Here is a 57,671-nt window from a genome sequence, read left to right on the forward strand (position 1 = left end):
AATGAGATACACAAATGCCGGCATGGTTTGCATGACGTCGAGTAATGGTGTTACCACCGACTGAATGCGATTAGAGCGCGCCATAGCGATGCCGATAGGGATACCAAGTGCGATGGCAAGCATAGTACATACAGTGATGATACTGAGCGTGCGCATAGTATCTTCCCACATTCCAAAATAGCCAATCAGAATCAGCGAACCAAAACATGCAGCGGCCAGTTTCCAAGAGCGGCTAGCGGCATAAACGAGAGTGGTGCAGACACCTAAAATAATGAACCAAGGTGTAGAAATCAGAAGTTTTTCAAACCAGACAAGAAACGCCAGGAGCGGATCAAACAGAGACTCAATGAGTTCACCATACTCGCGAGAGAAATCTCTGTAGGCGCCGTCGAGTGTTTTGCGAATCGCCCTGAGATCAGAGGCATCCATTTCCGGGAATTCGCTGAGCCAATTTGAGTCAGACATATGTACTTCCTTTTTCTGATATACCTAAGCGCTTTCAAGAAACTTAATTTGGCAAGAAGAGTAGGGCACCTAGGCCAAGTAATGGTCGTTCGACAGGTTCTTTATCGAACGTATTACTCTTTAAGCTCAGGCGAATATCGTCAAACTTCTCTTTTTCGTTCCTTAGGTATACATCCTTTAAAATAAAACAATCATTAGTGTTCAAACTAATGATTTGCTTGGATTATAGTTTTTCTTCTTCAATAAAATGAACACATTAGCGTGTATTTGTATGAAAAATCTGCGCAAACTAACGTTTTTATTATCCGGTTAATTAGAATTGATCTTTTTGCTCGTTTGTCATCGAAATTTCTAAATTATTAGATGTCTAATTAATGCTGATGTATTACGTATTTGTCGTGTTGATTTTTGCAAACTTAGTTTATTGGCATATGCTAAAAATGTTATTGGCATATGCCAGTTTAAGGCGTAATTTGACTCTGTGTTTTTGAGGGACAATGATGGCAAGACCAAAGATAGAAAGACGAATATGCGGACGTGCGGCTCACCACTGCTTTAAGCCCAATGGCATTCCATTTAATCAGTTGGAGCAAGTCGCCATATTACCAGAAGAGTTAGAAGCGCTACGTTTAGCCGACTTAGAGGGGCTTAGCCAGCAGCAAGCTGCGGAGCAGATGGGCGTTTCTAGACAAACTTTTGGTAACACAGTAAAAAGTGCAAGATTGAAAGTCGCAAAAAGTTTAGTTGAAGGTCATGCATTAGTTTTTCCGAATGAGGAGTCAAACTTATGATTTATGCTATTCCTAATGATGGTGAGCGGGTGGCAAACCACTTTGTAAAAGCACCATACATCGCTATTTATTCTGATACTGACGGTATGCTAAAAAACTTAGCGAACATTGCTTCTATGCCACAAGCGGGTTGTAATGCGAAGTCTCAGTTGATTCAGTCTCTACAAGGGTACAATGTGGATGCTGTTCTTGTGCGAAATATTGGTGAACGTGTATTGGCAAAGCTACTTAGCAGTGGCACGCCAGTATTTAGGCTGTCTACTCGTAGTTCATTGGAAGATGTGCTTGCGGTTCCAAGAGAGCCTTTGATTGAGCCCTCTCAAGGACGCCCATCAAACAATCATAAGAAAAGTGTTCACAAACAAAAAGGCGGCTGCGGCTCCTGTGGTTGTGGTGGCCAAAAATCAAAAACCTCCTTGTTGGCAAGACCTAAAGCGCTACTCAAAGCAACATCTAGCCCTGCTATACTTAAGCTAGAGTCGATGGCTAATAAGGCAGGTTAATATGGTTTGGTTATTTACCTTTCTTGGTTTTCTCGCAATCATTTTGTTGATGTCACTTGGCGTCATTTTTCATAACAAGCGTATTCAAGGAAGTTGCGGCGGTTTAAACAACGTCGGTGTTGATAAAGTATGCAACTGCGAAACCTCATGCGCAGAACCTGAAAGGCGTTTATATCAAATCTCAGAGCCTAACTCATCACCTGAGCACTAAGGCTTTTGGCCCATTGCGGCAAGGTTTGCCGAAACCAGTCCAAATATTTGCTGGTCTGCGGATTCTCTCTGGAGACCAGTATGTTGACTACCTCGACAACGATCCACGCTTTTGCTAGTCCGATATCGCGCGCCAATTCTGTTGTTTCACCTCTCTCTGCGCACTTTATATATTTGTCTGCTACGTTCAAGTAATCATCAAATGTGCCCATGCCCTCGATGAGCGGCGCTAAATCTATCGCGACATGCCCTGTAGAAAAGCGCTCCCAGTCGAACAGCACCAGCTCGCCATTTTCGCGCTGTCCCCAGTTTCCAGCATTCGAGTCTCCGGAGATCAAGTTCTGTCCATCGAAAAGATGCGCCGATCGTTGTTGGAGGTTGTGGAAGAACTGCTCTGTCTCTGAGCCCAGTTCAAGTGTAGCGAGTGCTTGTTGAGTCGCTTGTGGTGTCCACTGGTGGCGGTGATAAACACCATCTGATGTTGGTGGAAGTTGGTGCAGTTTGACGAGTTGTTCAATGACTCGATCATCTTCAAGTAAGAATGCTTGCTCGACTGCGTGGGGAACGTATTCAATGTGCAGAACGTTTTTCTGGTCGTCGAATTGAATCAAGCGCGGTACGTGTATTCCAAGCGCGTTAAACTGTTCGGCATAGCGTTGATAAAACGCCACTTCTATTTGAGTAGGGTTACGTTTTTCTATTACTTGGACGCCATCTTTTTCGATGAGAAAAACTTTGGCACTGCCCATTTGGTTGAATTCTTGTTGCGACACCGGACTTCCTGTCTTCATGTAGAGAGAGCTCACCTTAATCGCTGCACTCACGTTTGCCAATAGCCACGACAAAGTGCCTCAAAAATATTAAATGCAACTGTTTAAATATGATTTTGCTGTGAGTGTCTAAATTTTACACAGTCTCGCCTGTACTCCGATAAATTCGTTCTACGCTTACTATTCGTCTTAATAAAGGAGAACCAAAATGGCTGTAATGAAGCAGGATATTCCAAATCGTGTAACGGTTTACCATGACAATATCGATCAAGAACAAGAGCTGAAAAATGCGATGCTGCCAGAGAAACCGCGCTACTTTAACGGTGCTCCGACTTACAAAGCGAACAGCATCGAAGAGTTTGAAAGCAAAATCAGTCAGATAGGTTTGTCTCTCGATAAATAATTTTTCTTTTACCTAAAAGCGCCTTCAAAATGAGGGCGCTTTTTTGTTTATGTGATTGATTTGAATCTTAGGGAATTAACCTTGTTGTGTACTGCCTTGGCAGACCTGTTTTTGCACTGCTGGTGGCGCGGGCTCGTAATGGCTTAAAGTCATACTAAAACTGCCTTCACCACCCGTGATAGCTCGTAATCGACGAGCGTAATCTTGCAACTCGTTTACTGGCGATTTGGCTTTCAACAACGTGAATTGGCTATCAATCGGTTCGGTGCCTTCTATTAATCCTCGATTACCTGACAAATCCCCAGACACGTCACCGACGTTTGTGGTTGGGACGTGTAACTCCATTTGGACAATTGGCTCCAGCACAATAGGATCGGCGTTGTTAATCGCATCTAAAAAGGCTTTCTTACCTGCGATGACAAACGCAATTTCTTTCGAATCGACGGAGTGATATTTACCGTCATAAACGGTGACTTCCACATCCTTAATTGGGTTGCCAGAAATCGCGCCTTCCTCTAACGCTTGCAAAATACCTTTTTCTACAGCAGGAATGAGCGCGGTTGGGATGGCGCCACCCACCACTTTGTTGATGAACTTAAATCCGACACCACGTTCGAGTGGACGAACCTTCAATTGCACTTCACCAAACTGGCCTGCACCGCCACTTTGTTTTTTGTGTCGATAATGCCCTTCGGCAGGTTTGGTGATGGTTTCAAAGTATTCGACGCTTGGTTGGCAGGTTTCGACGTCCAGTTTGTACACGTTCGCCATCTTTTCTAATGCGACTTTGAGGTGAAACTCCCCTTGGCCGCTGATGATGGTTTCGTTGGTGCGAGCGCGATGTTCGATGCGCAGCGAAGGATCTTCACTGGCAATTTTATTCAGCACATCTCCTAATTTTTGCTCATCTCCACGCTTAAGAGGCTTCAAGCACAAAGAATACATGGAGTCAGGAAGGTCCAACGTTTTGAGTTGAACACCATCTTCTTCGTGAGAGTCATGAACGATTGAATCGAATTCGAGATCATCCACTTTGGCTAAAACGCAGAAGTCGCCTGCAAGCGCGCGAGGGATCTCGGTTCTATCTTTGCCCTGCAGTTGATATAAGTGCCCAACTTTAAATGCCTTGTTGCTTTCGCCAATATAAAGCTGGCTGCCCGCATTGATTTCACCCTGATACACACGTAAGTAGGCAAGTTTTCCCATATATGGGTCGACGCTGACTTTGTACACGTGTGCGACGGTGTGCTCTAAGGTTTCGCAATTTACTTTGATTTTTTTGCCGTTCTTTTCCAGTAGAGGAGGGTTACCCTCGTTTGGCATGGGCATGATCTCCGCCAAGGTGCGCAGCAGCAACTCGACGCCCGCGCCGGTTTGTGCTGAGACAAAACAGACCGGAATCACATGTCCAGTTCTCAGTGCTTCTTCAAACGGATCATGCAGTTGCTCTGCGGTGAGTTCGGAGCCTTGTTCCAGATACAGTTCCATCAGTTCTTCATCGACTTCGATGACTTGGTCAATTAAGGTCTCATGAGCTTCATCTACCGTTGCAAGTAAGGTTTCTCGTCCCAATTCTGGTTCGAAATAGCAGTCAACTACAGATTCCCCGTCAGCCGAAGGTAAGTTGATCGGCAAGCAGTGGTCACCAAAATGCTCAACGATGTTCTCCATCAATCTTTCTAACTGACTACCGTGGTTATCGAGCTTATTGATGATGATCATCTGACATTTTTGCTGCTCTTTTGCAAAGGTGAATAAGCGATCGGAAGTTTGGTTAAGTGGTGTTTGAGGGTCGATGACAAGGGCGGATGTTTCAACGGCAGGAAAAACGCTGATAGTACGGCCAAGTAACTCGTTTTGTCCCGGAGTGTCGATGATATTGAGCCGGTGTTTATTCCAGCGCAGTGCGACTGGCGTTGCTTCAATACTGTGTTGATATTGGATGGATTGAGGGTCGAAGTCGGTAACAGTATCGCCTTTTTCTACGCTGCCTAAATGGTGGGTGGCATCGCAGGTGAAGAGCAGTTTTTCTATCAGTGTGGTTTTACCGGTCCCGGTTTGACCGACAAAAGCGATATTGCGTATTTTATTGATAGGCATAAAGCCTCCTTGCAAGATGGCGTGAAAAACCTACGAATTGCTAGGAAGTGGGTTGTTATAGAAACCCACGCACTGCATTGGAGTAGGGCGGGATTACCGCCTATTCGTTTTCCACGTCATTTTCCGGATGACTCGATGCATAAGACCACCTTCTTGGACTACTGGAATCTTAGCATGCATCAATAACCATATAATTTATGTGACTTATTTCATGATGGGGCTGATTGTTTTTTAATCGAGATCATAAACTCAGAGGTTCTGACTTTTGGAGCAAAACCTCTGGATTGTTTAGGCTATTTGGAAAGAACGATTTCGCCGTCGCAATAAACCAAGCTTGGCGTTACATCTTGTCCGAGCAGCACCGGGCCATCAAGATCGACAACGCTTGCCTGAGCAGCAATGGGTAAGGCAGCACGCATCGCAAGCGACGTCCCCAACATACAACCGGACATGAGGCTAAAACCGAGTTTTTGGGCGTCGTCGGATAATAATAGTGCTTCAGTGAGCCCGCCAGTTTTATCTAGCTTAATGTTCACCATTTCATATTTGCCAACCAACTGATGCAATTGCTCTCTGGTGTGACAACTTTCATCGGCGCAAAGTGGAATGGGGTGCGGAATGCTGGCGAGTACGTCGTCGCAGTCTTGTGGCAACGGTTGCTCGATCATGGTGATATTAAACGGTTCGAGTTGAGCAAATACCGTCGCGAGGTCGAGGTTTTGCCACGCTTCATTCGCATCTAAGACAATTTGTGCGTGCGGCGCGGCATCGCGTACTGCTGCAACGCGCTCAATCACGTTTTCACCATCCAGTTTTACCTTAAGCAGTTTTGCGCCTTGGCTAAGGTAAGCTTGTGCCTGTTTTGCCATCGCTTGCGGCTTGTCGATAGAAACCGTCATCGCCGTCACAATCGCCTCGGGTAACGTAAAGAGGTCGTGAACCTGCTGCTTTTGGCTCAAAAGCGCGTGAAGATGCCAAAGGGCGCAATCCAATGCATTTCTTGCCGCCCCTGCGGGTAATAACGATTGAAGCTGGCTTTTGAGAACCATGACATCAGCTTCGCCTTTGGCATACAAACTTTGCAGCTCATGCGCGGCGTGAGAAATCGCCTTAATCACCGATTCAACCGATTCACCATAACGAGGGTATGGCGTGCATTCACCTTGGGCGATCATGCCTCGATGTTCAATTGTCACGCGGACTACGTGGCACTCTGTCCGACTGCCGCGAGAGATGCGAAATGGTGTCGCCATGGCAAGCGTGACAGGTTCTACATGAATTTTCATCTCACTAGTTTTCCCTAAACCACAGTTATTTTCTAAACCGTAAATGTTTCTTAAATCGTAAGGAGCCTATCTGCAACCGCATCAACGCCAAAACGTACAGGGTCGGTGACGGGCACTTGGTATTTGTCGCTCCAATCCTGGCATAACTGGGCTGCATCTTCTTCGCTGAGCGCCGAAGTGTTTAAGCAAATACCCACTAATTGAGCGTTTGGATTTGTTAGGCGAGCAGCGGCCAGATTCGCTTCTATCGTTTGTTCAATAGTTGGCAAGCTCGCATGTGGTAAGTTGCGGATGTGCGGGCGACCAATCTCATGGCACAGTATCAGAGCGTCAGCTTGTGCGCCGTGAAGTAAGCCCAAACTTACGCCAGCAAACGAAGGGTTAAATAACGAACCTTGCCCTTCGATGATGTCCCAATCGTGATCGGTGAACTCAGGGCTGATCGTTTCTACTGCGCCGGAGATAAAATCGGCAACTACGGCATCAATTGAAATGCCACTGCCTGCGATGAGAATTCCAGTTTGACCCGTTGCTTTGAACTCTGCGCGACAGTTTTTACGCTTTAATGTGTGCTCAATGGCGAGGGCAGAGTACATTTTGCCAACGGAGCAATCTGTTCCTACAGTAAGTACTCGCTTGCCTGCGCGAGCTTTGCCATTGCCGACCTTGAGCGGGGCATCATAATGGCGAACATCATACAGTTTGGTTAATCCACGTTGTTCTAGATCGGCAAGAGGAGCAAATTCCGCCAAACGTTGGTGCATGCCCGATGCAATTTCAAATCCCATCTCTGCCGCTTCAAGTAAGGTTGCTTGCCAAGCTTCGGGAATGACGCCTCCTGGATTTGCCGTGCCAAGCACCAGCGTTTTTGCTCCTTGCTGCTGCGCTTTTTGTAGTGTCATGTCGGTTAAACCAAGCGATACGGTTTCTGGCGTCAGGCGGATTTGGCCAAGACAAATCTCAGGTCGCCATTGATATATGCCACGCGCGGTTTTTGCTGCGAGTGGATCGGTTACGTCGCCAAGAAAGAGTAGGTAAGGTTGAGCAATTTGCATGATGGTTCCCTTCGTCATCGTTATTGCTCATTAATGTAGCCAGACTGATTTAGGAAACCGAATGCTTATTTGTTAGGCAGGTATAACTTCAGGTTATACCTTTAAACCATCTGTTGTTTTAGGGCGGTGATAAATTGCTTTGTCGCAATGGATTGAGGTGTGTGCTCTGCGAATAAAATAGAGACAGAGAAGGACATATTTGGCTCCAAAGCATGCACGGAAACGGCATTATCTTGGCGATATTGTTTTGCAGTCCAAGGGTCTACAATCGCGAATCCTGCTTCGTTTTTCACCAGTTCAGCCGCCGCGGAGTAGCTGCGGACGGTAATGGCATGTTGATAATGCTCGTCACGCGCTGACAAGGTTTGATGTAACAGCAAGCCCAGAGGGTCTCGGCTATCTAAACCGATAATGGGTAAATCGTGACTGATGAGTTCTTCTAAAGTGACGGTTTTTTCTGTGGGTATCGCTGCGCTTTTAGGAGCGATCAGTGCTAAGTTTTCTTTCAATAACACGTGCCCCATGATCGCTGGTGGCGTTTCTTCACCGAACGCAATGGCGACATCCAATTCATGTTTCAGTAAACCTGAGCACAGCTCATCGCGATTAGCCGTTGAGAGCTCAAAGGAGATGCCGTGTTCTTTCGACAGCAACGCGACAGTCGGCGCTAACAAGTGTGCGGCCAAAACAGGCGGAGCACCAACTCGTAAATGTTGAGTTCCCTGTTTGACTTTGTTGGTCAGAGAGCGAAATTGTCCGAGTTGTTGATAGACTTTTTCAGCCTCTGGCAATAAGGCTTTGGCTTCTTGAGTTGGAACGAGACGGCCCTTTACACGCTCAAATAAAGCGAAGCTCAGTTGTTGTTCTGTATGGGCGAGAACTCGAGTGACATTAGGTTGGGAAACGTGCAGTAAGCGAGCCGCGCCTGACACCGTTCCTGCTTGCATAATGGCGTAAAAGACTTCTAATTGCCTTAAGTTCACTGCGATTTCCCTCTGCTTATGTTGGTCACCTCAGAATACCCAACCTTGCTGATAAGCGATAGAGGCAAAAGTGCTAGCGTAAAAAATAGGAAGACGATGTTGGTTGCCTTCCTATCTCGCTTTTTCAATTTCTCAACTTCTCAATTTCTATGCTTCACTTTGCTGCTGCATGAAGGGGCAGGTCGTTAAACGGCTCGACGTCTCGGCTGAGTAATCCCATCAAAATCACTGCCAATACCATGACAGCGGCTGCGATTGCAAAACCGTATTGTGTTAGTTCGTAATGACTCAATATTGCAATCAGGACGTAACTGAGAGATTGAATGGTGGTGGCAAACATGCTGATGCCGCCATCGACGCGACCTCGTTGATGAACCGCTACGGTGTGATGCATCCAGTTGACTCTCGCAATGCGATTTAGCGCGTTAAATACGCCAAACAGCGCCGTAAACAATAAGATGGTCAGCGGGCTCATCGCAAAACTCATCCCGATAAGCGCAAAAGAGACCATAACCATCGAAGCGAACATAATGTGGCTATGGGAGGCACGGCTTAGCACTTTGGTGACAATAAAGCCGGTTAGCAACGAGCCGAGGCCAAAACTGATGTTGAACCCTGCAAACCAATCGCCAGAGATGCCTTGTTCAGAAAACCAAATCGGCACCAGTTTGCTCAAATACGTCAATGCAGGATAAGAGAGGCAAGAGAGCAGAATAAAGCCATAAAATCGGGGTTCGAGACGGAATATTTGTTTGCTCTCTTTGAGTTGCGCGATGAAAGCAACGGATTTTGACGCCCTTAATTGTTGGGTATAAGGCGTCAGAATATAGAACATCGCTGCTAATGCAGAGGCGCTGGCCGCAAACAAAGCAAACTCTTTCATACCCCACATTTCAAGCAAAACAATACCCAACGCGCCAGCTCCGAGGGTTGTGGATTGCATTACAATTTCTTGCTGACCCGAAATTTTCGCATACTCATGGTGCTGATAATTTTCTTGGGTGAAGGCGTTGTTGGTCGTCCATGCAAAATTACTCGAAACCCAATACACCAGTTGCGCAAAAGCCAGCAACCAGTGTGACTCAAACCCTAACCAATAAGCAATGAACACCACCAAAGCCATACCCGATTGAATCCATTGATTGAGCACGAGTAGTACTTTGCGTGAATGTCGGTCAATTAAAGTGGAAAAGAAAGGCGTTGCTAGAAAAGAAATCGCGGTGCAGCTCAGAGAAACTAAAGCGACGAATGTACCCATGTTAGGTTCGGAAAGCATGACCCATGGCAGCGCCATCATGAATAAGCCAGAGGAGATACTGTCGAAGAAGCGGCCAGCTAAGTACGGCTGAGTTTTATTTTTCATTATGTTTGCCTCTAACTCCCGATGTATTTCAAAAGGTTGATGTCCAACTGTCTTGTGTTTAACAACCAAGTCGTTCGCGCTGAACACATTATCTTGAGCTCGCCGGGGTTTAGCGTTAATTAAGATGGTGCAACTTTAAAACCTCAAGTAAACTTGAGGTAAAGCGTTTTTTTAACAAAATTGATATACAGGGAGTCAAGGATGGAAATCAGCGTAGGAGAAGTGGCAAAACGTTCTGGAGTGAAAGTATCTGCCCTACATTTTTACGAGCAAAAAGGACTGATTTCGAGCTGGAGAAATCAAGGTAATCAGCGTCGCTACCATCGCAGTGTGTTGCGCCGTGTTGCGGTGATCAAAGCAGCGCAGCAAGTTGGGTTGTCGTTAGAAGAAATTAAACATGCGTTAGATGAACTGCCGAAACACCAAGCCCCTAACAAAGCGCAATGGGAAGAAATGGCAAGCCATTGGCATGAACAGTTAGAACATAAGATTCAAAAACTTAAAGCGTTGCAAAACGATTTAGGAGGATGCATTGGCTGCGGGTGCTTGTCGTTAGAAACCTGCGCACTGCGAAACCCAGAAGATGTATTAGGGAAAGACCACTCGGGGTCGAACTTAACGTTAGATGAAGAGTAGCGATTATCTCTATTCTTTGTCGAAACTGTCGACTACGATCGCGCCCATCGAAGCAGGCATTGTGATGACGATAACGCGTTTTATCGCAACCAAAGGCTCATTCATGAGTGGCAGCTTATCAAGACAGAAAAGAACTAACGCTACCACAACGGCCGCAATGAGGTACGCGATAACCACACGAAAAATAAAGATGGATACGCGATTCTTGATGTGGCTTTGAAACACGCTTTGATACGCGAAAAAACTGAGGAAAATGACAGAAAGACTTAACAGCATGAGCAAGTTTGCCATTGGTAGGCTCTCACCCAATCGCCACGCTTCCTCCGAAAATGAGATCGGGACTGCTAGGGCAAAAGCGCCAACCAATACTTGGCTAGCGTCTTCTAGATTAAAGTGGCTGCTCATGCTGTTTATTCCATTATTCGCTTGCTAGATGTAAGAGCTTTTCAAAACGCTCATTACCGTGCAGCAATTCGAGGTCTCGTTCTTCGGCAAGTAAATCACGAATGGATGGGCTGTATTCAATTGCGCGTTCCAAGTCTTCAATAGCTTGCTCTTCGATACCAAGGCGAGAGTATGCACACGCGCGTTGATACAGTGCAGGGCCGTTGGTGTAATCGACTTCAAGTACGCGGTTACAAATGCTAAGTGCCCAATGGTATTCGTTGATTTCCATCGCTGCGTCGGCTTTGTACGTCAACGCTTCTAAATCACCTGGACGAATTAACAAGATTTCATCATAGATTTCGATACGTTGCTCTGGAGTTTGAGAGCTTTGTGCACGTAGCCATAAGTTATGGATCTCGTTGATTTTCTCAATTTCTTTGTTGTTTTCACTGATAATGCGAGTTTTGCGTTTTAAATCTCGCTCAAGGGCGACAAACTTTTTCTCGTATTCTTGGGCGATCTTCTCCAATCGTTTATCAGCCATCTCTTTGGTGTTGTGTTTAAACTCACGCAGAGATTGCCATCCGACAAAGGCAATCAGCGATGCGACACCAGCAATGATGTAGAAGAAGTATGTAACGGTCACGTTGGCATAGTTCAACGATTTATCTGCGACCGTTAGCTCGCGATCGGTGATCTCTGTGATCATTCGCTTTTCTAGGCTTTGATAGTCCTGACGCAGCGCTTTTAGTTCATCTAAAATATAGCGTTCCATTAATGGTCTATCTAACAGATCCGATTCTGAATACTTTTCCTCCGATGCCATTGTTGGCAAGGCAAGTATCAGCGAGAAAAAAATACCAATAAATAAGCGCATATAACGTCCTTTCACGAGAAGAGTACAGATAGACCATGCAACAATAGCAAATAGCACAAACGTTTAGCAAAGTTATTACAAAAGAAATAACAGTCGTCTACGTAGAAGTCATATTCTTGTTGTTTTTCAGCTTGTTCCTGGTGGTTATTTGTTGTGATATCTTTTATCCTCCTTGCGAATTTATGATTAATGGAGTGAGCATGGACGCGCGAGCTAAGGATTACTTAGAACAATTCCTAGAATTATTATCACCAGAACAAAGGGAAGCTGTACCATCAGTCAGTGCTGACTATTATTGTGCCGATGAATACAACGCGAATGTATGCGCAGATTTGGTTCGTATTGGACAGAAAACTGCATCGTGCAGTTTGGAGCTTTGGTATCGAGAACATGGTGAAACCATGCCCCAAGTCGGTCATTTACAAGTAGTGACGAATTGGGATGGGGACCCGGTTTGCGTGATACGAATTACTGACGTAAGTACATGCAAATATGAGGATGTAACCGCAGAGTTTGCCTTCGCAGAAAGCGAAGGTGATAGAACCTTAAACTGGTGGCGTGATTCTCATACTGCATTTTTTAAAGCTGAATGCGATGAGTTGAACATCGATTGGCATGAGAAACGTACGCTGGTTTTAGAGCGTTTTGAAGTGGTGTATCCCGTCAATTAATCTCTGATAGCAGCACTGATTTGAAGTGCTGCTTTCTTTATTGAGAGACCATTTTTAGCGCTTTCGAGCGGTCACACTAAACATATGCCAATGTTTTTGGCTTCCTACTACAGTGGTCCCGTCTTCATCTCTTTCATGCAATGAAATGAGGTCGTAACCCTCGAATAAGCTTTCCACTTCCTTTTTTGTTAATGCGGTAATGTTTGGATGCATTTCGGAGGTAACCCACGAGTCTTTCACTCCCAAGAAATCGCCGCAGAAGATACCGCTCGGTTGTAATGCGCTGTCTATTTTTGTCCAGACTTGTTTGAAGCCTTTGTCAGGGCAAAAGAACAAACTGGCATTTGCGATAACCAAGCTGCACTGAGGATAATTAAACTCAGTAAAACAGCACTGCGAAACCGAAAATCGTTTGTTACCTTCAAAGCGTGTTAAACAAGTTTTTACTGCATCTTCATTGCTATCACATGCGTGAACCTTAAATCCCTTTTCGAGGAGAAAGTGGCTGTCTCGACCTATTCCGCAGCCAATATCAAGAGCGACTTTGCCTTCTATCTTAAGTCGATTTACGGCATTTTCCACGCTTGGGCGGTGAGGTTGGCTTAAAATTTTCTGATAGTATTCATTCCATTGCGCTGGCATTGAGCTTCCTTATGTTGGTTGTGCCCCCCAGCCCCAAAACTAGCGTCCATTTTGTTTTGCTTGACTGGGGAGGTTTGCAGTATTGGCAGCTGTTATAGCTGATCTTCAATCGGTAATATTCCGGAGAACCAAGCGCCCATTTTTCGCCATACTCCTGCTTCTGGTTCGGAGTCGTATTCTTCGCCTGTTTTTACGTCGGTCCAGACAATGTCCCCGTCGCGCAGAGTTAAGGCGTAGGCGTTACTCGACAGTTGATTTGGCAGTTGTTCTAGAAACATTTGCACATATTCTGGCTGTTCGATAACAACGGCCATTTCGGTATTCAAAGCGGCCGAACGTGGGTCCCAGTTCATCGAACCAACGAAAAGTGTTTTGTTATCAATTGTCATTGCTTTAGCGTGTAAACTTGCTCTGCTACTCCCCGTGAGGCTCCACTTACTTTTGAGTTTCGCGCTCGCTTTTACTTCCCAAAGCTTGATTCCAGCTTCGAGTAGATCTTTTCGATATTTTGCGTACCAACCATGCACGGCAAACACATCGTTAGACGCGAGGCTATTGGTCACAATCGTGATATCAACGCCTCGCTTGGCCGCGTTACTTAATGCTTGAGTACCTGCTTCAGTTGGAACGAAATAGGGAGAAATGAGCACAAATGAATCCTCAACACTTTTAACCAGTTCCGTTAAATTATCAATAAGTTGGCTCTCTCGGGTCGCGACTTTATCGGGCAGGTCAAACCATACTTTCGCTTCTCCCCAGTAGAGCTTGAGTTTGCCTTGTTTTAGATCTTGGTACATATCCAGTTGAGTGAAGTCATAGCGGCCGGTTGAAAACTTTTCCTCTAACCGGAGTTTATTGACCTGCTTTTGAATCGCTTGGTCGGTAATTTGCTGTGAATTCGGTGTAATCCATTCCATTGGTATCGAATAGGCGCTATTCCAGTAGAGGTCGAACTGATCGGCAGTTTGTTGTACCGCCTCACCATAGAGCAGAAGATCAAAATCACCAAACTCAACTTGCGATTCAAAAGAGAAGTATTCATTGCCGATATTTCTACCTCCGACAATGGCGGAAACACTGTCTGCAATCAGAGACTTATTGTGCATACGACGATTAAGGCGTTCAAAATCGCTAGCAAGAGCGAACCAACGGGAGTCGCGATACTGATGCGGGTTAAATAAGCGGATTTCTATATTAGGATGTGCATTGAGGGCTGCCATCACATCGTCGTTTCGCTTTTGCATATCGTCAAGCAACAGTCTTACTCGAACACCACGCTTTGCCGCTTCATACAAGCGCCACGTTATTAGCTGACTCGTTTCGTCACCACGGTAAATATAGTATTGAAGGTCAAGGCTTTTCTGGGCGGACTCGATCAAAGAGGTTCGAGCAAGAAGGGCATCGTGTCCCTGATTTAACGGTGCAAAGCCAGTTATGGACTTGGGGTCTCTCCCGTAAGCTTCAAAGTACTGCGCAAGAACAGAATCCTTTTGATAACCGAGCTGAAAGCTGGTGGACTTTTCACTGGCGTCATTCAACGATACGGATGAGCATGCCGATAAAATAGTGAGCAGCGAGGGGAAGAGCAACTTGGCGAGCGTTTGTAACAAAGCACATTTCCTTGTCTTACAGAGTGTTACCTACTCCAAATTATAGACTTAAGCTGACGCCACATGCACCCAGAACCGTTTGATAACGAGCGATTAATCGATGAATTGCCATAGAGCCTGAACTAAGTTCAACTTTTAAAGCGCAGATAATCATTTATTTTAATTATCATTATGGCCGTATTGGTCATAATCACTAATATCTGGTGATTATGACCAATAGCGCACTGGATAAAATAATGATTTTTATATAACCATATGATTTTTAATAAATAAATGCTTGGCATGTCATTTGCCATTTAGAATAAAAGTTAAGTCAGAGCAACTTGCGCAGTTGGTTAATTTTTTGTTAATTTTATTAACTTTGAATTGGCAATAACTATCTAGTTCGCTGCTTAAAAGACTAGGCAAGCGCCGCTTTGATGTTTATTCAAATTCAATTCTCTCACCACCATGCTTACCGGGAGCAATGGACTGAATAAAAGTGTGGTGTTGAAAACAACAATAAAAAAGGATTTTCGATGTTAGCAAAACCCATATTACGTTGGCTTTTACCCTTCGTCGTCGTTGGAGGCTCTTATGCAGGATATGCTGCAATTGCCGCAACTGCGCCGGAAAAAGAGTCAACCAAAGATGCAATTACAGAACCTACTGTTCAGGCTTCTTCTCTTTTTCCTACTGATCACAAAGTGGTGATTACCAGTCACGGTGAATTAGTCCCTTTTGAAAAAACACACCTTTCCGCGCAAGTCAGTGGTGAAGTGATAAGTTGGCACCCGAATTTTGTAACGGGTGGCATCGTGAAACGAGGAGAGGTTCTTTTCACAATTGAAAGCGACAACTATGAAGCGTCGGTTTTACAAGCTGAAGCCGATTTAGCTAGTGCACGCGCAAACTTGATTGAGGAACAAGCGAAAGCCGAAGTGGCAAAACGTCAGGCAAAGAGACTGAGCGATAAGCAAGTGACGGATCTGTATTTACGCAAACCTCACGTTTTGAGCGCACAAGCCCAAGTGAAGTCGGCTCAAGCGGCACTCAAACGAGCAAAAAGAGAGTTAGAAAATTGCAAAGTCGTTGCACCTTACGATGCGCTGGTTGTTGAGCGTGATATTGGTGTTGGTCAATTTGTTACATCTGGTTCTCGAGTTGCCACGTTAAACAACATCGAAGTGGCAGAGGTGCACGTACCCATTGCCGGTTTTGATAGTGCATTTTTACCCGAATCCATTGGTGAACTCACTGCGACAGTGACGCAGCAAGGTGTGTTTTCTACCACTAGAGAAGGTCGAGTAGTTCGTGATCTAGGCATGATTGATAGCGCTACCCGAATGATTAACATGGTCATTCAAATCGCGGACCCATACGGTGTCGATAACCAGCAGCCTCCAATTAAATTCGGCTCCTACGTTGAAGTGAGCTTCACTGGTAAGGAACTTAAGCACATCTACCGCTTGCCACAGGAATTAGTTAAAAACCGTACCGTGTGGGTGGTGAATGGCGATAATCAACTTCAACCCAGAACTGTCACGGTTTTGAGAGCAGAAGGTGAGTTTTTGCTGGTGGGCGAAGGCTTAGAGCAAAGTGATAAGTTGGTACTGACCTTACCAGAGTACCCTCAAAAAGGCATGGCGGTACAAATCGCAAAAAAGAGTGACGACTCCGAAACCGTCGTACAGTAAGTAGGAGTTTGTCATGGAAGATACTAAACAAAAGGGCTTAATTGCCTATTTTGCGAATAACCCCGTCGCTGCCAACCTTTTGATGGTGTTCATCATTATCATGGGTGTGGTGAGTTTTCTCTTTATTCAAAGGCAGATGTTTCCGAATATTGAGGTGAACTACATTGATGTTCGTGCGACTTATCCTGGCGCTTCTCCTCAAGAGATAGAAGAGAGTATTCTCGTTAAGGTCGAGGAATCGATTAAAGACGTCACCGGGATTAAAAAAGCAGTCTCAACGGCCTCTAGAGGTAGCGCGTATGTTTCCATCGAGGTAGACGTTAATGCCGATATCAAGCGTGTCTTAGATGATGTAAACCAACGTATTGATACCTTGTCTAACTTACCAGCGGGTATGGAACCAATCAATGTCTACCAAGTTGAATGGCGCCAAGATGTAATCGAAATGGGGTTAGTTGGGGACCGACCGCTCGAGGAGCTTAAACCGCTTGCTAAGCAAATCGAAGATGAATTACTTCAGTTAGAAAACGTCATGCTGGTGTATCTGAGTGCGCCAGAAGAAGAAATAGCGATTGAAGTAGACCCACTTGTTCTTCGTAAATACGACCTGACGTTGAGCGATATCAGCAGCGCGATCAGCCGTTACTCAGCCAACTTTTCTGCGGGCGAAGTAAAAACAAACTCAGGGATGATTGCAGTAAGGATTGAAAACCAATACTACCGTGGTGATGAGTTTAGAAATATTCCTGTAAAGCTTGGCGCAAATGGTGCGAAGGTTATACTGCAAGATATCGCCACGATCAAAGATGGCTTTACGGAAGAAGAGCGCTATTTTGAATACTCAGGGCAAAATGCGATCTACATGTCTGTTGAAGCAACTCGTGATCAGAACATTATCCCTGTTGCACAGTCCGTTCGTAATTATATTGAAGCAAAAAACAAGACATTGCCGCAGGATGTTAAGCTCAAAGTCTTAGTTGATACGACTTATTATTTAAATGGGCGTCTCGACATGATGTTGAAAAACTTGCTGCAAGGTGCTGCATTAGTCGCGATTATGCTGACCATTTTCCTACGTTTCCGCTTGGCTATGTGGGTAATGATTGGGCTACCTGTCTGTTTCCTCGGTGCTGTAATGATGATGCCAGCTTTGGGTATTACAGTGAACATCGTCTCGCTGTTTGCTTTCATCATGGTGCTCGGAATTGTGGTGGATGACGCCATCGTCATGGGAGAAAGTGCGTACAGTGAAATCGAAGAAAAGGGCGGCGGTGTCGATAACGTGGTACGCGGTGTCAAACGTGTTGCTACGCCAGCGACATTTGGTGTTCTGACAACGATTGCTGTATTCGCACCATTCTTGTTGTCTAGTGGTATTGATAGTGCCTTCTTTTATGGTATCGCGGGGGTCGTGATTCTGTGTTTGATCTTCAGTTTGATTGAATCGAAGCTGATCCTTCCTGCACACCTTGCGCATACTCATTTTAAGCCAGTTAAACCAGGTGGTTGGCGTGACCGATTTAACCAACGTTTTTTTGGTTTTGTAAATGGTCCATATCGGAACTTTGTAACAACATGCACCCATTGGCGCTGGACAGTGTTTGCGGTGTTCTGTGGTTTACTGCTGATCAGCGCGGCTTTGATCAACGCGAATTATGTTCGGGTGATCCCCAACCCTAAAGTGCCGACTGACTATCCTGCGATCACTATTGAAATGAATGATACCGTTTCAAGTGAGCAGACAATCAGTGCACTCAAGACTATTGAACGTGTCATGCAAAAGATCGAATCTGAGACCATTGCAGAACATGGTCAAGGAATGATTCGTGATGTGCTGTCGTACAACAGAAGCCGCACCGAAGGTCGTGTATTAGTACCTCTGGTTGATGAAGAGTTACGCCCGTTCAATACATTTGAACTGGCTCGACGTTGGCGTGAAGCTATGCCTGTTATTCCAGGTATGAAGAGCATCAAAATCCGCGAGCAGAGTGCGGGTGGTGGTGACAGAGATGAGTTTGGCTACTTGTTGTTTGGTTCTAACATCAATGAGCTCAACGAGGCTGGGCGTTACTTGATAGAGCGTTTACAGCTGGAAGAAGGGTTATATGATATTTCATCTTCTATTGATTCTGGAAGCAAAGAAGTACTCCTGTCTCTTGCGCCTGTAGCGTACGATCTCGGTCTGGATCTCACCATGATCGCAGAGCAAGTTGGTGGCAGCTTTTATGGTGGCGAAGCACAGCGCATTATTCGTGATGGTGAAGAAATTAAAGTTATGGTGCGTTACCCGCAACTGACGCGTGAAGCATTCTCATCATTGCGTTACGCCGTGATTACAACACCAGCAGGTAAGAAGGTCATGCTAGGTGATGTGGTGAAGATCAACGAGCAGCCGGGCGTGAGTAGCATTCGACGTGAAGGCGGGTATCAAACCGTTTATGTTTATGGTTCCATAGACGAAGAATTGGTTGAACCTCAAGAAATCGTGAAGGTCATTGACGACAATATCTTACCGGACATGAAGCAAGCCTTCCCAACTGTGAAAACAGAATGGGGCGGTGATATTGAAGAGCAGGCTGCGCAGCGTAATGAACAGATTTTGTTCTTTATTGCAGGCATGATCATCGTCTACATCTTGTTAGCTGTACCGTTAAAAAGTTATACCCAACCTTTGATTGTAATGTCCGTCATTCCGTTTAGTCTGACGGGGGCGATTTGGGGCCATTTCTGGCTAGGTTTAGACATCAGTATGATGTCGACATTTGGTTTGATCGCCGCTGCTGGCGTGGTTATCAACGACTCTCTGGTTATGACAGATTACGTAAACCAAGTGAGAGAAAAGGGTATGAACATCAAACAAGCGGTTGTTGAGGCGGGTTGTGCTCGTTTTCGAGCTATCACGCTCACCTCAATAACGACGTTTGCGGGTGTATTGCCGATAATGTTTGAAACGAGTTTGCAGGCGCGTTTTGTCATACCGATGGCTGTCGCTTTGGGCTTTGCGGTGTTGTACGCAACGGTTCTGACTTTAGTGTTGGTGCCTTGTTTGTATTTAATGCTTGAAGATATTAAAAATATTTTCAGATCGATTAAGAGGTTTATCCATCGTTTGATTAATCGTTTCAGAAAGTCGCCAGTGACGTCGAGCGTTGAAGCAAGCGTATCGAGTTAACAAGCTTGATGTTAACGATTAGGAGCAGCCTTCGGGCTGCTTTTTTGTTTCCGCATTTTGATTCAAAGTGATTTTTTAGTGGGCAGTTACGTAATTATCTGATGAGAAAACTGCCTGACAAAGCATTTCTAATATGTATGTTTCTAATGTTTTAAATTCGCATGGTTAATTTGACACTTGGTTAGCGAAATTTACCAGACGAAGATAACGTTGAATATGAGGTTTTATTTAAGTTGTTGAAAAATAACAAAATAAAAGTTGGCATCGTATGTGCAATATATGAATTGTAATTAAAATTAACTGCTAATCCTCAAGGAGCTTATTATGAAAAGCGTATTTCTATCTACTCTAAGTCTTATTGCTGTAATGTCATCACCAATCGCTGCTGCTAACACTTTAGACAAAGAGGAGTGGAGCTCAGATTTACGTCAGGACTTTTCTGAAATGAAACATGAAGCTATAGCAGATATTCAGCAAATGAACATGGATGCCATTCACGCACGTGATGAGCGTATCGTGAAAAACATTAAAGATGAGCAAGAACAGTTAGTAAAGGTAACGTGCCACAAAGAGAAAGCAAGCAAGTCATAAACGCCGATAAAAGAGACTAACAGACGAAAATGAATCCAATACGAGTTCGGTGTTAGTTAGCAGTAAGCACTGACCTTGTTGCTCTACTTGCCAGCCTTTTAAGGCTGGCTTTTTTGTTTCTCATTTCATGGGTGGAGATCAGATCCTCAAGCCTATTATCAATAGTTGGCGTGTTTGATGAGCTATTGCTGGATGGAGCGGATGTAACTTTTAAAAGTGTAGATTTCAGTAAAGTGGAGGTGATGTTAGATATTTAAAATTTTGAAAAGATCCGATCTCCTTTTTGACCTTCATAATACCTTAGTATGTGGCTTACCTTTACTTGAATTAGAACTCATATTGCAGGCGTTCGTTTAAAGGTATTGATGCATATTTGAAGAGTAAGAGATAGACATATGAGTTTTATTAAAATGTGTAAAGATGGTTTTAGAGGAAAGCCGGATTTCTCTGACTTATTACATAATGCGTTCCAGATAGATGACTTAGTGCTGTCATTTGAGTGTCCGAACAACATATATGAAGGACATGTATACCAGGATCTTGTTAATTTAGAACAGTTCGATGTTGAATCAAAAATAGAGAGGCATGAAAGGTTTGTAAAGTTAGCTACGGTATATTTTTTGTTTCAGAAGAAAATATTGAACCCTTTGCTTCCTATTAACAAACAAGGTGGATTATATATTAGGCTACGGGTTAAATCTACTGGAGAAGATATTGATAATATTAGTCAATTGTCCTCATTTTTAGAGAGAGAATATTATGATTTTTATCATGCCCCGGAGCAAAGTGAAGGCTCTATGAGGGGGTATCATACAGACTTGATGAAAGAATTGACTAAGCGTGCGAATAAACAATGGGGATAAATTCCAGAAAGTGAACACCGAAAAAGAGAAAAAGAAGAATATTTAATTAGAGGTTTCTTAAGTGGTTATCCACCAATAAAGTGTGAGATAGTTGAAGTTGGAAAAAACAAATACTCAAAATACTCAGAAGGTAATCTTAAGTATAAGAGTGAATTACGAAGAGTATACAATTTACCCATAAAAAATGAATTCTACCTGAGCATCGAGTTTTGGTATAAGTACGAATCGATGTTTGCTAAGCAGAAGTTTTTAGATTGGGTGAGAAGTGCGGATGAAACCTTTGAAAAAAAAGTATTGGAATTACTGGATTTGTCTCCGCTCATCGACTCGTATACAGCCAAAGCGGTAAAGGGATTGAACGAAAAAACTAAGGCAGAGTAACACAGCGTCAAGAAAAGCTAGCAAAGTATGTAGCCATGAGAGAAAAATGAATCAAATTGGATGTCTATTTACCTTTGTGCGCCATGGCGCATATAAAGCCAATGGATTTAGTATAGAGCCTATCACAAATATCAATACATATTTAAATAACAAGAGATATAAATATGAATTTTATCAAAATCTTTAAAGATGGGTTTAGAGGGAAACCAGATTTTGCACACTTGTTACATAATGTATTCCAGATAGATGACTTAGTACTATCATTTGAATGTCCGAACAATATATATGAAGGTCATGTATACCAAGATTTTATTGAATTACAACGATTCAATATTGATTCAAAAGTAGAGCGGCATGAAAAGTTTATAAACTTGGCCACGATTTATTTCTCTTTTCAAAATAAAATAATAAATCCACTATTACCAATCAATAAACAAGGTGGCTTATATATTCGGTTAAGGATTAAATCTTCAGATAAATATATTACTAGTGTTAATCAACTATCTTCATTTATAGAGAAAGAGTACGTAGATTTTTATCATGCTGTAGAGTCACCTGACGGTTCTCAAAAAGGTGATCATACAGAGTTGATGAATGATGCCATTGCGTATGCAAATCATCGTTGGGGAATGGACCCGATAAACGAAGAAAAAAAGAGAGCGAAAGAAGAGTTCCTTGTAGGAGAGTTTCTTCGTGGTTACCCTCCAATCAAATGCCAAGATATCAAGATTGGTGGAAATACATTTTCAAAATATGTAGAAGGAAATTTGGAGTATAAAAAAGACTATCGAAGAGTGTACAATTTGCCTATCAAAAATGAGTTTTACTTTAGTATTGAATTTTTATATGAAATCGAGCCTATGTTTGCTCAAAAAAAGTTTTTAGATTGGGTAAGACACGCGGATGAAATCTTTGAAAAAAATGTTTTAGAGTTGCTAGCACTGTCTCCGCTTATTGATTCGCATACTACCTCCAAATCCGAAAGGTTGGCAAAAAAAAGTTGATCCAGAGCGTTCATACTTAACTTAAAGAAAAAAGCCCGCGAAGAATGCTTTCACGGGCGAAAAAAGGGCACCAAATTGGGTGTCTATTCATTTTGGAGGTGGTCGAACGTCCATATAAAACTGACAATAGGCTTGGTGAGAGGCTTACCACCAGCGCGACCAACGAGGCTAAAGTTAACATTGTTGTAATCATTGTTAAAATGTTAATTCTTCAATCAATGTTTTCATTATCGTGAGTTTAAATTGTGAATGTGTTGCCTACGTGTATTTTTACTCTGTGAAATGCCGTTTTTGACAATAAGACATATTATAAATCTTGTATTGGTTATTTGATTTGGTTATATAAAACTCAACATACTTAATCCTTAACTGTTCATATTCACACTTAATGAGATACAATAACCCTCTGTTTGTTAAGTGATTGTGTGTTTTTTTAACGTATTGGTATCGAACAAAAAGCGACCTAAGCCGCTCTTGTTCATTTTGATAAATGTACTTATCAGTCGTTTTAGATTTCTTCGTGTTTATGGACTAGGCCGAAGTCAGCTAAAATGGCATACGCGGCAGGGATCATAAACAACACCAGCAGAGTGGATGCGAAAATACCAAACACGATGGATATAACCAGTGGTTGGATAACCTGTGCTTGCAAACTGGTTTCAGTCAGCAACGGAAGCAAACCTGCTGCAGTGGTCATTGATGTTAGGAATACTGCTCTAAAGCGTTCCCGACTGGCTTTGACTACCGAGTCATGCACATTATCCCCTTCATCCACATGATGGCGTATGTACTGAACTAACAGAATCGAGTCATTCACCACAATCCCTGCTAATGAGACGAAGCCCATCATACTTGGCATACTTAATGAGTGACCGAGTAGGATGTGTCCCCATACCACGCCAATAAAAGCGAGGGGAATCGCAAGCATGACGACGAATGGTTCCAAATAACTGCGGAATTGGTAACTCAGAATCGCAAACACGCCAAACAAACCAAGCAAGAAGCCTTTACCCATTGATGCGCCAGTTTCAGCGGTATCTTTGGCTTCACCTTCAAAATCGAAGCGAAGACCGGGATACTTTTGCATAAGCTTTGGCGCTTCATCCTGTTGGAACTGACGAATAATGGCGGTTGAGTTGGCCTTCGTATTATCGATATCGCCGAATACGCTCACTGTGCGCAATCCATCAATGCGCTGGATTCTTACGTAATTACGCTGGAAATCCAAAGTTGCAATGGTCGCGAGTGGGATTTGACTTCCATCGGACAAGATTATTGGGAAGTTTGCCAATTGCTGTAAGTCACCAGCTTGTGCTTTATCGAGGCGAACTTCGATTGAAATGTTTTCTACCCCAACTTGGATTTCGTCTGCGGTTTGGCCAAAGAAAGCCGCACGCAATTGATTGGCGATGAGCTGGCCGTTAATCCCATAAGCTTCTGCGCCTGGGCGCAGTTTAACCAAGACTTCTTCTTTACCCATACGCATGTCATCCAATACGCCATGGACACCATCAAACTCATTCAAGTATTGTTGAATGTCGATAGAGGCTGCTTTGAGCGCATCCAGATCATCATGCTTCGCTCGAATTTCAATCGCTCGTCCACCCGGCCCCATGGTCGGTTGTTTAAATACCAGCGAGATAGGATCGGCAAGTTCACCAATGTCTTCACGCCATGCATCGATAAATTCATCGATGAGTGTGTTACGACTCTCTGCACCCAGCAAATCCAGACGTACCGTGGCAATGTGAGGGCCAGATTCATTCGCGTCGGCGTTAGCGTTGAATTGACTGGTGATGTGTAGAACCAATGGATTGCCGTCTTCCACTTTCTCTGTCCATTCTTTATCTAGCTTTTGAGCGGAAGCGACGATCTTATCGACGACAGCTTCCGTTTGAGACAGAGAAGAACCCGGAGGAAGAATAATACGCGCTTCTGCAATGTCGCCATCCAATTCAGGGAAGGGTTGGAACTTGAGTAAACCACCTACTAACGTGGCCGCGGAGATAAGAAGCAAGGCGACCACGCCACCCATAAAGGCATAGCGATACTCGACCACTTTATCTACTGCGTTGACCAAGGTGGTGTTGCGGAAGTTTTCAAAAGAAGCGAGCAGCTTTTGTTTGAACTTCGGTGTTTTTCGCTCTTGCTTTTGTTTATGTAGCGAATGAGAAAGGTGGTTAGGTAGGATCAAGAAGGCTTCCACCAAACTCAAACTCAAAACGAGGATCAGAACTTGAGGAACTGCTTTAAGTACCGCACCCATTTCACCTTGCAGGAATAACAAGCTACCAAAAATACACACCGTAGTTAGGAAGGAAGAAATTACCCCTGGCAGTACCTTTTTCACTCCTTTGATAACGGCATCATCGATCTCTTCTCCTCGGTCGAGGTGAGCGGCAATCGATTCGGCAATAACGATGGCATCATCCATCATGATACCGATGGCCATGAGTAACCCGACCAAAGACATGATGTTGATGGACAGGCCAAGTTGCGCCATCAAAAATAACCCACCTAAGAAGGCAACGGGCAAACCAGCCGCAACCCAAAAAGAGTAGCGAAAACTAAAGAACAACCACATGGTGGCGAAGACCAGAATGATACCCTGCCAACCGTTTTTGACCATCATGGTCAGGCGATCCCAAAGCACGGATGAAAGGTCATTGGTCATTTGTAGCATCACACCGTCTGGCGCGATAGCTTGTTGTTCTTCGACAAATTGAGCAACACGTTCCTTGATACGCAGTGCATCGTCTTCTTTGTTTTTGCTGACTTTTAATAAGGCAGACGGATGACCGTCGAAGAGGACTTTCTGTTCGTCCAATTCAAACCGGTCGGTAATCGTCGCAATATCTCTTAGACGGATGATTGAGCCATTTGTACCAGAGCCCACGACGATAGTCTCAAGCTCTTCCGGCGTCACGCGTCGTTCGTCAAAGCGGATCAGAAAGTTTTTATCTGGCGTTTCGACATTACCACTTGGCAACTTGACGTTTTGACGACCAATCTGCTCCGCAATATCACCAACACTCAAACCAAGTTGTCGGATAGCTTGAGTGTCTAACTCTACTCGGTATTGGTGGTCAGAGAAACCAGCAACTTCAACCAAAGAGACATCGTAATCGATTTTTAACGTGCGTTTAAGCTGTTCGGCATACGCTTTTAGCTCTGGCCATGTGGTATCTGCGGTGATGGCGACATCCACAACTGGCTCGTTCCAATCGAGCTCTTGGACCACAGGAGATTCAATCTCTTGTGGGAAGTCGTTTATCGAGTTGATCTGGGTTTGAACATCAACCAACATGCGCCCAATGTCGGCGTCTTCATTCAGTTTTAAGATAAGACGCGCTGAGCCTTCAATCGCTTCACACTGAGTTTCTTTAATGTTGGCAAGGCCATCGACAGCATCTTCCATTCGGATACAGATGCTCTCTTCTACCTCTTGAGGGGAAGCGCCGGGGTAAACCACACCAGCTAGGATGTAGGGCGGATCAAACTCAGGAAAAGTTTCACGCTTAATCGTGGAAAGTGAAGAAATCCCCAATATCAGCAGCGTTAGCATCAGCAAGTTGGCTGCTGTTGGATGCTTGGCGAAGAATCGGATCATGAATCAGACTCCTCAATAGCCGTTTCTGACTGTTCAGGTGACTCTTTCAATAGCATGCCGTTAATCGCAGGCAGCAAATCGTTGATGATCAGCTTCTGACCTTGCTCTAGTTCACCATCGATCACCACTTGGTTATTGCGACGATATAACACTTCAACCGTGACGACTTGCAGACGGTTGTCATCTCCCATCAGGTAAATCTTATCGCCATGAAGCGCACGCTCTGGGATGATCCAACTCGGGTTCTCTTGTCCCTCAATCAAGGCACGCACAAACATGCCGTTCACCAATGGAGGCGCAGACGTTGGGTTTAATGCACGGTAGTCTTGTTCAATTTCCAGAATCACACCGGCAGTCGCTTGGCTTGGATCAACCGTTTCACTGATGCGTGCAACTTTCGCAGGCCAGCTTGCAGAGAGGTTACCGCTGCTGAGTTCAATGTTGGCATGAATCGCATTCATATCAGGTTGTGGAATACCAGCTTCATCGCGGACAAACTCACCGATGCTCGCCGCCAAAGTTTGCATGTCATGAATGGATAGTTGAGCTTCCACTTCCATGACATCAATACCATGTCCTGTCACCATGGTTTGTTGGAGGTTAACCACTTGCTTTTTCTCAATTTCTACGTCAGCAATACGCAAATCGTAAGGAAGCGTGATGATGGTTTTATCAAGCGAGCGTTCGGCCTCATCCACTTTTGATGCATTAACTTTAACTAGGGCTTCCGCGACTCGTTTCTCATCCGGCATCAAACCAATTTGATTTTCAATATCCAGCACTAATTTACGTTGAGAGAGCGCGCTTTGCTCTTGCTGATCTACATCCGATTGCGAGGTTAAGCCTTTCTTACGTAGGTTTTGTTTACGGTCTAACTCTTTGTTGGCGATAACCAGACGGTTGGCTTCTATCTTGAGTGTGCTTTTGAGATTCGCTTCTTCTTGGTTCAGCTTAGCCAGAGAGGTTTGAGCAGATTTGAGATCGGCTTGAGCTTGAACCAGTTTCAGTTCGTAATCGAGTGGGTCGATTCGCAAGATTTCTGTCCCTGCTTGCAACACTTGTCCTTTTTCCAGCTGCGGATGGCGGTAGACCACTTTCCCCGTCACTTCGGCTATCGCTTTCCATTCCACTTTTGGGGCGATCTTGCCAAACCCTATGGCTACTGGAGCAATGGCTTTGAGCTCAAGTGGAATCGTCTCGACCAACCGTGCACGATCTCCAGCGGGTTTTACGGGCAAATCTGGTTTGAGGCTAATCGCCAAAAACAGAATGACGACCCCCACCGCAAGAGCAGGAAAGAACAGCAGCTTTTTATTTATCTTCATATTGGTCGCCCGAGTCTAAAAATCCATATTTCATCAGTTGTATGTTGTGTTCGAATAATCGGTTCAAGAAGGCTTCAGAAAGTTCAATGCCATGAATGGCGAGCAGTGCTGGTGGTGCCATAAAAGGAAATACCATCAAGCTGATGTAAGAGACGCGACAAAGTTGAGGGTCGGCGTCTTTTCGTAAAACGCCACTGTCGATCAACTTATCAAAGATCACGCCTTGCATTGGCTTACTGATATCTGCGAAGACTTTTTCGAGCAGTTTGCGTTGGGTTTCCGATGGGGGCATATTCATAACTTGGGCAACTAAGCGTGGGAACTGTGGTACCATGATCATTTCGCGGTAGTAGGTGCGCATTAGATCGAGAAAGTTTTGCTCGTTACTGTTGGATACCAACGTCTGCATCTGCTTTTGCATCGGTGACAGTGTTTCGCGCAACATGGTCTCGAACAAGCCTTCTTTGTTGCCAAAGTAGTAACGAATCATCGCCACGTTCACGCCTGCTTTCTGCGCGACTAGGCGAGTAGAGACCTTGTCATAAGCCATAATGGTGAAGAGTTCGCGCGCATGGAAAATCAGTTTTTCCCTTGCGTCGATATTATCTGTGGGTCTTCCCGCCCTTCGATGCGCTTCCGTCACAATCTTCTCTCAAAATATTAAACATTTGATTAATTATAAGACGCTGATTTCTCATGCGACATGTGAAAAATTAATCAGTATTTAATCAAGTGATTAATTTTTGATGAAGAGAAGTAAAAAAGAGCAGAAAGAACTGCTCTTTGAACAAATAGAAAAGTATTTACTTAGGAAGAACGGTCTTGTGAGGCTAGCTCACCCCCAACTTAACACACTCCAATTCGGTCTGTTGGCGTGTTCTTTTAGTTGTGGGCATGGATTTACCAGATAAGCGTAGTTCGCGTATTCACAAAGCGGTAAATCGTTGATTGAATCGGTATAGAAATGGATTTCGGAATAAGGCTCAGGCTGATTTTCTAGCCACTGTTTTAATCGCGTGACTTTGCCTTCACGATAACTCGGAATACCGTCGATTTCAGCAGTATAACGGTTGTTTTTCTCGATTAAATCAATTCCGAGTGCGGTTGGAATATTAAGACGGCGACCAACGGCTTCCACCAAAAAAGTGACGCTGGCAGAGATGATAACCATATCTATACCATCACGAGACAGTTGCTCAATCAGGGTTTTGGCTTGAGGAAACTGTTTAGCCAGAATATGGCTTTCAACACATTCTTCAACCAAGGCGTTTACTTCTTCAATCGGCATGTTTTCTAGTGGCTTCATGGAGAACGCTAGGTAATCTTCCATGTCCATTTTGCCTTCAGAGTACAAGGCCATTAGACGCTGATCTTCCATAATAAATAAAGGATCAGTCGCGATGCCTCTATCAACCATAAACTCGTTCCAAATCATTGCGCAGTCAGCGTTTATTAGGGTTTCATCCATATCAAAAACATACAAAGGTTTGGACATGTTTAGGCTCTCACTGGTTGAATTTCGTTTAGGTTAAAGAGTAGCTCTAGTTGGCTGCCATTCGCTAGTAAGCGTTCTGAAGAGCGGTTAAGCAAGTCAACAGTGAGCTCACACTCTTCAACGTTCACTTGATAGCGAATAACATTACCTAGAAGCTGGTGGTTGGTGATCGTACCTACTTGTGGCGCTGAGATGTGGCTATCATATTGACGACCTTGCTCTTTTACATATATAGACTCTGGGCGAATCGCCACTTTCCATTCGGTATCAATGTTGAAGAGTTGCTTGGCTTTATTGGCCTCTACAAGGTTGTAGTGCCCCATGAAACCGGCCACAAACTCGTTAGCAGGATGAGTATAAATTTCTTCAGGTGTTCCTGCTTGAACAATTTCTCCTTTACTCATTAGGAAGATACGATCAGACATAATCATCGCCTCTTCTTGGTCATGAGTTACGAAGATAGTGGTGAGATTCATCTCTTTCTGAATATCTCGGATTTGCTGACGAAGGTGTTTGCGGATTTTGGCATCAAGCGCAGAAAGTGGTTCATCAAGCAATAATATGCGAGGTTTCACCACCAACGCTCGAGCGAGTGCGACACGCTGGCGCTGACCACCAGAAAGTTGATGCGGATAGTGTTTTTCTTTACCTGCCAGATCCACCAGTTTGATGACTTTAGCCACTTCACGTCGAATATCATCATTCGCAAGCTTTTTCATTTTTAAGCCAAATGCAATGTTGCCTTCGACGGTCATATTGGGAAACAGCGCATACGATTGAAAGACCATCCCAATACCACGCTCTTGCGGGACTTGATGCGTGATATCTTCTCCGTTTACCCAAATCTCGCCTCCATCGACAGGGTTAAGCCCAGCAAGGCTGCGAAGTAGTGTCGATTTACCACAACCGCTAGGGCCCAAAAGCGTAATGAATTCACCTTGCTCGATGTTAAAGTGAATGTCCTCAAATACGGTGTTATCACCAAAACGTTTAGTCAGATTTTTCGCTGTTACGTAGCTCATTGTTTGACTCCTCGGCTGAAACGACTTGCCAACCAAGTCAGTAAAAAAATAAATAGGAAGTAGGTCATCACTATGGCAGACGTAAAGTGGCCGCTCGTCTGACGCATGTTATACAAGTAGATTTGCAGGGTTTCATAACGTGTGCCGACTAAAATATTGGCGAACACAAACTCTCCCAATAGAAATGAAAATGAAAGGAAAAGCGATGCCATCAGTCCTTTTTTGAGGTTAGGTAAAATGACCATCAAAAACGCTTTGGTTGTGCTTGCTCCTAGCAAGTGTGCAGCGTCCATTAAATCGTTAAGGTTAATTGCTTCGAAGCTATTAGAAATCGCACGATACATGAACGGTAACGCGATGGTGAAGTAAGTACCTACTAGAATCCAAGGAGTACCGATAAGGGAGATTTCACTGTCAGCATAAAGTTGAAGCAAGCCGACGGAGGACACCACTGGTGGTACAGCGAATGGTAGCAAAATCAATACGTTCATGAGCTTATCGAGCCTTGGAAAGTAGTAAAACACCACGAATATCGCTGGCAGAACTAGAATCACACTGAGGGTTAGCGAAGCAATACAAATAAACAGCGAACGCCCAAATGCTTGCAAAAAGCGTGGGTCGGTCAGCAATTTAACGTACCAATCAAAAGTGAAACCATCTGGAAGCACCGTGGCGCCCCAGCGTGATGAAAGCGAATAGACAAAGGTCGCTAAAATCGGGATGAGCATGATCCCAACAATGGAATAAACCACCGTTTTATGGAATCGAGTATTAACGTTGTTCATGACTACTTCCTACCTGCATAGCTTTTCGAAATGAGCCATTGGTTAATCACTGTGATAAAGGCAAGTAACGCCATTAGAATCACCGAAATTGCAGCGGCGAGATTAGGTTCAAGGAACAGGTCTCCCGATACCAGACTCGCAATTCGAATTGTGATGACGTTATAGTTACCGGAGGTCAGCGCATAAACACTCGCATAAGCGCCAATTGCGTTGGCTATTAAGATAATAAAGGTACCGAATAAGGCTGGTGAGAGCACTGGCAGCGCGATTTTCGCCCAATACTGTGATGTTTTGGCTCCCAGTAGCGCAGCAGCAGCTTGCCAATCATCACTCAACGCGTCGAACGCAGGGTAGATCAACAATACCGCCAGCGGGATTTGGAAGTAGATGTAAATGGCCAGCAGGCCCCATTTACCATAAAGGTCGAAATCACCGAGTAAGCCATACTGCTTGAGCAAAAGGGTAATCGCCCCATTGGTGCCCAAAATAATAATAAAAGCGAATGACAGAGGTACGCCTGCAAAGTTGCTGCTCATGTTTGTAAACGCAATCACACCGTCGCGGACTTTAGAATCGACTCTGCGTAGAGAAGAGACCAACAGAGTCGCAATGGCTAAGCCAAAAATGCTCGACCATACAGCTAACCACAAACTGTTGCCAAACGCCTGCATCATAAAGGCGGAGTCGAGCACTTCAATGTAGTTATCGAAGGCAAACTCGCCATCGTAGATAAAGCTGTTTAACAGTACCCAAATCATCGGTGCGAGTTGAAATAGGTAGAAAAACAGCGCGAAAGGCACCAACCAAATGGCTGGCTTAAAGCGCTTTAACCAAGTACTTGCCAAATTTGAGCGTGATTCGCTGGAGCTTGGGGAGAGGACTGAACTGCTCATAGTGCTAACAATTCCTGAGTGTATGGCTTCGTGTGGTCAAGGTTTAGCAATTGACAAACGGTGCCACAAATATCAGTCTGCTTAATATGACAATCTTGATGGGTAAACTTATCACCAATGACAAACAGGGGAACTTCTCGTTCTTCAGGTAAAATCCCACCGTGAGAAAGATCGTTGTTCATGCCATGATCGCTGGTCACAATGATTTGATACCCATCAGCAAGCCATTGATCGATGTAGTTGGAAAGAATAATGTCTGCACCTCGCGCACAATTGCGGTATTGGCGAGAGTCTAGGCCAAACTTATGTCCTGTATCGTCGATATTCATCGGGTGGATCAGTAAGAAATCAGGTTGATAGTTTCGACGTAAATACTCTGCGTCCAGGAACAAGGCTTCATCAGGATAATGATCCCAATGGTAAAAGTAGCCGTGCTGGATATTCAGGGTTTCATCATGCGTGAAACGATCGCGAACAGGTTCAAATGGCGCGCGATTATAAAGCTCACTTACCCAGTGGTAGGCAGCCGCAGCGGTCACTTTTCCTTGGGCTTTTGCCAAACTGAAAATGGAATCGTGTTTGGATAGACGAACGATATTGTTGTTTACGATGCCGCTTTCTACAGGGCGAACGCCCGTTAAAATGCACTCATAAAGTGGGCGAGACATAGAGGGCAGCTCACACTGCACAGGATAAAGCGTTGCGCGAGTTTCTTGTTGGGAACGACTTTGCTCTAGAAGACCATTGAGGTAGCCCATGCAATCACGGGCTACCTGATAGTTCAGTCCATCTAGAACAACAAGGATGACCTTATTGCTCATAACGACTTACTCTTATTGCTGGTGGATTAAGACACTTTCTTGCCATTGACGTGGCAGCTTACGTGCGGACTTTTCCCAAGCTGAGAAGTCAGTCACTGGGTGAACATTGCTGTATTGGTCATTAGCAATTAGCTTGTCTTGCACTGCTTGAGGCAGTGTGATGTTGGTGCGGATTGGACGCGCATAACCTTCTGCTAAGTTGATTTGCCCTTGATCGCTGAAGATGTATTCACGAGCAAGCTTTGCTGCATTAGGGTTCTTCGCGTATTTATTGATTATGGTTGTATAACCAGAAATCACAGAGCCATCTTGAGGAATGCTCACTGTAAAGCGGTCGCGGTCAATTTTGTCGCGGTAGTTCAATGCATTGAAGTCCCACATGATCGCCACTTCCACTTCGCCTTTTTCTAGGTTGGCGATGTTCGGATCGGTAAATGAAAGACGACCTTGCTTCGCGAGTTCAGAAAAGAATTTGAGCGCAGGCTTGAGGTTGGATTCGTCCCCACCGTTGGCGAACGCTGCGGCGAGAACCGCGTTGTTTGCCTGTGCTGCTACGCCTACGTCACCTACGGTCACTTTGTAGTCGCCTTTTAATAGGTCACCCCACGTTTTTGGCGCGTCTTTTACGAGGTTATTGTTGGAGATAAAAGAAATAGTGCCAGTGTAAGCAAGTGCCCAATGACCATCTTCGTCTTTTGCCCAATCTGGGATGTCATTCCAAGTTGTTGGTTTATATGGCTGAGTGACGCCTTTTTTTACCGCTACACGTGCGAAGGCAAAGCCTACGTCACCAATGTCTGCGGTCGCGTTTTTCTTCTCAGCTTCGAATTTTGCGATTTCTTGAGCCGAGCTCATATCCGTGTCTTGGTGCTTAAGGTTGTAATTTGACTTTAAATCAGCCCAAGTGTCTTTCCAGTTTGCCCAACTGTCAGGCATACCCACACTGTAAACCGCCCCTTCTTTTTGTGCTGCTGCTACCAAAGATTCAATATCGGCTTCTTTCGCTACTGTTGGCGTAGCGAGCGTTACCGCAATGATTGCCGCTGGTGCGGTAATTGAACGACTTAGCAAAGTTTTCATTGTCTCCATCCTTCTGGACTAGGTCAGTAAGTTCGCTTTGTATGCTATGGATGGAATGTGACGATTTAGCGCAAGTAATTTGACAGTTTTGCTGATTTTATATGGCACTTATATTTCATACGTTCAGTATGTGTTCTGTTGATTAATGTCATATTTTTGTTACGTAAACGCCTTATGTTATTCGTCAAATTATCGTTGGACTAGATCAGAATGAGAGCGACAGGCACCGGACAATTTGGTACTCAATTAGGAAAAATTAGAAGCAGCTTAAAACAGCAGATTCTTTCCGGCATCATGTCGGAAGGACAAAAACTGCCGTCAGAGAGAGAGCTCAGTGAGCTGTTTTCTACAACTCGAATCACTATCAAAGATGCGTTGGTGTCTTTAGAAACTGAAGGTCTTATTTATCGAGAAGAGCGCCGGGGTTGGTATGTATCTCCTGAGCGTATCTGTTACAACCCGTTGTCTCGTTCTCACTTCCATCAGATGATTCGAGAGCAGCATCGTATTGCAGAAACTAAGCTACTCAACGTGCGAAGTGAAATGGCCGCAGGTGAGTATGCCAAATCGTTAGAGGTGGAGCGAATTACCCCAATTTATGTAATTGAACGGTTACGTTTTATTGATGGGCGAGCGGTATTGTTTGTTGAGAACGTGCTCAAAGCGGCACTGTTTGAGGGTATATTGTCTGAGAACCTCACCATGTCCCTGACAGGCATTTATCGTGAGAAGTATGGTTACGAGACAAAGCGCTCTCGTTTTGATGTGATTCCCACGTCAGCTCCTGCTCATGTCGCTAAGGCGTTGAACCTAGCTGAAGGACAACCCGTTCTGAAAATTCGGCGGGTAAACTACAAACAAGATGGGCATTTAATGGACTGCGAATTCGAGTATTGGCGTCCAGACGCAGTGATGATTCGCATTGATAGCGTAGGATAAAGCGCAGAATTAAAAAGAGCCCAATGAAGGGCTCTTTTTCGCATATTGGTTAGAGAGGCGGTTTAAACGAGGCCTTGCTCTTTCGCCATTCTGCTTGCAATGCCGGGTGCTTTCCAAATGCTTGGCAGCAAAATGAAAGACACAGGTACGGCAGTAATTACAATGAAAGACTGCAATGCAGAAATACCACCAGAGCCCATTGAGATGAGCGCAATAGCGACAATACCCATAATCAGACCCCAGAACGAGCGAATCACTGCGTTTGGTTCTGTTGAGCCCGTCATCACTACACTGATTGTGTAAGTCATCGAGTCACCCGTCGTCACGATAAATGTTGTCGTTAAGATCAGGAACAGAACCGAAATGATCATTGGGTAAGGTAATTCACCAGTAATCGCTAGCAGTGCTGCAGGCAAGTTAAAGCCTTCAAACGCAGATGAAATCAAACCAGGGTTATCAAGTTCAAACGCAAGGCCACTGCCACCAACGATACTAAACCAGAAGCAAGTAATCAGCGGTGCCGCGATGCTAATAGACATGATTAATTGGCGAATTGTACGACCACGAGAGATACGAGCAATAAAGATCGCCATCATTGGGCCATAACCGATAAACCAACCCCAGAAGAATACTGTCCACCAACTTAGCCAGCCTGTATCACCACGGTAAAGTGCCATAGGGAAGAAGTTATCCACCATACGACCAACGCCTTGCACGTAGCCATCAACGATAAAGCTTGTCGGCCCGAAGAACAGGATGTAACCAATTAATAGTACAGACAAAATGATGTTGTAACGACTGACGATTTGAATACCCTTGCTCAAACCGCTCAGTGCGGAAAGGGTATACATCAGGATCGCCGCCATGATAACCATGCTTTGCGTTACGAACGTATCTGGCAGGCCAAACAATGAGTTTAGCGCGTAGCTAATTTGTAAACCTAAGAAGCCGATAGGACCGATGGTTCCTGCTGCTACTGCAATGATGCTACATGCGTCAGCAACATCACCAATCCAGCCTTTAATGGCTTTATCACCAAAAACAGGGTAAAGCAGAGTACGCGGCTTAAGAGGCAGGCCTTTATCGTAATGCAAGTGCATTAAGACAATGGAAGATAGACCACCAAGGATCGCCCAAGCTAAGAAGCCCCAGTGCATAAAAGACTGAGATAGGGCATTGATTGCGGCAGTTTTCGGTGAGGCTTCCCCGTATAGAGGCGGAGCAGTCACAAAGTGCGCGATAGGCTCAGCTGCGGCCCAGAACACACCACCACCTGCAAGTAGAGTACAGAGTACGATTGACAACCACTTAAAGTTATCAATATCAGGTTTCGCTAGACCACCTAGGCGCACATAACCAGTGCGACCAAACGCAAGAGCCAAACCAATTAGGAAATTCAGAAGAAGCAGTACTTGCCAGTAAGCTCCGAAATATTTAGTAGCAAAGCCGAAGCCGGTGTTAACCATTGCGGTTAGAGAGTCGGTATTCGTTAGAGCAAGTAAAACGAATAGAGTGAGGAAGCTACCACTTAACCAAAAGACAGGATTGGTGAGTTCGAGGCGCTTGAGTAAAGATGGGGGATGAATAGCAGAATAGTCAGCATCCTGAATAGGCGCTGTGTGGGAGGCGGCATTCGTCATATTTGACATAATTACTTCGCTTTTTAGGGCTATGAAGCCGTGCATTTCCCCTCACATCGTTTCAACGAAAAGTGTGAGGATGTTCAAAAAGCCGATGATGTTAACATGTCGAAGTTGCAAATATAACCTTAGATTTCGATTAATTTTTAACAGGTTAGCCAAGTTGCTGATTTTTGGGTAGAGATCAAAAGAAAGAGTTTTTACGTGAAATGCACCGCATTTCGTATGTAATTAACATTTCCCTTATTTTTGCATGGGATTATCAGGATTACATTGAGAAAACATGTTTTTCCCAAGCTAAGGTTTAACTCAATGGCTCACTTCGAACTTAACGGGCAGTGGATGCTTACCTCGCCACAGCGTCCCGATCTTGAAATTCCGATGTTTATTCCGGGCGATAATGTGTCGGCGCTTTTACAAGCAGAGCAGATTCCAGATCCTTATTTTGCCGATAATGAAAACAAAGTTCGATGGATTGAAGAGTGTGAGTGGCATATCTCACGTGAGTTTGAAGTCGACGCGTTTACGTTGTCTGCCAAGCAAATTTGGATGACGCTAACTCGTCTCGATACCTTGGCAACCTTCTATGTTAATGGTGAGTTAGCACTAACTTGCAGCAACATGTTTACCCAGCAACGTGTGGATATTAAACCGCATTTAAAGCAAGGTACTAACACGATTCGGGTTGAGTTTGCTCGGGTGGATTTAGAAGGTATCGCAAGAGCAAAAAAATTGCCATTTCCTATTCCATCGGCAATGGGCAACAACCAAATTCCACACATGAACTTGATCCGCAAAACACAATGCCATTCCGGATGGGACTGGGGCATTTGCTTGATGGTATCGGGTATTTACGACCCCATTCAAATCGACATTGTGAATGAGCTTTGGCTCAAAGGCTTCTCGACAGAGCAGCAATGGCAAGCCGATGGGAGTGTGTTTCTTGATGTAGTAGTTGAAGTGGAAACGGACAGTCAACGCCATGAAATGATTGTTGAATTTAATGGTGAGCGTCAATGTATTCAAACAAAAGGAAGTGGTCACTATCATTGCCAGTTCCACATTTTGGAGCCTCAACGCTGGTGGCCATCGGGTTATGGCGAAGCGTATCTCTATCCCATTACCATTTCTTGCAGAGAGCAAAAGTTAACGCACAACATTGGTTTGCGTCAGTTAACCCTAAATAACCAAGCTGATGAGCACGGCTCTGCAATGGAATTTATCGTCAATGGCGTACCGATTAATGCTAAAGGTGCCAACTGGATCCCTATTGACGCAATGCCGGGGCGAGAGTACGAAACACGTTATCGCAACCTTTTGCAAAGTGCGGTTGACGCCAACATGAACATGATTCGCGTATGGGGCGGTGGTCAGTACGAGAGTGAAACCTTTTATAACCTTTGTGATGAACTTGGCTTGTTGGTGTGGCAAGACATGATGTTCGCCTGCTCGTTGTACCCATCAAACGACGAGTTTTTAAAAGAGGTAGAAGAAGAACTTAGATTCCAAATCCCGAGGCTCAAGGAGCACCCATCAATCGCACTTTGGTGTGGTGACAATGAAGTGATTGGAGCTATTGGTTGGTATGACGAATCTAAGCGCAGTAAAGTCAAATACACGGTTAACTACGATCGCCTCAACCGCATGATTGAGAAGGAGATTACCGAGCAAGATAGCACTCGCCGTTTCTGGCCAAGTTCCCCATGTAATGGTGAACTGGATTTCGGTGATGCGTGGCATGATGATAGTAAAGGCGATATGCACTTTTGGGACGTTTGGCATTCAGGAAAATCATTCAGTGCCTACCTTGACGTGAATCCTCGTTTTTGCTCTGAGTTTGGTTTTCAATCTTGGCCATCTTTTGCTGAAGTTAAGCGGTTTGTCCCTGAGCAAGACTGGAATATTACATCCCCAACTTTCGAACAACATCAGAAGAACCTTCGAGGTAATAGTATTATCACAGAGATGTTCACGCGCTATTTTCGTTTTCCCTCTGGATTCGAGAGCATGCTGTATTTAAGTCAAGTTCAGCAGGCAATCGCGATCAAAACTGCATGCGATCATTGGCGTGCCATTTCTCCAGTTTGTCGCGGCATGCTGTACTGGCAACTCAACGACAATTGGCCTGTCAGTTCTTGGTCTAGTTTGGAATACAGTGGTCGATGGAAGCAGTTGCACTACCATGCGAAGCGATTTTTTGCGCCACAGTATTTGGTATTTTCCGAGCATACAGGCAAGTTGAGCCTACATTTGCTCAATGATGCAAAAGAGCCCGCAAGCGTCAACGTACTGCTTAAGTGGGTAGATTGGCAAGGGGAAGAAAAGCAATGTTGGAGCTTAGAACAAACAGTCATAGCAGACAGCAATACGATTTTGTGGCAATTGGATGAATCGATCGAGAAGGACGAACTTACGTCAGGCTTCTTCTATGTTGAAGCGCAAATCGGTGAAGACAGAATAAGCAACACATGGTTTAGTACTCATGAGCTAAAAACCTTGCCGATAGCGAAAGCCAATATAGGTGTCTCTATTGAAGGGAGGAAAATTACATTGATTGCGGATAAGCCTGCGTTTTTTGTTCATTTGGAGAGTGATGCTGATGGAAGGTTCAGTGACTCCAGTTTTACTCTGTTGGTCAACGTTCCAATGACGGTTGAGTATTTAGGTGATGATGTTTCAGGTATGCAGCAGTCGTTGAGGGTATGCCACCTTAATGATTAAAGCGGGCATAGAACATCTATATGCTGATAACTAAAAAGGGAGCATTTGCTCCCTTTTTAGTTATTAAGTATCCGTTATTAAGCTCAGGTTGAGACAGAAGTTTATTTAAGTTTCTGATGGACCCGATAGCTAACGACAAAGCCAATGTAGAATAGTGCAGCAAGAGTAATCACTGCCGTCGCGTACGCCAGCAGGCTGTTTAACCCTAAACCAAAAGCCAGAGTGAAGGCGATACCATGAATGGCTTCCGCAGGGATTCGGTACCAAGCAGAGTGGACGGAAGATCCGAAGAGGATAAAGGTACTAAGTAAGACAATCGTGCCGCCTATAAAGCCGACCCATCTGCTGTTGTTCATGTTGCAGTCTCAGGGGTTACCGAGGTAACGTAACAAAATATTTCAGGATCGTATTATACAACCGATCATCGCGAAAAGCGCTAGAGAAATTTCGCGGATAAAACAGAGTGTTTTAATTCGAACAAAAGAATACGACATAGCCAACTTAATACAGGAATAACAAAACATGTTGAGATTTATACAACGTCGCCGCATTAAGAAAGTGATTAAGCTAATGAGTACCAGATTGATAGTGGGATACGGCAGTCGTGAGTACTTTTCGGTTGGTCAGGTAAAGACGAGCACCAGCGAGTTAAGCTTAAGCGCGTGCCAACAAAAAATTGCGTTGGCGTTGTATGCGAATCCGCAAGATCTTGATTTGGAAAACCAACCAGAATTGCAAGCAATACGCTCAGACGTGGCGCATGATTTCTTTTCTGGTGCCGATTATACCGCTCAAGATGTGCTTAATTTACTCGGCTCTGGTGGCTGGAAAGGCGGTCGAATGGAAGATGGAATGTCTCATCATTTTGGTATGCACAGTCGCTATTAAAAACATGCGTTAATTTTATAAATTCGATAAATATTTTTGCTGTTAAAGATTAATTAAATTTTCTTTCAATTGGGTAACAATTACCTAATTATGCACCCGAATCCCAGCGCGTCGCTGGACTGGTTGGATTGCATACCATGAAATTAATCATCAAAGGATTGGGGCTGAGTGCTCTTGTGCTCAGCATGTTTGCTCATGCAGATAGCAAAACGTTGAACGTTTATGCATGGGGTGGCTATTTGCCGGAAGCATCGTTAAAAGCGTTTGAAAAACAAGAAGGTATTACGATTAATTATTCGACTTTTGAGAATAATGAATCAATGTATACCAAGCTAAAATTGCTAAAAGGTTCTGGCTACGATGTGGTTTTTGCTTCTGCGTACTTCATTGAAAAAATGGGGCGAGAAGGGCTGCTTTCGAAAATAGATCACGCTCAAGTGCCAAACATGCAAGACACAATGGACGGTTTACTTGGCCAAGCGCACGATCCTAAAAATGATTACTCGCTGCCTTATATTTGGGGCATTACCGGGATCAGCTACAACGAATCCATGGTTGAGCAACCAGTGACCAAATGGGCAGACTTATGGGAGTCTCAATACGAACAACAAGTCATGCTGATTGATGACGTTCGCGATGTGTTCGGTATGGCGCTGAAGAAAAATGGCCATAGCGTGAACACAAAAGACGAAGCAGAAATCGAGCAGGCTTTTGATTCTCTAGTCGCGCTGAAAAACAACGTATTACTGTACAACTCAGATGCGCCGCAAGTCCCTTACGTGTCCGGTGAAACATCGGTCGGCATGCAATGGAACGGCAACGCATTCCAAGGACAGGTTGAAATGCCTGAGCTGAAGTTCGTGATGCCGGAAGAGGGCGCGGTATTGTGGATGGACAACTTCACTATTCCGTCTGGCAGTAAAAACAAAGCATTGGCGCATAAATTTATTAACTTCATGTACCAATCAGAGAACCAAGCGGAAATCGTGACCAGTTTGGGTTATGCGTCGGCAACGAACGCTGGGCGTGACAAATTGCCAGAAGAGTTGAAAAATAACCGTACTATTTTCCCTTCATCAGAAGACATGAAAAAAGGCGAGTTTATTAATGATGTTGGCGCAGAAACGTTAGCGATTTACGAAAAGTACTGGCAACGTTTAAGAACGCAATAAGCAACGCCTTTGCCTATTGTTAGGCTTAAAATCGTTCAAATTTGAATTCCCCTCATCACGAAAGCAGTGAGGGGAATTTTTTATGGGCTTTGTACTTCGAGTGTTACTACGCGGCACGCTTCACGAGGCAGAAGTGCTTTTTACCGCGTTGCAGTAACCAATATTGATCAAACAGTGGGAAGCTCAAACTTGGGTTATCAGCCGCCACTTTTTCACCGTTTACACTGATGGCGTTGTTGCTGATGTGTTCGCGTGCAACACGCTTCGAGCTTGCTAAACCCGACTCAATCAACAGCTCAACCAAATCTTGCTGTGCGCTCTCAATGCTTGGTAAACCATCCAACTCCAATTGTTTTAATTCACCCAAACTCAGTTGTTGCACATTACCGCTGAATAAAGCTTGAGTGATGCGCTCGGCGCTAGCTAGGCCTTCTTCGCCATGAACAAATCGCGTCATTTCCTCAGCGAGGATACGTTGTGCTTGTGGCTTACCTTGGCTTGCTTGGTCTTGCGCTTCAATGCTGGCAATTTCTTCGCAGCTCAAGAACGTGTAGTAACGCAGGAAGTGGTAAACGTCGGCGTCTTCTGCGCCAAGCCAGAACTGGTAGAACGCGTAAGGAGAGGTCTTGCTAGGATCTAGCCATACTGCACCACCTTCAGTTTTGCCAAATTTGGTGCCATCGGATTTGGTGATCAGCGGCAGAGTTAAGCCAAATACTTGCTCACCATTTTGACGGCGAGTTAAATCGATCCCGCTGACGATGTTTCCCCATTGGTCATTGCCACCGATTTGCAAACGGCAACCGTATCGACGGTTTAGCTCGGCAAAATCGTACGATTGCAGTAGGGCGTAGCTAAATTCGGTGAAGGAGATACCTTGGTCAGGTCGTTGCAGGCGTTGTTTTACCGATTCTCGGTTGACCATAGTATTGATCGAGAAGTGCTTACCCACATCGCGGAAGAAGTCGATCACATTGATCGCTTTCATCCAGTCAGCGTTGTTCACCATGATCATCGGCTTGGTCAGTTGGTGATTCATCAACTGCTGAATTTGATTAGAAAGATCGTTAACCCAGCCTGAGACGATTTCCTCTGAGTTCAGACTGCGCTCAGTCGCTTTAAAGCTTGGGTCGCCAATCATGCCCGTTGCACCGCCAATCAAGGCAACAGCTTGGTGTCCGGCATCTTGAAAGCGCTTAAGCATAATCAAAGGCACGAGGTGGCCGATATGCAAGCTGCCAGCTGTAGGATCGAAGCCGCAGTAAACGGTTTGTGGCTGTGAGAGAAGTGTCTGAATTTCTTCCAAATCGCTGGCTTGTGCAATCAAGCCACGATCTTGTAAATCTTGCAGTAATGGTGTCGTCATTCTTTTTGTCTGTCTTAGTGGTTGTTACATTCAGACTAAAACGCGACACCTTTTCTCGATATATCCCTTAAGGGACAGTTTTTATCTTGAATGGAGAATGAGGTGATTGAGGAAAAGCTGGAATAACTCACTCAATGAAGACACATTTAATTGCGAGTAAATTCGCTTTCGATGATTTTTGACCGTGCCTTGAACTAAGTGTAACCGCGCGGCAATTTCTTTGGTGTCAAACCCTTGAGCGAGAAGCGAAGCCACCTCTTGTTCTCGACGGGTGAGTGATTCTACGCCAAACGTTGCTAAAGCTTGCTCAATGGCTAATCGCATACTGCCAGAATAAGCACTCTGTGCAAAAACAGGCTCAGAAAAGGTAAATTCCGTTTGTTTCCAATGCTGCTGACAAAGCGACTGAATTATCGGGAAATAGGGCTTTAGCTTATTTATTTGTTGCTGAGAAAAGTATTTTCCATCAGTCATATATCCGAAGTACAGCATGACCCAACGGCCAGATTCAACTTCGACTAGCATGCTAAGCTCGTCTTTCCACCCTGTTTGATGATAGAACTGCTCGCAGTATGAGGTGAAGTCAACGCCTTTACGCGCCACGTCTTTGAGCGTAAATACGCCTTGTTGCTTTGTCTCGTTTAGTTTGAGAAAAAAAGGGTCATTTTGAAATGAGTCAGTAAGGTAGCGTTGAAAAAGTAACTCTCGCTCGTTCTCAATTGAGTCGTAGAGATAAATAGGATGTTTACCTTCTCGGTAACCTAAAATAACTGCGCAATCAAAATGAAAAAGAGTGCGAATGACACGCATAAGTTTAGGAGTAAAGTTAGGCGTGTTAAGAGCAGAAATTGCTTCTGCTAGCAGATTATTAAAGTTATTGTCAGGCATGGGATACCGAATTGCAGGTGGTTTTGCGCAAGCATAACCAAAAGCAATCCAACGAGAAAGGGAAGTCGCCATCTTCTGGTGACTTCCATAGAGAAAGTTGCGTAAGTGCTCAGTTTTGAGGAATTATATCCCCGTTAACTTATTGATAAGGGTGCATAACAACGGTTTTATTTAAGCGATTAGTTGCTATGCATTACTGCGAGTTAGTGAGCTCTTCGTTAACCCAATATTTAGAACCAGACACGTTAGCATCGATGAGCAAACCTTTAGCGTTCAACTGATAGACGGCGACGCCGCTGTTAAATTGTTTTGAAAGTTGCTCTGAATCTTCGCCCGCAACAGCAGAGGCTTCACTTGTGGCCTCCCATCCTTCGTTGACGAACGTATCAAAGTCTTCTTTGTTCTCAAACAGAACCACTTGTTGGTAAAATTTTCCGCCAGCCCCAAGTGCAACGCCCAAACCAAACATATTCATATAAGTGCGTTCTTCTGTTTCCTTATTCACTGCGACTCCTGACCCTGAGTTGGTGTGAAACAGCAAAGATAATTTACGAGAATCAAAGACCGCGTAGCCGTACGCGTTGTCGTAAATAGCTTTTGCCTCCGGCTTTTCATTAAATAACTTGAGCAAAGCGCTATCTGCCATTAAGTCCACAGCTTGGCGAGCTTCTTCTGGCGTATCGCCTTCCATCAGCTCATCAATTTTTTTGTCGGCAGCATCTATCCATTCTTTGCTTTTCTCGATGCTGGCTTCTGTCCATTCGCCTGCGGTATTGATCGCTTCCTCGGACCAATTCGTGAAATCTTGCCACGCTTGTTTTGAAAACGCTTTGGTGTCGTCCCAAGCATCTTGTGCAGTATCAGAAACTGCGTCGCCAAGCTCAGACATTTTATTGGAAATTTCATCCCAATCGGCATAAGCAGGGGATGCCAGGAGCATCAATGTAGTAAGGAGTGCGATAGGCTTTTTCATCAAATTCTCTCTGGAGTTATCGATATACCATTCATTTTAGGTCATCAGACTTTGATAATGAAATTGACTAAATGACGAACTTGAGAGAGGAATCACGAACTGATTGTGAAATGACGTGTGAATAACAAAGCCCTCACAAGGGGAGTGTGAGGGCTAGAGTTTATCGTGTGTTACTTGCTGCTAACTTTACCGAGTTTTAACCAAGTATCGATAACCGTATCTGGGTTTAGTGATACAGAGCTAATACCTTGATCCATTAGCCATTCCGCTAAGTCGTCGTGGTCTGATGGGCCTTGACCACAAATACCAACGTATTTGCCTGCTTTTGTTGCCGCATCAATCGCCATTTGAAGCATCACCTTAACCGCTGGGTTGCGCTCATCAAATAGATGTGCGACATCGCCAGAGTCACGGTCAAGACCAAGCGTTAGCTGAGTCATGTCGTTTGAGCCAATCGAGAAGCCATCAAAGTACTTCAAGAACTCATCGGCAAGGACCGCGTTGGATGGCAGTTCGCACATCATGATGACTTTAAGACCCTGATCGCCACGGCGCAGATCAAACTTCGCTAGCAAATCAATCACTGATGCTGCTTCGCTTGGTGTACGCACAAATGGGATCATGATTTCAACGTTTTTCAGACCCATTTCGTTACGAACGCGTTTGATTGCTTGAGTTTCTAGCTCGAAGCAGTCTTCAAACACTGGAGAAATGTAACGAGACGCGCCACGGAAGCCAAGCATTGGGTTTTCTTCATGCGGTTCGTATGCTTTACCGCCAACCAAGTTGCTGTATTCGTTAGACTTAAAGTCAGACATACGAACAATAACGCGTTTCGGCCAAAATGCCGCAGCAATGGTTGCGATACCTTCTGTCAGTTTGCTTACGTAGAAATCGATAGGATCTTTGTAACCACGAATACGCTGAGTGATTTCTGCTTTTAGCTCATCGCTTTGTGCATCAAAGTTAAGTAATGCTTTCGGGTGGATACCAATCATCTTATTGATGATGAATTCAAGACGCGCAAGACCAACACCTTCATTTGGAATTTGTGCGAAGTCAAACGCGCGATCAGGGTTACCCACGTTCATCATCACTTTTGTTGGTAGCAGTGGCAGTTCATCAACAGAAGAGCGTTTTACATCAAACTCAAGTTCACCTTGGTAAACGTAGCCCGTTTCACCTTCTGAACAAGATACGGTCACGGTTGCACCATCGGTTAACTTGCTTGTCGCATCGCCACAGCCAACGATTGCAGGAATACCAAGCTCACGAGCGATGATGGCAGCGTGACACGTACGGCCACCACGGTTGGTTACGATTGCAGATGCTTTTTTCATCACTGGTTCCCAATCTGGGTCAGTCATGTCTGTAACTAGCACGTCACCTTCTTGGACTAAAGACATTTGGTCCAGAGAGTCAACCAAGCGAACCACGCCTTTACCGATGCGCTGACCGATTGCACGACCTTCAACCAAAACATCCGCTTTGTTTTGTAGCTCGTAGCGCTCAATCACGTTTTGTTCCGTTTGTGAACATACGGTTTCAGGACGCGCTTGAACAATGTACAGCTTGCCATCAATGCCATCTTTTGCCCATTCAATGTCCATTGGACGCTGATAGTGCTTTTCGATGATCATTGCTTGTTTTGCGAGCTCTTTAATCTCGTCGTCGTTCAATGAGAACGTGTTGCGCTCTTCATCAGAAGTATCAACGATATCAACTTGTTTGCCGATTTCTTGGTTATCTGAGTAGATCATTTTGATCAACTTAGAACCAAATGTTTTCTTAACGATTGGGTGTTCGCCTGCTTCAAGCATTGGCTTGTGAACGTAGAACTCGTCAGGGTTTACTGCACCTTGAACGACCATCTCGCCTAGACCCCATGAAGAGGTGATGAAGACAACTTGGTCGAAACCCGATTCAGTGTCTAGTGTAAACATAACACCCGACGAGGCTTTATCTGAACGCACCATACGTTGGATACCCGCAGATAGCGAGATGCCACGGTGGTCGAACCCTTGGTGAACGCGGTAAGAAATCGCACGGTCGTTAAATAGAGAAGCGTAAACGTGCTTAGTTGCTTCTAGTACTGCGTCGATGCCTTTCACGTTCAAAAACGTTTCTTGCTGACCAGCAAAAGAAGCATCAGGTAGGTCTTCTGCCGTAGCAGATGAACGAACTGCGACTGAAAGCTCAGGATTGCCTTCGATCAGTTCTTGGTAATTTTCACGAATTTCTTGTTCAAGGTCCGCAGGGAAAGGGGCCTCTAATACCCATTGACGAATGTTTGCACCTGTCTTACGCAGAGCTTCTACATCTTCAACGTCTAGTTCATCGAGTAATTGGTGAATACGCTCATCCAAACCTTCGTGGTCAAGGAATTGGTTAAACGCGTATGAGGTTGTCGCAAAACCATTTGGTACAGAAACGCCTGCGTTTGCTAGGTTAGAAACCATTTCGCCAAGTGAAGCATTCTTACCGCCGACTTTGTCGACATCATCCATGGATAGGCCATTGAACCAGAGGGTGTTCTTTTGCATGTCTTTCTCCAGAAACATTGCAGCTTAGTAGGGGGACTTAAATCGATCTAAACAATCGCATGTTGGCTGTTATTACACGTTGACCATACATTGCTTCATTTAGATTGATATCAAAGGCAAACGATTACGTTCTGGCTGAAAAAAATTCAAAAGAATTTTTAAAGCTGTGGTGAACCTAACTGAAAGCCAAACTGATTTATTAATATTATGTGTACCATCCTACTCAAAAGATTTTGAAAAATTAAACAGAAATGCAAATAAATAACCAAAGTCGTGATGTGTTCTATGTTTCTGACGGTACGGCGATAACATGTGAGACATTAGGGCATGTTGTTCTCGGTCAATTTCCGTTCATTCCTAACGAAAAAACCTTTCCGTTTGTAGAAAGCCAGGACAAAGCTACTGACGTAGTCAAAGAAATTGAAACTTCCTACCAGCGCAATGGCGTCAAACCTCTGGTCTTTTTCTCAATTGTCGTTCCAGAAGTACGTGAAATGCTGCTTGAAGCGCCGGCATACAGTTACGATGTGTTGGAGAGTATTGTGCAGAAAGTGCAAGACGACATTCAGATGGCACCAAAGCCTAAGTTGCAGCGTTCTCGCAGCGTGGGGAAAGATTCCGACACCTATTTTGACCGTATTGCGGCTATTGAATACACATTGGCGCATGATGATGGCATCACGCTAAAAGGGTTGGAACAAGCCGATATTATCCTGCTGGGAGTATCGCGCAGCGGAAAAACGCCGACTAGCTTGTACATGGCGATGCAATTTGGTTTACGTGTTGTGAACTATCCGTTCATTGCGGAAGATGTGAAGATGATGCGTTTGTTGCCTGAGTTTGAGATCCATCGTCATAAGTTGTTTGGGCTGACGATCGATCCCGAGCGCTTGACTGAAATCCGTGAAAATCGTTTGTCTGGAAGTGATTACGCTAGCACAGAGCAGTGCAAGCTGGAGCTAGACACTGTTGAGGCGTTGTTTAGAAGAGAGGCGATCCCATATATCAATACGTCCTCTCTGTCTGTTGAGGAAATTACTACGCGTATTCTGGAAAAAGCAGGAATGAAGCGTCGCTTGTTTGGCTAACAAGAGACGCTCATGTCGCTATGTGTAAGAGGAGGTAAGGTGTGTACCTCCTCTATCGAATGAGCCTTAGACAGAATTAATAGTATTGGAACATCTTTTGGATGTCTTGATAGTTTTTCGTCTGAGTCAGTGACAGCATCAGTAAGATACGTGCTTTTTGTGGGTTCAATGTACCTGCGGCAACAAAGCCATATTTGTCGTCATCAATTTCAGCATCCAAAGTCGTTGAGCCGCTAGGCGTTCGGGAGCTTCTTACAACAACAACGCCATCTTTACTCGCTTTCTCTAGCTCATCAAACACAGTGTGGTACAAGTTACCATTACCGACACCAGCACTTACGATGCCGTCAAACTTCGCATCCACAAAGGCTTTCACCGGCAAACTGGAGGCATTTGCATAGTTATAAACAATACCGACCTTAGGCAACTTAGTAAGCTTTGATACATCGAATGGGGTTTCTGTCGTATGTTTACGTTCTGGGCTTCGTTGATATTTGGCATCGCTATTATGAATGTAGCCGATAGCACCAAAGTTGGGTGACTGGAAAGTGCTGACGGAGGTTGTATTGGTTTTTGTCACATCTCGCGCATCGAAAATCGTGTCATTCATTGCGACTAGCACGCCACGTCCTTCTGAATCTTCATCGGTGGCTGTTACGACTGCATTGTATAAGTTGACTGGTCCATCAGCACTCATTGCGGTGGAAGGACGCATTGCACCGACGATCACGACAGGCTTTTTGCTCTTGACGGTCAGATCAAGGAAGTAAGCGGTTTCCTCTAACGTATCCGTACCATGAGTAATGACGATGCCGTCAACATCATCTTGATCGAGTAGCTCATTAACTCTTTTCGATAATTTTAGCCACACTTCATCATTCATATCTTGTGAACCGATACTGACCACTTGCTCTCCAGAAATATCGGCAATCTTGGTCATACTCGGCACCGCAGAAATCAATGATTCAACGCCGACTTTACCTGCTGTGTAGTTTGATTCTGTTGCAGATTGACCTGCGCCTGCTATGGTGCCACCAGTGGCAAGAATTTTAATGTTCGGAAGATCGGATTGCGCAAAAGAGAACGAACTGATGCATAAACCGAGGGTTATCGTACTGAGGCGGAAAAGATTTTTTGTCATGGGAATCACCTGCTTTTAGGTTAGATGTTGGTTGGGGAACAACCTCTATCCTAAAAACAGAACGGGAGAATTTTTGAGCACAAGCTCAACAAATTGCATATGAAAATCGTGATCAACTAATCACTTAAAGAATATCAAATCAACCAGTTAACCTAATTAACGTGCTTCTTTAACAAGTGAGATGTGCTAGTAACGTGCACAACGTGTTAAGTCCTATAATTTATTGATTTATAAATAAAGGAGGTAGGAGTCTCGTGATGAGGTTATTAAACATGAATTTAGCCGTGCAATTTTCCAAAGTTTACAGTGTAAAAAAAGCGGCTTTACCCCGGAACAGATAAAAGCCGCTTGCCAATGATGTGTTAATTCACATCTTATCGCATAATCATTTGTTCACGACCAGGACCCACAGACACCATTTTTACTGGTACGCCCATCAGTTCCTCAATGCGTAGAACGTATTTCTGTGCTGCTACTGGAAGCTCTTCAAACTTACGACAACCTGTGATGTCCTCGCTCCAGCTTTCCATCTTCTCGTAGATTGGCGCAAGAGAGGCAGTTTGAGGCCAGATTGGGTTTTCGCTGTGGTTGCCTTCGTAGCCAACACAGATTTTCAGATCGTTAAGGCCAGTCAAACAGTCTACTTTCGTTAGTGCAATTTCAGTTGCGGCTTGCAGTTCAACGCCATTCTTCGTAGCGACTGCGTCAAAGTAGCCCATATCGCGTGGACGACCCGTAGTTGCACCGAACTCGCCAGCAAGTTCGCGGAAAGCGTCTTGCTCTTCCATTGCAGTGATCAACGTACCAGTACCCACTGATGAGCTGAAGGCTTTTGCAACCGCAATAACGCGTTCAGGACGAAGTGCCGGAAGGCCACTACCGATACCCGCGTACATTGATACAACATTAGAAGATGTTGTCCAAGGGTACTCACCGTAAACAAGGTCACGACCCGCGCCAAGCTGCGCTTCGAACAAGAGAGTTTTGTCTTTCGCTTGTAGTTCTTTTAGAGGAAGCGTTACGTTGCAAATTGAATCGCGCCAAGGTGCAGACACTTCTAGCAGCCAGTTCGCCAGTTCTTCAGCGGTTTGTTCAAACTCGAACGTCGGGTAAAGTGCACGCAGTTGCGGCAGTTTCCAATCCATCATGAATTGAAGGCGTTCAACCAATACTTCTGGTTGCTTCAACCAACCAACTAGGATGCCTTTCTTCATTACGCGGTCACCGTAAGCAGGTGCAATACCTTGACGAGTTGAACCGTATGCTTTGTCGCCTAAACGTTGTTCTTCTAGCGTATCTTCTAGTGCGTGTAGAGGTAGACACAGTGTTGCGCGATCAGAGATGCACATATTCACTTTTACGCCCGCTTCTTCAACTTCCGCAATCTCCTGAGACAGCAACGCAGGGCTGATAACCATACCCGGACCTAACACTGCCAAACAGTCAGGGTTGAATACGCCACTTGGAAGCTGGTGCAGCTTGAACGTACCTAGATCGTTAACCACGGTGTGACCCGCGTTGTTACCACCTTGGAAACGAATGCTCGCAGAAGCTTGCTCTGCCAAAAAGTCAACGATGCGGCCTTTGCCTTCATCACCCCAGTTTGCACCCACAACAACGATAGACGACATAATTTAATCTCCAAAAACAGATGCAAAAATCTTAAGGTGTTCGCCATAATAAGAGAAATTAATTATACTCATTAACTTGATAAGAATTTCATATCGGAATTGGCAATGTTAGATTTGAACTGGCTGCGAACCTTCGTAACTCTTGCAGAGGTAAAACACTTTGGTAAAACAGCGACGGAACTGCACATGACGCAGCCGAACGTAAGTTTGCATATCAAGCAGTTGGAGCAAGCCACGCGCACGAAATTGATTGAGCGAAATCCCGTGCAGTTGACGCAAGCGGGGAAGCGTTTGTTAGCTACTGCGCAGCGGATGCTCAATGAGCTGCAAATTTGTCAGTCAGATCTCAATGCCATCAACGATCTTACGCAGGGGACGCTTTCTATTGCGGCGAGCGATATTGTTTCACGTTTACTGCTTATCAAACCATTTCAGCAATTCAAAAGTGAATATCCGGGGATCGACTTGGCATTGTTCAACACCACATCTTCTCAAGCGGTGGATTTGGTGAAAAGTGCGCGTGCCGATATCGGCTTTGTTATCGCACAAAAAGAGAGTCAACCGCTGCATTTTACGCCTCTCACGCAAATTCACTGGTGTGCGTTTGGCGATAACATTTTTGAGTGGCAAGACAATCGAAAAGAGAGCCAGACGCTGATTCTACTAGGGCACGATACTCGAACCCGAGAGCTGATTGATGCGTCTTTACCTGAGCTAAATCTGCCTAAGCATCGCGTGATGGAAGTGGGCAGTGTGGAAGCACAAATCGACTGGGCGGAAGCGGGATTTGGGACTGCTATTGTGCCGGATTTCTCGCTCGATCCGAGATTAAAGCTTTCTCGTGAAGTTACGCCTTTGCCAAGTTTTCCAAACACTGATTTCGGCTACATCGTGCGTCAAAATCAGGTGTTGTCCAAAGCGGCAAAACAGTTGTTGGCTTGGGTTGGCGAGAATGTGTCGGTGGTTGAGGGCTAAGGCGATGAAAGAAAAAGCCATGAAAGAAACGAAGATTACGATTTCGCTCCCATCCTTGATTCACCGTATTGGGGGTGACCATGCCAAGCGAGCGAAAACACTCGCAGCAGAAAAACAGTGCGATCTTAAGAGAATTAGACGATCTCGTCACTGGCAAATCTCAGGCGAGGCTTTGGATGTAAAAGCGTTTTTAGAGCATCTAAAAAACGAAGAAGCAGAGACGATGCGATTTGCGATCAACAAGATCGAACAAGCTCTACTTGCTCACCAAGACAAATTGGAACCTTTGGACGTGAAGTTGATACGTTTGGTGAGACAAAACCCAAACATCACCTTAGCGGAGCTGATGGCTGAAACGAACTGCACGTTAGTTCAAGCTCGCACGGCACGATTTGATGCTGAGTTGCTTTAAGATCGGTTTGTGGTTTACTCACTTTATTAACAGATGTTAGGGTACCGATCAAAATCACTCACTAAGACCATTTTATTATGGATATTTGGCAGCTTCTCCTTTTTATTCCTGCTTGCTTTGCTCTCAATATGGCTCCTGGCCCAAACAATTTATTGGCAATGAATAATGCGCGTTGTTACGGCTTTAGGGCCGCGTTTACGGCCAGTTTAGGCAGAATTGCTGCTTTTTCAGCGATGATTGCGTTGTCTGCATCAGGTCTGGCTGTGATTTTGTATACGTCAGAAATGCTATTTTTGGCAATAAAGTTGGTAGGGGCGCTGTATCTACTATGGATTGCGTTCAACCTTTGGCGCTCAGAGTCCAGCCCGATCTCTGACTTGGACAATTCGCGCAACTACGCAGGACTGGCGAAACAAGAATTTACGCTCGCTGCTGGCAACCCGAAAGCGATTCTTATTTTTACTGCATTCTTGCCGCAATTTGTTGATGCCAATGCCAACGTTCAAGAGCAGTTTTTTGCCCTTGGCTCCACGTTTTTGATATTAGAAATGGTCGCCATTTCAATCTATGCCATCTTTGGTTTGTACTTGAGGCACTGGTTTTCAAATCCCAAAATGGCGAAACGTTTCAATCGCGGATGTTCGCTGTTTTTAGCCGCATCAGGTGCGAATTTGCTACTAAGTAAGCAATAACAACACATCATCTCCGTAGATTATTTTTCTATAAAAAAAGCCGCTGATGTTACATCAGCGGCTCTTTTCGTTGATGCATCGATTAATTTATTGTTACCACATCAAATCGTCAGGCACGACGAAATCTGCGTATGGATCGTCTTCTGCTGGAATGTCCGATTCAGGTTCTTTTTGTTCGATGATGACGGACTCATCACGTTGAGCAATTTTATTCGCTACTCCACGTGGAATGACAACATAGCTTTCACCAACAATTGCGATTGCCAAAATACCTTTGATCAACTGCTCGCGGATAAGTGAATCTACATAAAGAGATTTCACTAGCGTACCGTGAGTGAAGTTGTATTTGATGTCGCCATCTTTTAAGTCGATCTTGTTCATCTCAATCAACTGATTGATCTGCGCTTTGATCTCTTTATTTAATCGCTCAGCATTTTGCTGCTCGCTCAATTGTTTATCACGCTCTAACTGTTGGCGTTTATTCTCTTCAACCGCCGCTTTTACTTCGCGTGCTTGAACGCGTGATTTTTTAGAGCCTTTCTTCGCTTTCTTTAGTTTCTTTTCATTAACTAAGCCAGCTTTCAGCATTTGTTCTTGAAGGGTAAGTTTTGCCATGTTTTATCCAGTTAGTGCGCAATTTTGGGCATTTTACCCACTATTGCCACTTGTAGTAAATAATAGTGCTTCCTATGGGTCTAAAATGTTTGGTTGGCTTGTTATCTCTTTAAGGAAAGTGCAAAGCGGGCCTTCTCCAAAGCCCGCGAGCGTTACTGAAATCTAGGTGGGTTATGGCTGCCACTGTTTAGATGTGACGAGGTTATCCATCACTTTGTTTACCGCTTGATGCGCTTTGTCGACAATGGTGTCTATATCGTTACGATTCGCGATAAGCGGTGGAGCAAAACCGAGGATGTCACCATGTGGCATAGCGCGAGCGATTAAGCCTTGCTCTAAACAGGCCGCCGCGATTTGCGGGCCTACTTTCAAGTTTGGATCAAAGTGTGCTCGGCGAAGCTTGTCTGAAGAAAACTCCAACGCATGCAACAAGCCAACGCCACGAGTATCACCGACTAATGGATGATCGTTAAACGTCTCTGCCATACGTTGCTGCAAGTAAGCGCCGACTTCGGCCGCGTTTTGCACTAAGCCTTCACGTTCAATGATATCGAGGTTGCAGTTCGCGGCTGCCGCTCCCATTGGGTGACCAGAGTAGGTATAACCGTGTCCGATAGCGCCCCATTGGTCGGTGCCGTTTTCTAGCACACTCCAAACTCGTTCACCGACGATCACGCCAGACAGCGGTTGATACGCTGAGGTTAACCCTTTCGCTACCGTGATGAGATCTGGTTTCATGTCGTAGTGCAGTGAGCCAAAATCGGAGCCGAGGCGACCAAAGCCACACACCACTTCATCCGCAATCAAGAGTACATCGTATTTGTCGAGCACTTTGCGAATCGCCTGCCAGTACCCTGCTGGTGGTGGCACAATACCGCCAGTACCGAGCACTGGTTCTGCAATCATTGCTGCTACCGTTTCTGGGCCTTCTTCCAAGATCATCGCTTCGAGTTGATCTGCGCAATATTGAGAGAATTCGAGCTCAGACATACTCTCGTCTTCACGGCGATAATAATATGGCGCGATGGTGTGTTTGATACGCTCAAGTGGTAAATCAAAATGGGCGTGGAACAGCGGCAAACCTGTCATTGAACCGGACGCGATACTTGAACCATGGTAGCCGCGGTCACGCGAAATGATTTTTTTCTTCTCTGGTAGAGCACGAGCATTGTTGTAATACCATACCAACTTAAGTTGAGTTTCGTTCGCGTCGCTGCCTGACATGCCGTAGTAAACTTTGCTCATGCCTTCAGGCGCCATTTTGATGATGCGATCTGACAGTGTCACGAGCGCTTCGTTCGTATGACCGACGTACGTGTGGTAGTACGCCAGTTCTTTGGCTTGCTCATAAATCGCATCGGCCATTTCGGTCCTGCCATAGCCAATGTTTACACAATACAACCCGGCAAAGCCGTCTATCAGCTCGATGCCTTCTGAATCGGTGATGCGTATTCCGCTTCCGCTCGAGATAATTCTTCCCGGAAGCTCCCCGGCCGCATACTGCTTCAGGTGGGTTGAGGCATGAAATACTCTCTGACGATCGATCTCTAAAAGTTGTTGGGTTTTGTTACTCATGATCCTTCTCCTCGAATAATTGGATATCCATATTTCGTGTCTCAACTGCCACTGACGGTTGGTAAAGCGCCTAAGCAGCAGTATTTGATTTCGCTGTATTCTTCAAATCCGTGACGGCTTCCTTCTCGTCCAAGACCAGACTGTTTCACGCCGCCGAATGGGATAGGGTGCCCTGTCATTTTGACGGAGTTCACGCTCACCATGCCAAACTCCAAACCGCGCATGCAGTGCCAAATTTGGTGAATATCGTGACCATAAACATAGGCAGCTAAGCCGTACTCAGTGTCGTTGCTCATTTCAATCACGGTATCTAAGTCTTGGTAAGGCAATACGCCTGCCACAGGACAAAAATTCTCTTCGCGATACACCGCCATTTCAGGGGTTACATCGGCTAGCAATGTCGGCGCGAAGAAGTTTTCGCCTGGTACGGGCTGGTTGTATCCCGCTACCAATCGCGCGCCTTTGTCGAGCGCGTCACGCACCAAATCATGCGCTTTATCCACCGCAGTGCGATTAATAAGTGGTCCCATGGTGGTTTTTTCGTCTAAGCCATTGCCCAAAACGATGTGGCTCATTTCTTTGGCAAACGCTTCCAAAAACGCTTCGTACTTATCGTCAGGGACGAAAATACGGTTTGCGGCCAAGCAGTCTTGTCCTGCGGTTTGAAACTTCGCATCCACGGCGGCTTTGGCTGCTTGCTCGACATCCATATCTGGCAGCACGATGAAAGGGGCGTTACCACCGAGTTCCATACTGCACTTCTTCACGGTTTGTGCCGCGTCGCGTAGCAATAGTTTGCCTACTCGAGTTGAGCCTGTGAACGAGAGCGCTTTGACTTTATCGGAGTGACACAAGGTTTGTGACACCATCACCGCATCGCCAGTGATCACGTTAAACACACCAGGTGGAAAGCCAGCTCGATCTGCTAACTCTGCCAACGCTAACGCAGAAAAAGGCGTTTCACTGGCTGGCTTAATGAGCACCGGACAGCCTATTGCTAGTGCGGCTGCGGCTTTGCGTGTGATCATGGCATTAGGAAAGTTCCATGGCGTAATCAGTGCTGCGACACCAATTGGCTCGCGCACCGTTGATAGCTGCGCATTCGGAATATGACTTGGGATGGTTTCGCCATAACAGCGGCGTGCTTCTTCGGCAAACCAACGAACAAAGGATGCGCCGTAGTCAATCTCACCTACAGCATCACCTAGTGTTTTTCCTTGCTCCATCACCATCAAATGAGCAAGGTCTTGCTTTGATTCTAGAATCAGGTCGTGCCAACGCATGAGAATTTCAGCGCGCTCTTCTGCTTGCATTTTTCGCCATTGACGAAAGGCTTGGTCGGCTTCATCAATCGCTTGATAGAGTTGTTGCTGAGATAGCTTAGTGATGTAACCGATGACCGTGCCATCTGCTGGATTATCCACCGGATGAAATTGATCACCACTTACCCATTTGCCATTCACGTACGCTAAACCTCTCACCAAACGTACGTCTTTCATTATCGCCATCATGTCGTGCGAGGCTTTTAATTCTTCAGCGTGTAAGCTGTGCAGTGCTGTCATGAGTCCTTCTCCCAGCATCGTTGTCCATAATGAAACTGTAATGGAGAAGTGACCGAAATAATTTCTGATACCGAGGTTTAAAACGTCAGAACTTTCTTTTTAGTGCCGTTAAATATGGTGTTTTTTCTGTTCACGCCTGATGCGCATTTTCCCTTTTATAACAAAGCGTTTTGGTTTACTTCGAATGTGCCCGCATCACGTTTGATTGTTTTTGTCACAATGTAAGTAAAGTAGCGCTCAATGCCCACATCTGAGTCTAACCAGTTGTCGATAAGCCGCTGATATTGGTCGATATCTTCTGACTGAATTTTAAGGATGTAATCGACACCACCGCCCGTGGCATAGCAATCAGTGACTTCTGGTGAATGTTGAACCAGTTGCTCGAAGCGTTTGAACGCTTGGGCGTTGTGTTCTTTGAGCGTAACTTCAACCATAACCGACGTTCGTTTGAACAAAATATCGGTATTTACTCTTGCTCCGTAGCCTTCAATGATGCCTGCTTCTTCCAGTTTTTTGACGCGCTCCCAGCAAGGGCTCACGGATAGGTTGATGGCCTCGGCAAGGTGAGATTTGGTGATACGACCATTATCATGAAGTATTTGTAGAATTTTTACGTCGTAGCGATCGAGGCGCATAATGAGTCTCCCTGTAGAATACTAATCATTTCATGAAAGGCTGATGACTGGTCGCTGTTATAAGGTGCTTTCCAGTTTGCTTCTGGTATGCCATTTGTTTTGATTTCTTTAGTTGGCTTTTCAATCAGCCTATCTCGCCGCAGTCTTCGGCTATAACTGCGATAGTGTCACCGATATTCACCATAGCAGGAAAACGACGCGCCGCGAAAATACCATTGCGCTGTGACTTGTACTCAACGGGGGCGGTACCTGTGCGCTCGGTCGAGAAGATTCTCACTAATACATCGCCCTTTTTGACGGTATCGCCAAGATCACATAAGTATTCTGTGATGCCGTGGTGTTGGCTTTGCACATAACAACTTGCATCAGGCATATCTAATAACTTAGTTGGTTGGGTTGGTTGTTCGTAGTCACCGGGCAAGTTGCCTGAGAAGCGCAAGAAGTTGCGAATGCCACGGTCGGAATAAGCGATGGTTTCTGGAGTGCTGGTTCCGCCTCCTCTTAGTTCGGTGGTAACAAAGATTTTTCCCTGAGACTCCACGGCAGTGTCATACAGGCTGGTGGCGTCCATTTCGAGCAAGATCATGGTGTAAGGTGCGCCAAACAGTTTTGCACCTAATATGCAGGCTTCTTCTTGATCGAGATTGTCGAGACGATGGGCAGCGGCGAACGGCACGATATCTAACGTTTTACCACCTGAGTGAATGTCTAACGCAAAATCGCACTTAGGAACTAGGTAACGAGT

General features: G+C 44.9%; 53 protein-coding genes (2 of these 53 running past the window's edge). 20 read left to right on the top strand and 33 right to left on the bottom strand.

All coding sequences use genetic code 11. The features are described from left to right. Nucleotides 1-465, bottom strand: partial view of an ABC transporter permease gene (locus R7F67_RS07305; RefSeq protein WP_005373926.1) — the 5' portion only. It extends 435 nt beyond the left edge of the window; only the first 465 of its 900 coding nucleotides appear in the window; its start codon is at nucleotides 463-465; its stop codon lies beyond the left edge, outside the window. Between the two features lie 500 nt (nucleotides 466-965). Here R7F67_RS07305 and R7F67_RS07310 point away from each other — a divergent pair, with 500 nt between their 5' ends. From R7F67_RS07310 to nqrM, 3 genes are read left to right on the top strand one after another with little or no spacing between them, the layout of a single operon-like run. After that, nucleotides 966-1,256 (top strand): DUF134 domain-containing protein, encoded by a 291-nt coding sequence (locus R7F67_RS07310; protein WP_005373924.1) that lies wholly within the window; start codon nucleotides 966-968, stop codon nucleotides 1,254-1,256. Continuing rightward, nucleotides 1,253-1,759: a NifB/NifX family molybdenum-iron cluster-binding protein gene (locus tag R7F67_RS07315; protein WP_005373923.1), complete on the top strand. Its 507-nt coding sequence runs from the start codon at nucleotides 1,253-1,255 to the stop codon at nucleotides 1,757-1,759. Before R7F67_RS07310 ends, R7F67_RS07315 begins: the two co-directional genes overlap by 4 nt. A 1-nt stretch (nucleotide 1,760) precedes the next feature. Further along, nucleotides 1,761-1,970 carry a (Na+)-NQR maturation NqrM gene (gene nqrM / locus R7F67_RS07320; protein WP_005373922.1) on the top strand — a complete coding sequence of 70 codons (210 nt, stop codon included), beginning with the start codon at nucleotides 1,761-1,763 and terminating at the stop codon, nucleotides 1,968-1,970. On the opposite strand, the gene R7F67_RS07325 is transcribed toward nqrM, so the two are convergent. After that, nucleotides 1,948-2,760: an aminoglycoside phosphotransferase family protein gene (locus R7F67_RS07325; protein ID WP_318057128.1), complete on the bottom strand. Its 813-nt coding sequence runs from the start codon at nucleotides 2,758-2,760 to the stop codon at nucleotides 1,948-1,950. The two genes, nqrM and R7F67_RS07325, sit on opposite strands and share 23 nt — an antisense overlap. 187 nt (nucleotides 2,761-2,947) lie before the next feature. Here R7F67_RS07325 and R7F67_RS07330 point away from each other — a divergent pair, with 187 nt between their 5' ends. Continuing rightward, nucleotides 2,948-3,142 carry a hypothetical protein gene (locus tag R7F67_RS07330; RefSeq protein ID WP_005373920.1) on the top strand — a complete coding sequence of 65 codons (195 nt, stop codon included), beginning with the start codon at nucleotides 2,948-2,950 and terminating at the stop codon, nucleotides 3,140-3,142. A 75-nt stretch (nucleotides 3,143-3,217) separates the two neighbouring features. On the opposite strand, the gene fusA is transcribed toward R7F67_RS07330, so the two are convergent. The 5 genes from fusA to R7F67_RS07355 form a co-directional block, all read right to left on the bottom strand. Further along, nucleotides 3,218-5,242, bottom strand: coding sequence for an elongation factor G (fusA, locus tag R7F67_RS07335; protein WP_025768000.1), 2,025 nt, complete (start codon nucleotides 5,240-5,242; stop codon nucleotides 3,218-3,220). 293 nt (nucleotides 5,243-5,535) lie between these two features. After that, entirely contained in the window at nucleotides 5,536-6,528 is a 993-nt protein-coding gene (dgcA, locus tag R7F67_RS07340) for an N-acetyl-D-Glu racemase DgcA (protein WP_222716443.1), read from the bottom strand. Between the two features lie 50 nt (nucleotides 6,529-6,578). Beyond that, nucleotides 6,579-7,583: an N-acetyltransferase DgcN gene (gene dgcN / locus R7F67_RS07345; protein WP_222716472.1), complete on the bottom strand. Its 1,005-nt coding sequence runs from the start codon at nucleotides 7,581-7,583 to the stop codon at nucleotides 6,579-6,581. A 101-nt stretch (nucleotides 7,584-7,684) separates the two neighbouring features. Continuing rightward, nucleotides 7,685-8,566, bottom strand: a complete 882-nt coding sequence (locus tag R7F67_RS07350; RefSeq protein ID WP_213867566.1) for a LysR family transcriptional regulator — start codon at nucleotides 8,564-8,566, stop codon at nucleotides 7,685-7,687. A 154-nt stretch (nucleotides 8,567-8,720) separates the two neighbouring features. Next, nucleotides 8,721-9,929 carry an MFS transporter gene (locus tag R7F67_RS07355; protein WP_062731075.1) on the bottom strand — a complete coding sequence of 403 codons (1,209 nt, stop codon included), beginning with the start codon at nucleotides 9,927-9,929 and terminating at the stop codon, nucleotides 8,721-8,723. A 201-nt stretch (nucleotides 9,930-10,130) separates the two neighbouring features. Between R7F67_RS07355 and soxR the strand changes: the two genes are divergently transcribed. Continuing rightward, nucleotides 10,131-10,565: a redox-sensitive transcriptional activator SoxR gene (gene soxR, locus R7F67_RS07360; protein ID WP_213876835.1), complete on the top strand. Its 435-nt coding sequence runs from the start codon at nucleotides 10,131-10,133 to the stop codon at nucleotides 10,563-10,565. Between the two features lie 9 nt (nucleotides 10,566-10,574). On the opposite strand, the gene R7F67_RS07365 is transcribed toward soxR, so the two are convergent. Next, nucleotides 10,575-10,970 carry a DUF2391 family protein gene (locus tag R7F67_RS07365; RefSeq protein ID WP_005373896.1) on the bottom strand — a complete coding sequence of 132 codons (396 nt, stop codon included), beginning with the start codon at nucleotides 10,968-10,970 and terminating at the stop codon, nucleotides 10,575-10,577. Nucleotides 10,971-10,983: 13 nt separating this feature from the next. Beyond that, a complete protein-coding gene (locus R7F67_RS07370) occupies nucleotides 10,984-11,829 on the bottom strand; it encodes a tetratricopeptide repeat protein (RefSeq protein ID WP_005373890.1) in 846 nt (281 codons plus the stop codon). Between the two features lie 200 nt (nucleotides 11,830-12,029). Between R7F67_RS07370 and R7F67_RS07375 the strand changes: the two genes are divergently transcribed. Continuing rightward, a complete protein-coding gene (locus R7F67_RS07375) occupies nucleotides 12,030-12,500 on the top strand; it encodes an ASCH domain-containing protein (protein WP_213886188.1) in 471 nt (156 codons plus the stop codon). Nucleotides 12,501-12,554: 54 nt separating this feature from the next. Here the strand turns inward: R7F67_RS07375 and R7F67_RS07380 are convergent, their stop codons facing one another. Both R7F67_RS07380 and R7F67_RS07385 read right to left on the bottom strand, forming a co-directional pair. Next, nucleotides 12,555-13,142, bottom strand: coding sequence for a class I SAM-dependent methyltransferase (locus tag R7F67_RS07380; protein ID WP_005373885.1), 588 nt, complete (start codon nucleotides 13,140-13,142; stop codon nucleotides 12,555-12,557). A 92-nt stretch (nucleotides 13,143-13,234) separates the two neighbouring features. Beyond that, on the bottom strand, nucleotides 13,235-14,752 hold the full coding sequence (locus R7F67_RS07385) for a phospholipase D family protein (RefSeq protein WP_054576161.1): 1,518 nt from the start codon (nucleotides 14,750-14,752) through the stop codon (nucleotides 13,235-13,237). Nucleotides 14,753-15,270: 518 nt separating this feature from the next. Here R7F67_RS07385 and R7F67_RS07390 point away from each other — a divergent pair. The 6 genes from R7F67_RS07390 (at nucleotide 15,271) to R7F67_RS07415 (ending at nucleotide 22,439) form a co-directional block, all read left to right on the top strand. Then, on the top strand, nucleotides 15,271-16,428 hold the full coding sequence (locus R7F67_RS07390; protein ID WP_025767993.1) for an efflux RND transporter periplasmic adaptor subunit: 1,158 nt from the start codon (nucleotides 15,271-15,273) through the stop codon (nucleotides 16,426-16,428). 13 nt (nucleotides 16,429-16,441) lie between these two features. Continuing rightward, nucleotides 16,442-19,600, top strand: a complete 3,159-nt coding sequence (locus R7F67_RS07395; protein ID WP_318057129.1) for an efflux RND transporter permease subunit — start codon at nucleotides 16,442-16,444, stop codon at nucleotides 19,598-19,600. A gap of 324 nt (nucleotides 19,601-19,924) precedes the next feature. Next, a complete protein-coding gene (locus tag R7F67_RS07400) occupies nucleotides 19,925-20,191 on the top strand; it encodes a hypothetical protein (protein WP_005373876.1) in 267 nt (88 codons plus the stop codon). 395 nt (nucleotides 20,192-20,586) lie between these two features. Next, complete coding sequence (locus tag R7F67_RS07405; protein ID WP_309303205.1) at nucleotides 20,587-21,054, top strand: hypothetical protein; 468 nt, start codon at nucleotides 20,587-20,589, stop codon at nucleotides 21,052-21,054. 228 nt (nucleotides 21,055-21,282) lie between these two features. After that, nucleotides 21,283-21,435, top strand: a complete 153-nt coding sequence (locus R7F67_RS07410) for a hypothetical protein (protein WP_017633562.1) — start codon at nucleotides 21,283-21,285, stop codon at nucleotides 21,433-21,435. Between the two features lie 164 nt (nucleotides 21,436-21,599). Beyond that, nucleotides 21,600-22,439 (top strand): DNAase, encoded by an 840-nt coding sequence (locus R7F67_RS07415; protein WP_318057130.1) that lies wholly within the window; start codon nucleotides 21,600-21,602, stop codon nucleotides 22,437-22,439. A 508-nt stretch (nucleotides 22,440-22,947) separates the two neighbouring features. On the opposite strand, the gene R7F67_RS07420 is transcribed toward R7F67_RS07415, so the two are convergent. The 9 genes from R7F67_RS07420 to R7F67_RS07460 form a co-directional block, all read right to left on the bottom strand. Beyond that, the gene (locus R7F67_RS07420) at nucleotides 22,948-26,049 is read right to left on the bottom strand and encodes an efflux RND transporter permease subunit (RefSeq protein ID WP_258476076.1); all 3,102 of its coding nucleotides are present in this window, start codon (nucleotides 26,047-26,049) and stop codon (nucleotides 22,948-22,950) included. Then, a complete protein-coding gene (locus tag R7F67_RS07425) occupies nucleotides 26,046-27,374 on the bottom strand; it encodes an efflux RND transporter periplasmic adaptor subunit (RefSeq protein WP_262636901.1) in 1,329 nt (442 codons plus the stop codon). The genes R7F67_RS07420 and R7F67_RS07425 overlap by 4 nt, the downstream gene beginning before the upstream one ends. Further along, nucleotides 27,361-28,017 carry a TetR/AcrR family transcriptional regulator gene (locus R7F67_RS07430; protein WP_318057131.1) on the bottom strand — a complete coding sequence of 219 codons (657 nt, stop codon included), beginning with the start codon at nucleotides 28,015-28,017 and terminating at the stop codon, nucleotides 27,361-27,363. The genes R7F67_RS07425 and R7F67_RS07430 overlap by 14 nt, the downstream gene beginning before the upstream one ends. A gap of 192 nt (nucleotides 28,018-28,209) precedes the next feature. Continuing rightward, a complete protein-coding gene (locus R7F67_RS07435) occupies nucleotides 28,210-28,869 on the bottom strand; it encodes an HAD family hydrolase (RefSeq protein ID WP_005373864.1) in 660 nt (219 codons plus the stop codon). A gap of 2 nt (nucleotides 28,870-28,871) precedes the next feature. Further along, nucleotides 28,872-29,891: an ABC transporter ATP-binding protein gene (locus R7F67_RS07440; protein WP_005373862.1), complete on the bottom strand. Its 1,020-nt coding sequence runs from the start codon at nucleotides 29,889-29,891 to the stop codon at nucleotides 28,872-28,874. Then, nucleotides 29,888-30,676, bottom strand: coding sequence for an ABC transporter permease (locus R7F67_RS07445; protein WP_213901412.1), 789 nt, complete (start codon nucleotides 30,674-30,676; stop codon nucleotides 29,888-29,890). Before R7F67_RS07445 ends, R7F67_RS07440 begins: the two co-directional genes overlap by 4 nt. Before the next feature lie 2 nt (nucleotides 30,677-30,678). Then, nucleotides 30,679-31,569: an ABC transporter permease gene (locus R7F67_RS07450; RefSeq protein WP_005373856.1), complete on the bottom strand. Its 891-nt coding sequence runs from the start codon at nucleotides 31,567-31,569 to the stop codon at nucleotides 30,679-30,681. Further along, on the bottom strand, nucleotides 31,566-32,390 hold the full coding sequence (locus R7F67_RS07455; RefSeq protein WP_054574544.1) for an alkaline phosphatase family protein: 825 nt from the start codon (nucleotides 32,388-32,390) through the stop codon (nucleotides 31,566-31,568). Before R7F67_RS07455 ends, R7F67_RS07450 begins: the two co-directional genes overlap by 4 nt. 12 nt (nucleotides 32,391-32,402) lie before the next feature. Further along, entirely contained in the window at nucleotides 32,403-33,470 is a 1,068-nt protein-coding gene (locus R7F67_RS07460) for an ABC transporter substrate-binding protein (RefSeq protein WP_206953393.1), read from the bottom strand. 210 nt (nucleotides 33,471-33,680) lie between these two features. Here R7F67_RS07460 and R7F67_RS07465 point away from each other — a divergent pair, with 210 nt between their 5' ends. Then, nucleotides 33,681-34,409, top strand: coding sequence for a UTRA domain-containing protein (locus R7F67_RS07465; protein WP_005387087.1), 729 nt, complete (start codon nucleotides 33,681-33,683; stop codon nucleotides 34,407-34,409). A 62-nt stretch (nucleotides 34,410-34,471) separates the two neighbouring features. On the opposite strand, the gene R7F67_RS07470 is transcribed toward R7F67_RS07465, so the two are convergent. Next, on the bottom strand, nucleotides 34,472-36,058 hold the full coding sequence (locus R7F67_RS07470; RefSeq protein WP_005373846.1) for a BCCT family transporter: 1,587 nt from the start codon (nucleotides 36,056-36,058) through the stop codon (nucleotides 34,472-34,474). A 303-nt stretch (nucleotides 36,059-36,361) separates the two neighbouring features. On the opposite strand from R7F67_RS07470, the gene R7F67_RS07475 reads away from it, so the two are divergent. Next, nucleotides 36,362-38,770: a beta-mannosidase gene (locus tag R7F67_RS07475; protein ID WP_054576156.1), complete on the top strand. Its 2,409-nt coding sequence runs from the start codon at nucleotides 36,362-36,364 to the stop codon at nucleotides 38,768-38,770. A gap of 101 nt (nucleotides 38,771-38,871) precedes the next feature. Here R7F67_RS07475 and R7F67_RS07480 read toward each other — a convergent pair whose 3' ends face one another. After that, on the bottom strand, nucleotides 38,872-39,126 hold the full coding sequence (locus R7F67_RS07480) for a hypothetical protein (RefSeq protein WP_017819806.1): 255 nt from the start codon (nucleotides 39,124-39,126) through the stop codon (nucleotides 38,872-38,874). A 166-nt stretch (nucleotides 39,127-39,292) separates the two neighbouring features. Between R7F67_RS07480 and R7F67_RS07485 the strand changes: the two genes are divergently transcribed. After that, nucleotides 39,293-39,658: a DUF6559 family protein gene (locus tag R7F67_RS07485; protein ID WP_054576155.1), complete on the top strand. Its 366-nt coding sequence runs from the start codon at nucleotides 39,293-39,295 to the stop codon at nucleotides 39,656-39,658. A 137-nt stretch (nucleotides 39,659-39,795) separates the two neighbouring features. Further along, the gene (locus R7F67_RS07490) at nucleotides 39,796-40,830 is read left to right on the top strand and encodes a PotD/PotF family extracellular solute-binding protein (RefSeq protein ID WP_042523267.1); all 1,035 of its coding nucleotides are present in this window, start codon (nucleotides 39,796-39,798) and stop codon (nucleotides 40,828-40,830) included. Nucleotides 40,831-40,936: 106 nt separating this feature from the next. On the opposite strand, the gene tyrS is transcribed toward R7F67_RS07490, so the two are convergent. From tyrS to ppsA, 4 genes are all read right to left on the bottom strand, one after another. Next, nucleotides 40,937-42,196: a tyrosine--tRNA ligase gene (gene tyrS / locus R7F67_RS07495; protein WP_042523265.1), complete on the bottom strand. Its 1,260-nt coding sequence runs from the start codon at nucleotides 42,194-42,196 to the stop codon at nucleotides 40,937-40,939. Nucleotides 42,197-42,277: 81 nt separating this feature from the next. After that, nucleotides 42,278-43,084: a response regulator transcription factor gene (locus tag R7F67_RS07500; protein WP_021707696.1), complete on the bottom strand. Its 807-nt coding sequence runs from the start codon at nucleotides 43,082-43,084 to the stop codon at nucleotides 42,278-42,280. A gap of 193 nt (nucleotides 43,085-43,277) precedes the next feature. Continuing rightward, entirely contained in the window at nucleotides 43,278-44,057 is a 780-nt protein-coding gene (locus R7F67_RS07505) for a hypothetical protein (protein ID WP_167415724.1), read from the bottom strand. Nucleotides 44,058-44,227: 170 nt separating this feature from the next. Then, nucleotides 44,228-46,600, bottom strand: coding sequence for a phosphoenolpyruvate synthase (gene ppsA, locus R7F67_RS07510; protein ID WP_005373822.1), 2,373 nt, complete (start codon nucleotides 46,598-46,600; stop codon nucleotides 44,228-44,230). A 251-nt stretch (nucleotides 46,601-46,851) separates the two neighbouring features. Between ppsA and R7F67_RS07515 the strand changes: the two genes are divergently transcribed. After that, complete coding sequence (locus R7F67_RS07515; RefSeq protein WP_005373820.1) at nucleotides 46,852-47,688, top strand: pyruvate, water dikinase regulatory protein; 837 nt, start codon at nucleotides 46,852-46,854, stop codon at nucleotides 47,686-47,688. Between the two features lie 76 nt (nucleotides 47,689-47,764). Here the strand turns inward: R7F67_RS07515 and ansB are convergent, their stop codons facing one another. Further along, the gene (ansB, locus tag R7F67_RS07520) at nucleotides 47,765-48,829 is read right to left on the bottom strand and encodes an L-asparaginase 2 (protein ID WP_213869136.1); all 1,065 of its coding nucleotides are present in this window, start codon (nucleotides 48,827-48,829) and stop codon (nucleotides 47,765-47,767) included. A gap of 374 nt (nucleotides 48,830-49,203) precedes the next feature. Continuing rightward, nucleotides 49,204-50,460, bottom strand: a complete 1,257-nt coding sequence (locus tag R7F67_RS07525; RefSeq protein ID WP_258475863.1) for an adenylosuccinate synthase — start codon at nucleotides 50,458-50,460, stop codon at nucleotides 49,204-49,206. Nucleotides 50,461-50,565: 105 nt separating this feature from the next. Between R7F67_RS07525 and R7F67_RS07530 the strand changes: the two genes are divergently transcribed. The 3 genes from R7F67_RS07530 to R7F67_RS07540 all read left to right on the top strand — a co-directional run bounded on the left by R7F67_RS07530 (nucleotide 50,566) and on the right by R7F67_RS07540 (nucleotide 52,539). Next, nucleotides 50,566-51,435: a LysR family transcriptional regulator gene (locus R7F67_RS07530; protein ID WP_005373812.1), complete on the top strand. Its 870-nt coding sequence runs from the start codon at nucleotides 50,566-50,568 to the stop codon at nucleotides 51,433-51,435. Between the two features lie 19 nt (nucleotides 51,436-51,454). Next, a complete protein-coding gene (locus R7F67_RS07535) occupies nucleotides 51,455-51,847 on the top strand; it encodes a ribosome recycling factor family protein (protein ID WP_017819813.1) in 393 nt (130 codons plus the stop codon). Nucleotides 51,848-51,924: 77 nt separating this feature from the next. Next, on the top strand, nucleotides 51,925-52,539 hold the full coding sequence (locus tag R7F67_RS07540; RefSeq protein WP_017633575.1) for a LysE family translocator: 615 nt from the start codon (nucleotides 51,925-51,927) through the stop codon (nucleotides 52,537-52,539). A 93-nt stretch (nucleotides 52,540-52,632) separates the two neighbouring features. Here R7F67_RS07540 and R7F67_RS07545 read toward each other — a convergent pair whose 3' ends face one another. The 5 genes from R7F67_RS07545 to doeB form a co-directional block, all read right to left on the bottom strand. Continuing rightward, on the bottom strand, nucleotides 52,633-53,154 hold the full coding sequence (locus R7F67_RS07545) for a DUF2058 domain-containing protein (protein WP_017633576.1): 522 nt from the start codon (nucleotides 53,152-53,154) through the stop codon (nucleotides 52,633-52,635). 171 nt (nucleotides 53,155-53,325) lie between these two features. Continuing rightward, nucleotides 53,326-54,729: an aspartate aminotransferase family protein gene (locus R7F67_RS07550; protein WP_132937004.1), complete on the bottom strand. Its 1,404-nt coding sequence runs from the start codon at nucleotides 54,727-54,729 to the stop codon at nucleotides 53,326-53,328. A 41-nt stretch (nucleotides 54,730-54,770) separates the two neighbouring features. Beyond that, a complete protein-coding gene (locus tag R7F67_RS07555) occupies nucleotides 54,771-56,291 on the bottom strand; it encodes an NAD-dependent succinate-semialdehyde dehydrogenase (RefSeq protein WP_258460982.1) in 1,521 nt (506 codons plus the stop codon). Nucleotides 56,292-56,446: 155 nt separating this feature from the next. Next, on the bottom strand, nucleotides 56,447-56,926 hold the full coding sequence (locus R7F67_RS07560) for an Lrp/AsnC family transcriptional regulator (RefSeq protein WP_054576150.1): 480 nt from the start codon (nucleotides 56,924-56,926) through the stop codon (nucleotides 56,447-56,449). Nucleotides 56,927-57,050: 124 nt separating this feature from the next. Beyond that, nucleotides 57,051-57,671, bottom strand: partial view of a N(2)-acetyl-L-2,4-diaminobutanoate deacetylase DoeB gene (doeB, locus tag R7F67_RS07565; protein ID WP_054576149.1) — the 3' portion only. Its footprint extends 387 nt past the window's final position; the window shows 621 of its 1,008 coding nt (coding positions 388-1,008); its start codon lies off the right edge, out of view — the gene reads right to left on this strand; it ends in the stop codon at nucleotides 57,051-57,053.

The sequence above is a fragment of the Vibrio sp. YT-17 genome (genome assembly GCF_033337375.1).
Lineage (GTDB): Bacteria > Pseudomonadota > Gammaproteobacteria > Enterobacterales > Vibrionaceae > Vibrio > Vibrio alginolyticus.

What these genes read in the sequence shown, in the direction of transcription:
- R7F67_RS07310 (WP_005373924.1), top strand. Translation starts at nt 966, where the DNA reads ATGGCAAGACCAAAGATAGAAAGACGAATATGCGGACGTGCGGCTCAC.
- R7F67_RS07315 (WP_005373923.1), top strand. Translation starts at nt 1,253, where the DNA reads ATGATTTATGCTATTCCTAATGATGGTGAGCGGGTGGCAAACCACTTT.
- nqrM (WP_005373922.1), top strand. Translation starts at nt 1,761, where the DNA reads ATGGTTTGGTTATTTACCTTTCTTGGTTTTCTCGCAATCATTTTGTTG.
- R7F67_RS07325 (WP_318057128.1), bottom strand. Translation starts at nt 2,760, where the DNA reads ATGAAGACAGGAAGTCCGGTGTCGCAACAAGAATTCAACCAAATGGGC.
- R7F67_RS07330 (WP_005373920.1), top strand. Translation starts at nt 2,948, where the DNA reads ATGGCTGTAATGAAGCAGGATATTCCAAATCGTGTAACGGTTTACCAT.
- fusA (WP_025768000.1), bottom strand. Translation starts at nt 5,242, where the DNA reads ATGCCTATCAATAAAATACGCAATATCGCTTTTGTCGGTCAAACCGGG.
- dgcA (WP_222716443.1), bottom strand. Translation starts at nt 6,528, where the DNA reads ATGAAAATTCATGTAGAACCTGTCACGCTTGCCATGGCGACACCATTT.
- dgcN (WP_222716472.1), bottom strand. Translation starts at nt 7,583, where the DNA reads ATGCAAATTGCTCAACCTTACCTACTCTTTCTTGGCGACGTAACCGAT.
- R7F67_RS07355 (WP_062731075.1), bottom strand. Translation starts at nt 9,929, where the DNA reads ATGAAAAATAAAACTCAGCCGTACTTAGCTGGCCGCTTCTTCGACAGT.
- soxR (WP_213876835.1), top strand. Translation starts at nt 10,131, where the DNA reads ATGGAAATCAGCGTAGGAGAAGTGGCAAAACGTTCTGGAGTGAAAGTA.
- R7F67_RS07365 (WP_005373896.1), bottom strand. Translation starts at nt 10,970, where the DNA reads ATGAGCAGCCACTTTAATCTAGAAGACGCTAGCCAAGTATTGGTTGGC.
- R7F67_RS07370 (WP_005373890.1), bottom strand. Translation starts at nt 11,829, where the DNA reads ATGCGCTTATTTATTGGTATTTTTTTCTCGCTGATACTTGCCTTGCCA.
- R7F67_RS07375 (WP_213886188.1), top strand. Translation starts at nt 12,030, where the DNA reads ATGGACGCGCGAGCTAAGGATTACTTAGAACAATTCCTAGAATTATTA.
- R7F67_RS07380 (WP_005373885.1), bottom strand. Translation starts at nt 13,142, where the DNA reads ATGCCAGCGCAATGGAATGAATACTATCAGAAAATTTTAAGCCAACCT.
- R7F67_RS07390 (WP_025767993.1), top strand. Translation starts at nt 15,271, where the DNA reads ATGTTAGCAAAACCCATATTACGTTGGCTTTTACCCTTCGTCGTCGTT.
- R7F67_RS07395 (WP_318057129.1), top strand. Translation starts at nt 16,442, where the DNA reads ATGGAAGATACTAAACAAAAGGGCTTAATTGCCTATTTTGCGAATAAC.
- R7F67_RS07400 (WP_005373876.1), top strand. Translation starts at nt 19,925, where the DNA reads ATGAAAAGCGTATTTCTATCTACTCTAAGTCTTATTGCTGTAATGTCA.
- R7F67_RS07405 (WP_309303205.1), top strand. Translation starts at nt 20,587, where the DNA reads ATGAGTTTTATTAAAATGTGTAAAGATGGTTTTAGAGGAAAGCCGGAT.
- R7F67_RS07410 (WP_017633562.1), top strand. Translation starts at nt 21,283, where the DNA reads ATGTTTGCTAAGCAGAAGTTTTTAGATTGGGTGAGAAGTGCGGATGAA.
- R7F67_RS07415 (WP_318057130.1), top strand. Translation starts at nt 21,600, where the DNA reads ATGAATTTTATCAAAATCTTTAAAGATGGGTTTAGAGGGAAACCAGAT.
- R7F67_RS07420 (WP_258476076.1), bottom strand. Translation starts at nt 26,049, where the DNA reads ATGATCCGATTCTTCGCCAAGCATCCAACAGCAGCCAACTTGCTGATG.
- R7F67_RS07425 (WP_262636901.1), bottom strand. Translation starts at nt 27,374, where the DNA reads ATGAAGATAAATAAAAAGCTGCTGTTCTTTCCTGCTCTTGCGGTGGGG.
- R7F67_RS07435 (WP_005373864.1), bottom strand. Translation starts at nt 28,869, where the DNA reads ATGTCCAAACCTTTGTATGTTTTTGATATGGATGAAACCCTAATAAAC.
- R7F67_RS07440 (WP_005373862.1), bottom strand. Translation starts at nt 29,891, where the DNA reads ATGAGCTACGTAACAGCGAAAAATCTGACTAAACGTTTTGGTGATAAC.
- R7F67_RS07445 (WP_213901412.1), bottom strand. Translation starts at nt 30,676, where the DNA reads ATGAACAACGTTAATACTCGATTCCATAAAACGGTGGTTTATTCCATT.
- R7F67_RS07450 (WP_005373856.1), bottom strand. Translation starts at nt 31,569, where the DNA reads ATGAGCAGTTCAGTCCTCTCCCCAAGCTCCAGCGAATCACGCTCAAAT.
- R7F67_RS07455 (WP_054574544.1), bottom strand. Translation starts at nt 32,390, where the DNA reads ATGAGCAATAAGGTCATCCTTGTTGTTCTAGATGGACTGAACTATCAG.
- R7F67_RS07460 (WP_206953393.1), bottom strand. Translation starts at nt 33,470, where the DNA reads ATGAAAACTTTGCTAAGTCGTTCAATTACCGCACCAGCGGCAATCATT.
- R7F67_RS07465 (WP_005387087.1), top strand. Translation starts at nt 33,681, where the DNA reads ATGAGAGCGACAGGCACCGGACAATTTGGTACTCAATTAGGAAAAATT.
- R7F67_RS07470 (WP_005373846.1), bottom strand. Translation starts at nt 36,058, where the DNA reads ATGTCAAATATGACGAATGCCGCCTCCCACACAGCGCCTATTCAGGAT.
- R7F67_RS07475 (WP_054576156.1), top strand. Translation starts at nt 36,362, where the DNA reads ATGGCTCACTTCGAACTTAACGGGCAGTGGATGCTTACCTCGCCACAG.
- R7F67_RS07480 (WP_017819806.1), bottom strand. Translation starts at nt 39,126, where the DNA reads ATGAACAACAGCAGATGGGTCGGCTTTATAGGCGGCACGATTGTCTTA.
- R7F67_RS07485 (WP_054576155.1), top strand. Translation starts at nt 39,293, where the DNA reads ATGTTGAGATTTATACAACGTCGCCGCATTAAGAAAGTGATTAAGCTA.
- R7F67_RS07490 (WP_042523267.1), top strand. Translation starts at nt 39,796, where the DNA reads ATGAAATTAATCATCAAAGGATTGGGGCTGAGTGCTCTTGTGCTCAGC.
- tyrS (WP_042523265.1), bottom strand. Translation starts at nt 42,196, where the DNA reads ATGACGACACCATTACTGCAAGATTTACAAGATCGTGGCTTGATTGCA.
- R7F67_RS07500 (WP_021707696.1), bottom strand. Translation starts at nt 43,084, where the DNA reads ATGCCTGACAATAACTTTAATAATCTGCTAGCAGAAGCAATTTCTGCT.
- R7F67_RS07505 (WP_167415724.1), bottom strand. Translation starts at nt 44,057, where the DNA reads ATGAAAAAGCCTATCGCACTCCTTACTACATTGATGCTCCTGGCATCC.
- ppsA (WP_005373822.1), bottom strand. Translation starts at nt 46,600, where the DNA reads ATGCAAAAGAACACCCTCTGGTTCAATGGCCTATCCATGGATGATGTC.
- R7F67_RS07515 (WP_005373820.1), top strand. Translation starts at nt 46,852, where the DNA reads ATGCAAATAAATAACCAAAGTCGTGATGTGTTCTATGTTTCTGACGGT.
- ansB (WP_213869136.1), bottom strand. Translation starts at nt 48,829, where the DNA reads ATGACAAAAAATCTTTTCCGCCTCAGTACGATAACCCTCGGTTTATGC.
- R7F67_RS07525 (WP_258475863.1), bottom strand. Translation starts at nt 50,460, where the DNA reads ATGTCGTCTATCGTTGTTGTGGGTGCAAACTGGGGTGATGAAGGCAAA.
- R7F67_RS07530 (WP_005373812.1), top strand. Translation starts at nt 50,566, where the DNA reads ATGTTAGATTTGAACTGGCTGCGAACCTTCGTAACTCTTGCAGAGGTA.
- R7F67_RS07535 (WP_017819813.1), top strand. Translation starts at nt 51,455, where the DNA reads ATGAAAGAAACGAAGATTACGATTTCGCTCCCATCCTTGATTCACCGT.
- R7F67_RS07540 (WP_017633575.1), top strand. Translation starts at nt 51,925, where the DNA reads ATGGATATTTGGCAGCTTCTCCTTTTTATTCCTGCTTGCTTTGCTCTC.
- R7F67_RS07545 (WP_017633576.1), bottom strand. Translation starts at nt 53,154, where the DNA reads ATGGCAAAACTTACCCTTCAAGAACAAATGCTGAAAGCTGGCTTAGTT.
- R7F67_RS07550 (WP_132937004.1), bottom strand. Translation starts at nt 54,729, where the DNA reads ATGAGTAACAAAACCCAACAACTTTTAGAGATCGATCGTCAGAGAGTA.
- R7F67_RS07555 (WP_258460982.1), bottom strand. Translation starts at nt 56,291, where the DNA reads ATGACAGCACTGCACAGCTTACACGCTGAAGAATTAAAAGCCTCGCAC.
- R7F67_RS07560 (WP_054576150.1), bottom strand. Translation starts at nt 56,926, where the DNA reads ATGCGCCTCGATCGCTACGACGTAAAAATTCTACAAATACTTCATGAT.